48 protein-coding genes and 5 pseudogenes (1 of these 53 running past the window's edge) are annotated in these 57671 nt (G+C 57.5%); 31 read left to right on the forward strand and 22 right to left on the reverse strand.

Going from position 1 to position 57671, the window contains the following annotated elements; genetic code table 11:
• Together AOA60_RS34125 and AOA60_RS31350 are read right to left on the reverse strand one after the other, a co-directional pair.
• Positions 1-156 (reverse strand): annotated as a pseudogene (locus AOA60_RS34125) (aspartate aminotransferase family protein); the annotation flags it as partial.
• A gap of 43 nt (positions 157-199) precedes the next feature.
• Complete coding sequence (locus tag AOA60_RS31350) at positions 200-1039, reverse strand: helix-turn-helix transcriptional regulator (RefSeq protein ID WP_099587576.1); 840 nt, start codon at positions 1037-1039, stop codon at positions 200-202.
• Between the two features lie 196 nt (positions 1040-1235).
• Between AOA60_RS31350 and AOA60_RS31355 the strand changes: the two genes are divergently transcribed.
• Genes AOA60_RS31355 through argE form a run of 4 tightly spaced genes read left to right on the forward strand, consistent with a single transcriptional unit; the run spans position 1236 to position 4791 of the window.
• Positions 1236-2525, forward strand: a complete 1290-nt coding sequence (locus AOA60_RS31355) for an NAD(P)/FAD-dependent oxidoreductase (RefSeq protein WP_099587577.1) — start codon at positions 1236-1238, stop codon at positions 2523-2525.
• A gap of 25 nt (positions 2526-2550) precedes the next feature.
• Positions 2551-2961, forward strand: a complete 411-nt coding sequence (locus AOA60_RS31360) for a RidA family protein (protein ID WP_099587578.1) — start codon at positions 2551-2553, stop codon at positions 2959-2961.
• A 10-nt stretch (positions 2962-2971) separates the two neighbouring features.
• Positions 2972-3649 carry a DUF1028 domain-containing protein gene (locus tag AOA60_RS31365; RefSeq protein ID WP_099587579.1) on the forward strand — a complete coding sequence of 226 codons (678 nt, stop codon included), beginning with the start codon at positions 2972-2974 and terminating at the stop codon, positions 3647-3649.
• The gene (argE, locus tag AOA60_RS31370; RefSeq protein ID WP_099587580.1) at positions 3646-4791 is read left to right on the forward strand and encodes an acetylornithine deacetylase; all 1146 of its coding nucleotides are present in this window, start codon (positions 3646-3648) and stop codon (positions 4789-4791) included. Before AOA60_RS31365 ends, argE begins: the two co-directional genes overlap by 4 nt.
• 1060 nt (positions 4792-5851) lie before the next feature.
• On the opposite strand, the gene AOA60_RS31375 is transcribed toward argE, so the two are convergent.
• Positions 5852-6076, reverse strand: coding sequence for a hypothetical protein (locus AOA60_RS31375; RefSeq protein WP_099587581.1), 225 nt, complete (start codon positions 6074-6076; stop codon positions 5852-5854).
• 438 nt (positions 6077-6514) lie between these two features.
• Between AOA60_RS31375 and AOA60_RS31385 the strand changes: the two are divergent.
• Positions 6515-7922 (forward strand): annotated as a pseudogene (locus tag AOA60_RS31385) (IS66 family transposase); the annotation flags it as partial.
• A gap of 487 nt (positions 7923-8409) precedes the next feature.
• Here AOA60_RS31385 and AOA60_RS31390 read toward each other — a convergent pair.
• Positions 8410-10548, reverse strand: a complete 2139-nt coding sequence (locus AOA60_RS31390) for a methyl-accepting chemotaxis protein (RefSeq protein WP_099587582.1) — start codon at positions 10546-10548, stop codon at positions 8410-8412.
• 577 nt (positions 10549-11125) lie between these two features.
• On the opposite strand from AOA60_RS31390, the pseudogene AOA60_RS31395 reads away from it, so the two are divergent.
• Positions 11126-11639 (forward strand): annotated as a pseudogene (locus AOA60_RS31395) (IS5 family transposase); the annotation flags it as partial.
• A gap of 140 nt (positions 11640-11779) precedes the next feature.
• Positions 11780-11947: pseudogene (locus AOA60_RS34130) on the forward strand (helix-turn-helix domain-containing protein); the annotation flags it as partial.
• 39 nt (positions 11948-11986) lie between these two features.
• On the opposite strand, the pseudogene AOA60_RS34135 reads toward AOA60_RS34130, so the two are convergent.
• From AOA60_RS34135 to AOA60_RS31475, 14 genes and pseudogenes are all read right to left on the reverse strand, one after another.
• Positions 11987-12300 (reverse strand): annotated as a pseudogene (locus AOA60_RS34135) (transposase); the annotation flags it as partial.
• Positions 12301-12482: 182 nt separating this feature from the next.
• Entirely contained in the window at positions 12483-12884 is a 402-nt protein-coding gene (locus AOA60_RS31405; RefSeq protein WP_099587583.1) for a hypothetical protein, read from the reverse strand.
• Positions 12885-13527: 643 nt separating this feature from the next.
• Positions 13528-15156, reverse strand: coding sequence for a methyl-accepting chemotaxis protein (locus AOA60_RS31410; protein WP_099587584.1), 1629 nt, complete (start codon positions 15154-15156; stop codon positions 13528-13530).
• 307 nt (positions 15157-15463) lie between these two features.
• Complete coding sequence (locus AOA60_RS31415; RefSeq protein ID WP_158235086.1) at positions 15464-18214, reverse strand: S8 family peptidase; 2751 nt, start codon at positions 18212-18214, stop codon at positions 15464-15466.
• A gap of 662 nt (positions 18215-18876) precedes the next feature.
• On the reverse strand, positions 18877-19155 hold the full coding sequence (locus tag AOA60_RS31430) for a hypothetical protein (protein ID WP_256592911.1): 279 nt from the start codon (positions 19153-19155) through the stop codon (positions 18877-18879).
• Between the two features lie 287 nt (positions 19156-19442).
• Positions 19443-20525, reverse strand: coding sequence for an AraC family transcriptional regulator (locus AOA60_RS31435; protein ID WP_158235087.1), 1083 nt, complete (start codon positions 20523-20525; stop codon positions 19443-19445).
• A 204-nt stretch (positions 20526-20729) separates the two neighbouring features.
• On the reverse strand, positions 20730-21539 hold the full coding sequence (locus AOA60_RS31440) for a transporter (protein ID WP_158235088.1): 810 nt from the start codon (positions 21537-21539) through the stop codon (positions 20730-20732).
• Between the two features lie 276 nt (positions 21540-21815).
• Positions 21816-22787, reverse strand: a complete 972-nt coding sequence (locus AOA60_RS31445; protein ID WP_218240994.1) for an amidohydrolase family protein — start codon at positions 22785-22787, stop codon at positions 21816-21818.
• Between the two features lie 14 nt (positions 22788-22801).
• Complete coding sequence (locus AOA60_RS31450; RefSeq protein ID WP_099587589.1) at positions 22802-24640, reverse strand: FAD-dependent monooxygenase; 1839 nt, start codon at positions 24638-24640, stop codon at positions 22802-22804.
• Between the two features lie 68 nt (positions 24641-24708).
• Positions 24709-25749, reverse strand: coding sequence for a 4-hydroxy-2-oxovalerate aldolase (dmpG, locus tag AOA60_RS31455; protein ID WP_099587590.1), 1041 nt, complete (start codon positions 25747-25749; stop codon positions 24709-24711).
• Entirely contained in the window at positions 25746-26684 is a 939-nt protein-coding gene (locus AOA60_RS31460; RefSeq protein WP_099587591.1) for an acetaldehyde dehydrogenase (acetylating), read from the reverse strand. Before AOA60_RS31460 ends, dmpG begins: the two co-directional genes overlap by 4 nt.
• Positions 26684-27466 (reverse strand): 2-keto-4-pentenoate hydratase, encoded by a 783-nt coding sequence (locus tag AOA60_RS31465; protein ID WP_099587592.1) that lies wholly within the window; start codon positions 27464-27466, stop codon positions 26684-26686. Before AOA60_RS31465 ends, AOA60_RS31460 begins: the two co-directional genes overlap by 1 nt.
• Positions 27459-28304 carry an alpha/beta fold hydrolase gene (locus tag AOA60_RS31470; RefSeq protein ID WP_099587593.1) on the reverse strand — a complete coding sequence of 282 codons (846 nt, stop codon included), beginning with the start codon at positions 28302-28304 and terminating at the stop codon, positions 27459-27461. The genes AOA60_RS31465 and AOA60_RS31470 overlap by 8 nt, the downstream gene beginning before the upstream one ends.
• Positions 28305-28319: 15 nt before the next feature.
• Positions 28320-29222: a VOC family protein gene (locus AOA60_RS31475; RefSeq protein ID WP_158235089.1), complete on the reverse strand. Its 903-nt coding sequence runs from the start codon at positions 29220-29222 to the stop codon at positions 28320-28322.
• A 494-nt stretch (positions 29223-29716) separates the two neighbouring features.
• On the opposite strand from AOA60_RS31475, the gene AOA60_RS31480 reads away from it, so the two are divergent.
• From AOA60_RS31480 to AOA60_RS31530, 11 genes are all read left to right on the forward strand, one after another.
• The gene (locus tag AOA60_RS31480; RefSeq protein WP_099587595.1) at positions 29717-30466 is read left to right on the forward strand and encodes a hypothetical protein; all 750 of its coding nucleotides are present in this window, start codon (positions 29717-29719) and stop codon (positions 30464-30466) included.
• A gap of 115 nt (positions 30467-30581) precedes the next feature.
• Positions 30582-30806, forward strand: coding sequence for an AlpA family transcriptional regulator (locus AOA60_RS31485; RefSeq protein WP_099587596.1), 225 nt, complete (start codon positions 30582-30584; stop codon positions 30804-30806).
• Between the two features lie 4 nt (positions 30807-30810).
• Entirely contained in the window at positions 30811-31656 is an 846-nt protein-coding gene (locus AOA60_RS31490) for a ParA family protein (protein WP_099587597.1), read from the forward strand.
• Between the two features lie 80 nt (positions 31657-31736).
• Positions 31737-31946, forward strand: coding sequence for a hypothetical protein (locus AOA60_RS34225; RefSeq protein WP_099587598.1), 210 nt, complete (start codon positions 31737-31739; stop codon positions 31944-31946).
• 14 nt (positions 31947-31960) lie between these two features.
• Entirely contained in the window at positions 31961-33544 is a 1584-nt protein-coding gene (locus AOA60_RS31500; protein ID WP_099587599.1) for a ParB family protein, read from the forward strand.
• Complete coding sequence (locus AOA60_RS31505) at positions 33541-34089, forward strand: DUF2857 domain-containing protein (RefSeq protein ID WP_099587600.1); 549 nt, start codon at positions 33541-33543, stop codon at positions 34087-34089. The genes AOA60_RS31500 and AOA60_RS31505 overlap by 4 nt, the downstream gene beginning before the upstream one ends.
• Positions 34086-35273, forward strand: a complete 1188-nt coding sequence (locus tag AOA60_RS31510; protein ID WP_099587601.1) for an STY4528 family pathogenicity island replication protein — start codon at positions 34086-34088, stop codon at positions 35271-35273. Before AOA60_RS31505 ends, AOA60_RS31510 begins: the two co-directional genes overlap by 4 nt.
• 144 nt (positions 35274-35417) lie before the next feature.
• A complete protein-coding gene (locus tag AOA60_RS31515) occupies positions 35418-36173 on the forward strand; it encodes a PFL_4669 family integrating conjugative element protein (protein WP_099587602.1) in 756 nt (251 codons plus the stop codon).
• A complete protein-coding gene (locus tag AOA60_RS31520) occupies positions 36170-36688 on the forward strand; it encodes a DUF3158 family protein (protein ID WP_099587603.1) in 519 nt (172 codons plus the stop codon). The genes AOA60_RS31515 and AOA60_RS31520 overlap by 4 nt, the downstream gene beginning before the upstream one ends.
• On the forward strand, positions 36685-37155 hold the full coding sequence (locus tag AOA60_RS31525) for a single-stranded DNA-binding protein (protein ID WP_099587604.1): 471 nt from the start codon (positions 36685-36687) through the stop codon (positions 37153-37155). The genes AOA60_RS31520 and AOA60_RS31525 overlap by 4 nt, the downstream gene beginning before the upstream one ends.
• Before the next feature lie 221 nt (positions 37156-37376).
• Positions 37377-39344: a DNA topoisomerase III gene (locus AOA60_RS31530; protein ID WP_099587605.1), complete on the forward strand. Its 1968-nt coding sequence runs from the start codon at positions 37377-37379 to the stop codon at positions 39342-39344.
• A 38-nt stretch (positions 39345-39382) separates the two neighbouring features.
• Here the strand turns inward: AOA60_RS31530 and AOA60_RS31535 are convergent, their stop codons facing one another.
• Positions 39383-39640 carry a hypothetical protein gene (locus AOA60_RS31535; protein WP_099587606.1) on the reverse strand — a complete coding sequence of 86 codons (258 nt, stop codon included), beginning with the start codon at positions 39638-39640 and terminating at the stop codon, positions 39383-39385.
• 209 nt (positions 39641-39849) lie between these two features.
• Here AOA60_RS31535 and AOA60_RS31540 point away from each other — a divergent pair, with 209 nt between their 5' ends.
• The 12 genes from AOA60_RS31540 to AOA60_RS31595 all read left to right on the forward strand — a co-directional run bounded on the left by AOA60_RS31540 (position 39850) and on the right by AOA60_RS31595 (position 49380).
• Positions 39850-40191 (forward strand): helix-turn-helix domain-containing protein, encoded by a 342-nt coding sequence (locus tag AOA60_RS31540; RefSeq protein ID WP_099587607.1) that lies wholly within the window; start codon positions 39850-39852, stop codon positions 40189-40191.
• An 866-nt stretch (positions 40192-41057) separates the two neighbouring features.
• Positions 41058-41639, forward strand: coding sequence for an STY4534 family ICE replication protein (locus AOA60_RS31545; RefSeq protein ID WP_099587608.1), 582 nt, complete (start codon positions 41058-41060; stop codon positions 41637-41639).
• Between the two features lie 69 nt (positions 41640-41708).
• On the forward strand, positions 41709-41966 hold the full coding sequence (locus AOA60_RS31550; protein ID WP_099587609.1) for a hypothetical protein: 258 nt from the start codon (positions 41709-41711) through the stop codon (positions 41964-41966).
• Between the two features lie 99 nt (positions 41967-42065).
• Positions 42066-42560: a JAB domain-containing protein gene (locus tag AOA60_RS31555; RefSeq protein WP_099587610.1), complete on the forward strand. Its 495-nt coding sequence runs from the start codon at positions 42066-42068 to the stop codon at positions 42558-42560.
• Positions 42561-42612: 52 nt separating this feature from the next.
• Entirely contained in the window at positions 42613-43359 is a 747-nt protein-coding gene (locus tag AOA60_RS31560) for an ABC transporter substrate-binding protein (RefSeq protein ID WP_099587611.1), read from the forward strand.
• Between the two features lie 106 nt (positions 43360-43465).
• Complete coding sequence (locus AOA60_RS31565) at positions 43466-44005, forward strand: PilL N-terminal domain-containing protein (RefSeq protein ID WP_099587612.1); 540 nt, start codon at positions 43466-43468, stop codon at positions 44003-44005.
• Positions 44002-44673, forward strand: a complete 672-nt coding sequence (locus tag AOA60_RS31570; protein ID WP_099587613.1) for a chemotaxis protein — start codon at positions 44002-44004, stop codon at positions 44671-44673. The genes AOA60_RS31565 and AOA60_RS31570 overlap by 4 nt, the downstream gene beginning before the upstream one ends.
• A 9-nt stretch (positions 44674-44682) precedes the next feature.
• The gene (locus AOA60_RS31575; RefSeq protein WP_099587614.1) at positions 44683-45402 is read left to right on the forward strand and encodes a TIGR03759 family integrating conjugative element protein; all 720 of its coding nucleotides are present in this window, start codon (positions 44683-44685) and stop codon (positions 45400-45402) included.
• Complete coding sequence (locus AOA60_RS31580; RefSeq protein ID WP_099587615.1) at positions 45384-45932, forward strand: lytic transglycosylase; 549 nt, start codon at positions 45384-45386, stop codon at positions 45930-45932. The genes AOA60_RS31575 and AOA60_RS31580 overlap by 19 nt, the downstream gene beginning before the upstream one ends.
• Positions 45929-46444 (forward strand): integrating conjugative element protein, encoded by a 516-nt coding sequence (locus AOA60_RS31585; RefSeq protein WP_099587616.1) that lies wholly within the window; start codon positions 45929-45931, stop codon positions 46442-46444. The genes AOA60_RS31580 and AOA60_RS31585 overlap by 4 nt, the downstream gene beginning before the upstream one ends.
• A gap of 9 nt (positions 46445-46453) precedes the next feature.
• Positions 46454-48559 carry a type IV conjugative transfer system coupling protein TraD gene (gene traD, locus AOA60_RS31590; RefSeq protein WP_099587617.1) on the forward strand — a complete coding sequence of 702 codons (2106 nt, stop codon included), beginning with the start codon at positions 46454-46456 and terminating at the stop codon, positions 48557-48559.
• An 89-nt stretch (positions 48560-48648) separates the two neighbouring features.
• Complete coding sequence (locus AOA60_RS31595; protein WP_099587618.1) at positions 48649-49380, forward strand: TIGR03747 family integrating conjugative element membrane protein; 732 nt, start codon at positions 48649-48651, stop codon at positions 49378-49380.
• A 244-nt stretch (positions 49381-49624) separates the two neighbouring features.
• Here the strand turns inward: AOA60_RS31595 and AOA60_RS31600 are convergent, their stop codons facing one another.
• Positions 49625-50611: an AraC family transcriptional regulator gene (locus AOA60_RS31600; protein ID WP_256592914.1), complete on the reverse strand. Its 987-nt coding sequence runs from the start codon at positions 50609-50611 to the stop codon at positions 49625-49627.
• A 231-nt stretch (positions 50612-50842) separates the two neighbouring features.
• On the opposite strand from AOA60_RS31600, the gene AOA60_RS31605 reads away from it, so the two are divergent.
• Positions 50843-52903, forward strand: coding sequence for a TonB-dependent receptor (locus AOA60_RS31605; RefSeq protein WP_099587620.1), 2061 nt, complete (start codon positions 50843-50845; stop codon positions 52901-52903).
• Positions 52904-52987: 84 nt separating this feature from the next.
• On the opposite strand, the gene AOA60_RS31610 is transcribed toward AOA60_RS31605, so the two are convergent.
• Together AOA60_RS31610 and AOA60_RS31615 are read right to left on the reverse strand one after the other, a co-directional pair.
• The gene (locus AOA60_RS31610) at positions 52988-55135 is read right to left on the reverse strand and encodes a TonB-dependent receptor (RefSeq protein WP_099587621.1); all 2148 of its coding nucleotides are present in this window, start codon (positions 55133-55135) and stop codon (positions 52988-52990) included.
• Between the two features lie 33 nt (positions 55136-55168).
• Positions 55169-57671, reverse strand: partial view of a hypothetical protein gene (locus AOA60_RS31615; protein WP_099587622.1) — the 3' portion only. The gene runs 551 nt beyond the window's last position; 2503 of the gene's 3054 nt are visible here — the last part of the coding sequence; its start codon lies beyond the right edge, outside the window — the gene reads right to left on this strand; its stop codon occupies positions 55169-55171.

Here is a 57671-nt window from a genome sequence, read left to right on the forward strand (position 1 = left end):
CTCACTGTCCCAGAGGTAAAGGCCCTCCCCCCGCACCATCACGCGGGCGCCTTCAGCATTAAGGGCTTTTTGATCCAAGAACGCGTGGATATGGTGGGCCGCGTCGGACTTCTGGTAATCCTCGGTCTTGCGTTTCAAGTTAAGGGGTAGGTTCATGTCATTTATCTCTTGTTAGTTGTGACGCAAGGTGACAAACCCCTCAACGGAGTTTGCTCATGTAGCTTTCAAGGGGATCTTTGCCCAACACGCCCTGAGCTTCGGCCAGCGAGTCGATAAATAGGGCAAACAATTCAGACTGCGCACCGATATCGAGCTTGGTGTAAATGTGTTTGCGGTGGGACTTAATGGTGTCTTCAGACACCTCCAGCCGCTCGGCCAAGGAGCGCGTGGAATGACCGCGCAGGATCAACTGGGCGATCCGGCACTCGCGCTCGGTCAGCATCGATGAGCCGAAGTTATTGAGCGCCGAATGGATGCGCTGTTCCAGCGCGTTTTCAAACCGCGCTCCCTGAGCATCCAGGCCAACGAAATGCTTGCCCAGCAATGCCAGCACCCAGGGTGCGATGAGCTTGAATTGCTGGATCGTCGCCGCGTCGAGTTTTTGGGTGAACGCCAGCGAGACCGCTAGGCTCGAGCCGTTGCTCGATTGCAGGATATAATTGAGCTCATCCTCTAAGTGTGAGTGGCGGTAAAACGACTGGAAATACTCGCTGAGCTCGAAATGATCGGGGGCGACGTCGGCCAGGTCGTAACAGCCCGAGCCGACCCCTTCCACGCACGCACCATAAAAAGGATCAAGCAGATAAAATCCGGACAGGTACTGGCGGACATTGCCTTGGGGCAACCAAGGCCCATCCAGCTCGAATAATGCACTAGGTATGCCACCGTGTGGGTACAGGTACAGTGTGGTCGCCTGGATTGGCCATATGCAGCCCAGTGCTTCGAACAACGAGGCAGCAAATCCTACCTGGCCGATATTCTCGGTCACGCAGGCCATCTGCTTGAACCATTGGGAAGATAAAAGCCGATCATTGTCCATGCCCAAGACTCGCTCAAATAACTTCCAGAATGGTCCCACAGCCGTGCAGTGACCGAAATCACCCGATAGGGTGAGCCTGCATCCGATATTTATCCTCACTTCACAGCTTAATAATATTTTATTTATAACCCCCCCTTCCCCTAGCCTTGAAGTCATGCCAACGCCGAATCCAACTGCATGAAGCAAGGACAGAGACATGACTCAAGCAATAACAAAAACAGACACCCTGGTGGTGGGCGCCGGCCAAGCGGGCGTGGCCATGAGTGAGCATCTGAGCAAGCAAGGCGTGCCGCACCTGGTGCTGGAGCGCAGCCGCATCGCCGAGCGCTGGCGCACCGGGCGCTGGGATTCGCTGGTGGCCAACGGGCCGGCCTGGCATGACCGGTTTCCCGGCCTGGCATTCGACACCGTCGCCCCGGATGGCTTTGCGCCCAAAGAACAGGTGGCCGATTACTTTGTAGCCTATGCCCGCAAGTTCAATGCGCCGATCCGTACCGGTGTCGAGGTGCTGTCGGTTGTACGCAATATTGGCCGTCAAGGCTTCACCGTGCACACCAGCGAAGGCGTGATTGAGGCCAACCGCGTCGTGGCGGCGACCGGGCCGTTCCAGAAGCCGGTGATCCCGGCCATCGCGCCCACCGACACGGCGCTGCACCAGATCCACTCCGCCGACTATCGCAACCCTGCGCAACTGCCGGCCGGCGCCGTGCTGGTGGTGGGTGCGGGCTCGTCCGGTGTGCAGATCGCCGATGAATTGCAACGCTCTGGCCGCCAGGTGTACCTCTCGGTCGGGGCCCACGATCGCCCGCCCCGCGCCTACCGCAACCGCGACTTCTGCTGGTGGCTCGGCGTGCTGGGCGAATGGGACCAGGCGGCGATGAAGCCTGGCCGTGAGCACGTGACCATCGCGGTCAGCGGCGCCCACGGCGGCAAGACCATTGATTTTCGCGAGCTGGCCCAGCAAGGCATGGTCCTGGTCGGCCTGACGCAAGCGTTCAACGGCAGCGTCGCCTCGTTCCAGCCGAACCTGGTGGAAAACCTGGCGCGCGGCGATGAAAACTACCTGGCACTGCTGGATGCGGCGGATGCCTACATCGAGCGCAACGGCCTGGACTTGCCGCCGGAGCCCGAAGCGCGCCGTGTGTTCCCGGATGCGCAGTGCATCCAACAGCCGATCCTGGAACTGGACCTGGCCACGGCCGGTGTCACCACGATCATCTGGGCCACCGGTTTTGCGGTGGACTACAGCTGGTTGAACGTCGCGGCCTTCGACGCCGCCGGCAAGCCGCAGCACCAGCGCGGCGTGTCCAGCGAAGCGGGGATCTACTTTCTCGGCTTGCCGTGGCAGTCACGTCGCGGCTCGTCGTTTATCTGGGGGGTCTGGCACGACGCCAAGTACGTGGCCGACCACATCGCCATCCAACGGCAATACCTTGAATACCGCGAACCCGCCCCGCTGGCTCATCCCTCCCCTGTCAGCGCCTGATCCCTTTACCGCCGGAGTTTTTTCGATGCCCACTCACACTCGCATCCGCATGTTCAACACCAAGGTAACCTACCCCAACCAGAGCCTGGACAACGACCTGTGCCAGGCCGTGCGCGCCGGCAATACCGTGTACGTACGCGGCCAGGTCGGCACCGATTTCGACGGTAACCTGGTCGGCCTTGGCGACCCTCGCGCCCAGGCCGAACAAGCCATGAAAAACGTCAAGCAACTCTTGGAAGAAGCCGGCAGCGACCTCAGCCATATCGTCAAGACCACCACCTACCTGATCGACCCGCGCTACCGCGAGCCGGTGTACCAGGAAGTCGGCAAATGGCTCAAGGGCGTGTTCCCGATTTCCACCGGGCTGGTGGTGTCGGCCCTGGGCCAGCCACAGTGGTTGATGGAAATCGATGTGATCGCCGTTATTCCCGACTAAGGAGCAGGACATGACCTTTTCAATCGTCGGCCGTTGCGCCGAAACCGGCCAATTGGGCATCTCCATCAGTTCCTCGAGCATTGCCGTGGGCGCCCGTTGCCCGTGGCTGCGGCCCGGTGTGGGTGCGGTGTCGACGCAGAACATCACGCTGCCGGCGCTGGGCCCGGATGTGCTGGACTTGCTGGAACAGGGTCTCGCGCCCGCCGACGCTATCGACAAGGCCCTGACCCGCAACGGCTACAGCCAGTACCGGCAACTGACGGCGATCGATCACTTGGGCCGCAGCGTGCATTTCAGTGGCAGCGAAACCCTCGGCACCCACAACGCGGTGCCGGGCGAACAGTGCGTGGCGGCGGGCAATATGCTTGCCGACCGCGCGGTAGTCGAGGCGATGGTCGCGGCTTTTGAAAAAGGCGAAGGCCAATTGGCGGATCGCCTGCTGGCCGCGATGCACGCCGCCATCGCCGCCGGCGGCGAAGCCGGCCCGGTGCATTCCGCGGCGCTGGTGGTGGTGGGCGAGCTGACGTGGCCGATCATCAACCTGCGCGTGGACTGGGCCGATGACCAGCCTATCCGTGAACTGCAAAAACTCTGGGACGCCTACCGCCCGCAAGTGCAGGACTACATCGACCGCGCGCTCGCCCCGGACCGCTCGCCCGGCTACGGCGTGGCCGGAGACGAGCGATGAGCAGCAGCCGCAAACTGCTGCGCACGCTGGTGGGGTTTGACACCACCAGCCGCGAATCCAACCTGCAATTGATCGAGTTTGTGCGCGATTATCTGGCGGAGTTCGGGGTGGCGAGCGAGTTGGTGTTCAACGCCGAACGCAGCAAGGCCAACCTGTTTGCCAGTGTGGGCCCGGTGCAGGTGCCGGGCATTGTGCTGTCGGGGCATACCGATGTGGTGCCGGTGGATGGGCAGCCGTGGACAGTGCCGCCGTTCGCACTCACCGAACACGACGGCAAGCTGTTTGGCCGCGGCACGGCGGACATGAAGGGCTATATCGCCTGCGTGTTGGCGCTGGTGCCGGCGCTGGTCGAGGCCCCCTTGCGCATGCCGGTGCACATCGCCCTGTCTTACGACGAAGAGGTCGGCTGCCTGGGCGTGCGCTCGTTGCTCAAGGTGCTAGAAGACCGCCCCGTGAAGCCGCTGCTGTGCATCATCGGCGAACCGACCGAACTCAAACCGGTGCTCGGCCACAAGGGCAAGTTGGCGATGGGTTGCGATGTACAGGGCGAGGCGTGCCATTCGGCGTATGCGCCGTATGGGGTGAATGCGATTGAACGTGCCGCAGAGTTGATTGGTGAGCTGGGACGGATCGGGCAGCGGTTGCGGGAGACGCAGGATGCACGCTTTGATCCGCCCTTCAGCACGGTGCAGACCGGCGTGATCAGCGGCGGCAAGGCACTGAATATCGTCCCCGCCGATTGCCGGTTTGATTTTGAGGTGCGCGCATTGCCGGCCCAAGACCCCGGCGCGGTGGCGGACGAACTGAAGGCCTACGCCGAGCAGCATGTACTGCCGCGCATGCGGGCAGTGAGTGCGCAGAGCTCGATTCGTTTTACCGAGTTGTCGGCGTATCCCGGGTTGGTGACGGATGAGCGCAGCCAGGCGGCGGAGTTGATCGCAGCGTTTTGCGGCTCGCGGGAATTCGGCACGGTGGCGTTTGGCACTGAAGGCGGGTTGTTCGATGCGGTGGGCATTCCCACGGTGGTGTGCGGGCCGGGGAGCATGGACCAGGGGCATAAGCCGGATGAGTTTGTGGAACTGGAGCAGTTGGCGGGGTGTGATGCGATGCTGCGGCGGATGCTGAATTGGATTCGCGCCTGAACTGAACACTGAACCTGTGGGAGCCGGGCTTGCCCGCGATGGCCACAGGTATTTACACAATTTTCAAAGGCTGGCGAACTCCCCTGTTCACTGGGTTTCAGCGTCGAGCCAAAGTTGTGTAGATACCTATGCCGCGATGGCGGTGGGTCAGTTGCCAAAGAGGCTGACTGATACGCCGCCATCGCAGGCAAGCCAGCTCCCACAGAGGAACTTTATTGGCTGCGCGATTGCATTCCAGCCTCAGCCCAGCAGGCGGGCCAGTTCTTCGCGGTAATAACAGCGGCACAGACTAGCTCTAAATACAACTGACCTACGATCACAAAAAAGAATCCTATCCGTCACATTACTAATCATGGTTCCCTTGCCGACATACCCAACGGAGACTTTATGAATCATGGCCGCTGGCTACAAACTCGACGTCTAACTGCCAACCTCAGTTTACGGAGGAGGATAATAAGTGCGATATGGAGGCATCACCCCTCAATAATCGAAGTTACTGAGTACAAAGCCGCTCTTGTGCAGCGATATCCGATTGGGCTGGTAAGTGAGGCTGAAGTCGACGCTCTATTGGATAGTTGGCTACGTGGATAGCGCCAGTTTTTTTCACATTAATATTCAAAGAAATGTATCTATTGCCGTTCTGCAATCAACTCAGCCCCGACCTCCCATCGTTTATGATGAATATCATTCTGCGAGTTGGGTAATCGGTAATTTGAGTATTACCAATCTGAAGCGTCACACGTAGGGATGCTTTCAGTCAGCTCGATAGCCAAGTCGCATAGAGGAATCTAGAAAAGCAATTCTATATCCATTAGATGCCGTGGCAGTGCTGTCGTCTCGCAGATCTTTCTTGGTATGATCTTTTACCGATTGCCCACTCTCTCTTATGTGAGGCTGCGCAACGATTCAACCATAGTTCTTGGAAGTGATCGTGCCTTCTCGTATTCTGGATTTTCACCGCTATAGCTGGCTAAATTACCTCCTACGGAGCTAGAGCATGACATAGACTTGTCTGTTCGGCAAAGGCTCGAGTAAGTCTGGATACGGTTTTAAGCCAGAATCAATTCCTTAGTTGCTGCGAGCTAGACAGTGTTGCAGAACCTCTTATAACCTGAAACTCCATTGTTTCCAGCGCTGTAATTCGCAGCCTGACAAGGTAAATAGTGGATTCATCATATGCTATTCGCACCCAATCTTCGTCCGTTACTTTAGCACGCAGTATCCATTCCGCATCATCCGACGTCTTTTTCTTAGGCGCTCGAAGCTCAATGAAGCTGTCGCTCATGGATATGGACTCCGTACCTATCCGTTCTTGTATGCATATCTAAAGCAGGGGATCTTTGGCCAATGCATCGACCTTTGATCGTACAGTGTTTATCAATAGTATGGCCGACTTGGAAAGCTGAAGTAACGCACCAATACTTGCCGTGCCCGCTGCCTCTAGGCGATAAATCCATCGCTGTTAAATGGCCAGCCTCGGATTCAGACGGCTGCGCGTGTTTTATTCGTGGCCTGGCCCCATGATTCGCAACGACTCCATTTGGCTCGCCACCCAGCCCATGGACATGCGTGCTGGCACTGACACGGCACTGGCCAGGATAGTTGCCGTGCTCGGTGCGGCGAAGCCGCACTGTGCCTATCTCTTCGCCAACCGCATGAGGATGGTGTGCTCTAAACCTGGCTTTTAGCTGTGACAGGAGGACTGTCTTGGTAAAATCCACGCATGATTTCGTTGCCCGATCTCGACCAAATGCCCCCTGAACAACTGCGCTCGCTGGCTGCGCAATTGATTTCCAAGGTCAACACCATGGACAGAAAAATCCATCGTGATGAGGCGATCATCGAGCAGCTCACTCACGAGATTGCCATTCTGCACAAGTTCGCCAAACGCAGCGAGCGGATCAGTCCGGCGCAAGGCCGCTTGCTGGATGACCTACTCGATACCGACCTCGAACTGAATTAAAGCACTTCATCCCGCCCCCGCGCAGGCAGAAACACGTCAGCAACCCAAGCGCGCGCCGCTGCCGCCGCAGTTCCCGCGCCCTGTGATCCATCACGAGCCGGATAACACTCAGCGCGCTCGCGGCAACCAGCTTCAGCGCATCGGTGAAGACGTCAGCGAGAAGCTGGACTACACGCCCTGCGTGTTCACCGTCGAACAGCATGTTCGTGGGAAATGGGCCTGCCGGCAGTGCGAAATACTGATCCAGGCCCCCGTGCCGGCGCAGGTGATCGACAAGGGCATCCCCACTGCCGGCCTGCTGGCGCATGTGATGGTGGAAGTTCGCCGACCACCTGCCGCTGTATCGACAGGAAAAAATCTTCGGCCGTGCAGGCCTGGCTATCCCACGTTCGACCCTGGCGCAATGGGTGGGCCAAATCGGCGTGCAGCTTCAGCCCCTAGTTGATGCGCTGCGCGAAGTGGTGCTGGCCCAGCGCGTGGTTCACGCCGATGAAACGCCGGTACAAATGCTGGCGCCCGGCGAGAAGAAAACCCACCGAGCCTATGTCTGGGCCTACAGCACTACACCGTTCTCGGCACTCAAGGCCGTGGTTTACGACTTCAGCCCCAGCCGTGCCGGTGAACACGCACGCAACTTCCTGGGCATCTGGAACGGCAAGCTGGTCTGCGATGACTTCGCCGGCTACAAAGCCAGCTTCGAGCAGGGCATCACCGAAATCGGCTGCATGGCACATGCGCGCCGCAAGTTTTTCGACCTGCATGTAGCCAATAAAAGCCCGTTGGCGGAGCAAGCACTTCACCCGATTGGCGGGCTATACGAGGTCGAGCGACATGCCAAGGAAATGAGCGACGAAGGCCGTTGGCGATTACGCTAGGAAACGGCGTGTCCATCGCTGAAAAACTGCATGAGTGGATACTGGCTCAACGCGAACTTGTGCTCGAGGGGACTGCTACGGCCAAGACCCTGGATTACAGCCTAAAACGCTGGGTAGCGCTGGCGCGCTATCTAAAGAACGGTGCTGTGCCCATCGACAACAACCAGATCGAGAACTTGATCCGGCCGTGGGCGCTTGGGCGGTCGAACTGATTGTTTGCCGGATCGCTACGCTGCGGAAAGCGGGTGGTAGCGATCATAAGTCTAATCCAGTCGGCACGGATGAATGGGCACAGCCAAGTGAATTCGGTAAAACTAGAGTTACAAGCGTTCGAGATGGCTTTGAGGTGAGAAATATTTGTGGGAAAACTCACTATGCGAGAGGATTGAGTTTTAACTGCATGTATGCAAATTCACCGTTGATGAACGTCAGATGCAAGTTTAGATTTTCAAGGACTCGGTGGAAACCAAGACTAAATATAAGGTCCGACTCACGACTTCAACTGCCTACCCGGTAGCCACGAAGAAGCAATGATGGCTGAGGAGCTTCTGTCCAAAGTCATAAAAAACATAAACGAAAATCGGCTCAACATGTATTCAGCAATAGAATTTAGTTTCGTCATCTAGAGATCAGGCCTCCCATCGTTGCTGGCGCAGCGCGCAAGTGAGATTGAACAACTACTGCCGCACCAGTGGATGCGTGTCTGATGTGCGCAAGGTGAATTCCCTTTCAGTTTCGGCGAGCCGTGTACGTTCAAGATGATTTAGAAGATAGGCGTTGTTACACGCGAAACTGATTCATTAACTTCATCTGATGATTGGCTAGTGAATTGAGCTGACTGCTGATGTGTGCCGATTCAGTGGCTTGCTCTGTCAGTATCTCGGTAACGCTGCGTATTGCTGAAACGTTACGGTTGACCTCCTCAGCTACAGCGCTCTGTTCTTCGGCCGCACTGGCTATCTGCAAGTTCATGTCGCTGATTACCGTCACCGCATTGCGGATCTTTCCAAGCGCTTCAACGGCTTGTTGAATCTGCCCCGCGTTGCTTTGTGCCTGGTTCTGGCTGGAATACATGATTGTTACTACGCCCCTAGTACTCGTCTGAATGCGCTCGATGACGGTGCGAATCTCCTCGACCGAGTCCTGCGTTCTCTTGGCCAGGTTGCGCACCTCGTCGGCTACCACAGCAAAGCCTCGGCCACTTTCACCAGCGCGCGCCGCTTCGATAGCGGCGTTCAGCGCGAGCAAGTTAGTCTGTTCCGCAATACCGCGAATCACCTCAATTACCAAGCCAATTTGCTCGCTGTTAACAGCGAGGGTTTCCACTTCCGTCACTGCTCTGCTGACCTCATCGGCAAGATTGCTGATGTCGAGGGTGCTACGTTCAATGATGGTCACTCCTTCCTGAGCCGCCTGATCGGCGCCCCTCGCGGCATGTGCTGCGTTTGAAGCGCTGCTAGCGACATCATGCGCAGTCGCGCTCATTTCATTGGAAGCGGTTGCCACTTGATCAATTTCACGGAACTGTACTTGCATACCTTCGCTGGTTAGCCGAGCAACTTCCGAAGACTGAGCTGCGGTGCTGCGTGCATCTGTGATGCTTTGTCTGATCTGGGCAACGGTCGGCTGTAGCTTGTCCAGAAAACGGTTGAACCAATTTACAAGCTCTCCAAGTTCGTCCTTCTTAGTGTAGTGCAGCCGTTGCGTCAGGTCTCCATCGCCAGTGGCAATTGCTTTGAGAGTATTGGCAACAATATTGATGGGCCTAGTCACACCGGAAGCCGAAAGCCACATCAACAGCAGCCCAAGCACACCGGCACCGATGGCAGAGAGCAATGATTTGAGTGTGCCACTGGTTTGTGCATTGTTAAGCAAGGTCTGAAGCTTTAAAGAATCGGCGAGCAGAACTTGTTTGGGTAAATCAATCGATACCCCCCATGTGGGCGATTGCGGAACTGGGCTGAAGGGGTAGACCGCACGGATCGAGTTATTATTAGTGAGTAATTCAGCCGCATTATTTTCAAGTGTTTTCATGATGCTCTTGCCCTCTTCACCAAGAGCGTCGCCAATGTTCTTGGCGACTTGGCTTGCGTCGGCACTATAAGCCGCGAGGATTCCGCTGGCAGACACAATCAGCACGTGGCCTGATCCATCAAACAGTTCTTTGTGAGCGCCAGTGGCGGATACTTGCAGCGAATCCAGAGAGATATCCACGCCAATTACGCCAATGACTTTACCATCAGCCATCAAGGGCACGGAAAGCGTTGTCATCAGTTGCAGCTTTCCTACCTGAAGATCGGCATAAGGAGGCATGAGGCAAGAGTGCCGAGTGTCGCGGGGACAGGTATACCACCTGTTATAGGGAACTCCACTAATGCTGAGTTCGGTTTTTTGCAAGTCACTTTCCGGAATCAAAATATTTACAGCTTGACCGCTGCCACGGTTCCAGGAACTGGCAAAGCGCCCTCTCTCATTCGAGGCGCGAGCCACATCGTCAACAAACTCGCTGTCCCTGCCGTCCAAGGCATCAGGCTCATAAGCCGCCCAAATTGCCATCACGTTTGGGTTATGCTCAAAAACCGTTTTCAGATTTTGATTGAGCTCTTCGCGAAGAGCCGCTGGTGACAGGGCGCGCCGATTTGAGATGTTGCGTAAATCATTGGCTTGACCGGCTGCGGTGTTGATCAACAATAGGCCGGCGTCGAAGGTTCTTTGCAGCCTTGCGGCTTGCTCTGCGGCCCTGGCCAGCAGCAGCTTCTCAGTGCTCTCTGTCAGCATCTTACTACTTGAGGCACCGATTAAATGGTTGTTCTGGCTGCTTTGAAACAGGTTCATGCCGACGATCAGGCCGATTACGCCGAGTAAGCACAAGCCGGATAAGATTACGATTTTCAAGCGGATAGAGAGTGCAGTGAGCATATGGCTACCTAAAAGGAATGGCTTGTAGATCGTTTAGTCCGTTGTTCATACTCGTTAACTTTCCTGTCATTTCGTTGTCGGCCTCAATGATATTTTCATGAGGCCAAGATCAAGCAATAATGATGGCCAACTGACGACTGGTAGCTTCATGCAGTTCCATGGCGGTCTTTCGGATGCAAGCATCGAGTCATTTTTTCCGATAAGCGGGTTGGAGATATTACGCTAATAGCCATGGCAAGCTGCGAGTCAGGATGAGTACGTTTATGTAATTCGCTATTCGGTGCTAGAGCGAGTTTTTGTTGTAGGCTGATCATGTGCAGTTGACGCGGAGAGATAAATTAGTAATTTTGTTGCTATAGACCTTAAAAAATAGTGCTCGCTTGCACGTCGGAAAGTCGCCTTGCACGGAGATGTCAGCGGAGACCGGTTCGCAAGGGCCGGGTCGAACAAATAGCTTGGCGCTGCGGAAATAGTGAAGAAGCGAAGCCAAGGGAAACACGATAGGCCTCCCGCCCCAGACACAGAGCCGGATCAGTTGCGAGTCGATAAGACTTGAAGCTGTACGTGAAGCAGCCTGAATGCCTGGTCCGCGTCAGGTAAGTGGCTCAAGGTTTTTCAGGCGCTGGTGGCTAAACCGGACATGGAATGGATTTTCATTGATGGCAGCTATGCCAAGGCCCACCAGCACAGTGCAGGTGCTGCCGGTGGCAAGGATGAGGCAGTAGGGAAAGCCGAGCCCGCAACACCAGCATGATCCACTTGACTGTAGATGCCCGCAGACTGCCAATCGCGGTTGAAGTCACTGGAGGCCAGATCAACGATCTGTGCGCCCAGGCGTACGCGCTGATTGCCAAGGTAGCTGCCGCAGAAATAATCATTGCGGACAAAAGCTATGACAGTGAGGTCATCGGGAACACGTTGAACAGCAAGGTGCCAAAGCTGTAATTCCGGGAAAGCGCAACTCCGCGAAAGGCAACGCGGATCTGGATAGAAGGCTTTATCGCAACCGGCCTTTGGTAGAAAACGCCTTCGCCCGGCTGGAGCATTACCGGGCGGTCGCATCTCGCTTCGACAAGCTCAAGCGAAATTAAGAAGGCGTAGTGGCTATGGCCTGCGTCTTCCTATGGCTACCCATGTGAAACGGGAACAGCCTCTAGTGTGCTGTTCTCGAAAAACTTTTCTTAGATCTTGGCTATACGCTCATTCAGCACTTGGGGGAACGCAAGTGAACGCCCGAGTGATTCTGCTGGCAGCTCAAGATTGTTCGCGGATAGAAACCGCTCTCTTGACCAATTTCTCACTCACAACAATCACCCGTTGGTGCCTGGGCTTTCAAACGCTACGATTGGATGGTTTGCTCGACAAGCCGGGGCATGGGTGCACACGTCCTAGCTGGCTGAAGCTGTATATCGTGGCAAAATCGCGTCAGCGGCAACACTCGTACTGAAGTGGAGTCAATCATCCGGGTCTCCAGATCAATTATTCCATGCTCGTTGAGCTTGAAGTAAGCCGCTGGAGCATCTAGTCAAACGCTTTGCGATTGCGCCAGTCACGAAAGCGTTGATAAACGGTTGACTATGAACCAACGCGTTCAGGCATATCGCACCAAGCAGCGCCAGAGCAGAGCACCCGAAGGACGCCGTTGAGCATCAAGCGATCATCTATTCGTGGGCGCCCGCTGCGGCGGGGCTCATAGGAGATATCTGCACGCAAATCCCAGGCTGCGTCGGGGAGTTCGTACAGTTTGGCCATCGTGGACTCCCGCCTTTATGGTCACGGACCTTTACTGAATATCGAGGCCCGCGGACGCCAAAATGGCTTCCGCTGATTTCGTAGAGTTCCTAGCAAAAAAATACACTAACTAAAACCAACAAATGGTGAGAGTAACATATTTAAAATTCCAATTATTTATTAAAATTCGACTACCCAAATCTTTAATTGATGTTCTGCCGAAAATATTCTACCTGCAACTTAAAACCTTCAAGCTGCAATAAGCATTGAGAGAACAAAGTCGAAAAAAGGCTTCCCTCGACTTCGCTTCCTACTAAATCGACCTCTTCAGCTATCATATTTAGACAGGTATCGATTTTATTCGAAAGAAGACTCAACTCCTTAAAAGCTAAATCTCTCATACTATCAATTTCTACAGCCAAAATGTAAAGCTGACCCTCTAAGCTTTCTAGGCCTGATTTATCAAAATTACGGACATCACGGGCCAGAACAGACATTTTCTGTTCAGTGAGCCGTATCGTCTGGATAAGCCCGGCAACGGACTTAAGAATCACCTCTTGACTCTCCTTAAGCACTTGAATTGACTCAATTAATCTATATTGCATCTCAACAATTCCCTCTTGTTTTTTATTGTAACTATAGTCCCAGAGCTACCATCCCTAAAAAATGCCACCATAAAAAATCATCGTTTGCTCCGATTGTTTTGCCAGCCTTCATGCACACAAACTCAGTCGTTCATAGCAAAGTACACATCAATGTCTTACTTTAAATCTCTTTGTGGCGGTACAGGGAATACATATAATTCGACGTAACGTAACGAGTATCGAAGGAACAACAACAAAAAATTTTATCAGGAACCCTGCCTTATCTAAGGATGCTTGCAAATCAGCATTGAGAGAATGTCCATCCTGAGCATTATTTGATATATAACCAATCCCAAACCATCACCGGCCTCTTACACGGGGGAGAATCATCTCGGACAGACACCAGCTTAGTGATCATCCGCATTTAAAAATGCAAAGCTATAATCTGATTGGTTAATTTTTTACCGACTCTATTTATTCCAGCGAAATTAACAGTAATTGCAAAGGCTGGACATCATTATCACCCGTTCACTTTCGAATTATCAACAAACCACATCGGCAACCCGTAATCCATAGAGGTATCAGCGTGGCTAAGAATTACTTATTTTAATATAAGCAGAAGAAACCTTTTAAATTACTATTGCGAAAGCAACGTTCTGGACGTTCAAACCTTGAATTTTGCAACCAGTCGACTTAGCTCAACGGCTAAGCTAGAAAGTTCAGCACTGGCCACAGACGTCTGTCGTGAACCTGCCGCCGACTGGATAGAAAGATCGCGTATGCTGACCAAATTTGCGTCAACTTGCCTTGCGACCTGCGACTGTTCTTCAGAGGCTGTTGCTATCTGTACATTACGGTCGTTGATATGCTCAATCGACTCAGTTATTTCCGCGAGTGCTAATCCCGCCGACTGAGCCAGCGCTAACGTTTTGCCTGCTTGATGGCTAGTTTGGTTCATGGACGTTACTGCGTCAGTAGAACTCGTCTGAATGGTGAGAATCATTTTTTCAATTTCGCTTGTCGACAACTGGGTGCGATGAGCAAGCGCCCTAACTTCATCAGCCACCACGGCAAACCCTCGGCCAGCCTCCCCGGCACGCGCAGCCTCAATCGCGGCATTAAGCGCTAGCAGATTAGTTTGCTGGGCGACTGAGCGGATGACATCAAGCACTCCACTAATATCCGTTGCCATCTCTGCTAGACCGCGCACGTTAACCGAGGTCGACTCAACGTTATCTACCATGATATTAATCGCAACCACCGTCTCATTTACCTTACCTCTACCGGCGATTGCCGTCTCTGCAGTGCTCGAGGCTGCACTGGAGGCCTCCGCTGCATTACTCGCAACTTCGTCCACGGCCGAACTCATCTCGTTCACTGCGGTCGCCGCCATCTCTATTTCATTATTCTGACGAATTAATCCCTGAGAGGCGTCTTCCGTGACGGCATGCATTTCCTCTGCAGTTGCTGCTAATTGGGTTGAAGAATCACCTATCTGAATAATGGCACTACGCAGATTACCCTGCATTTTTGATAACGCGTCAAGGAGTCGCCCCATTTCATCAGTACCATCAGGGTATATATCATGACTAAAATCGTTAGTCGCAATACGTTCAGCAATCATTAGGGACTTGCGCAATGGAGTCGTTATGCTTTTGGTATAGAACCAGGCTAGAGTGATAGTAGCGATTAAAGAAACAATAATGAATGAGCTGGCCAAAACTATCATTCGATTATAAGCTTCTTCGGCTTCGTCGCCAGCCGCTTCCGCCTTCATGTCATTAACTTTTTTCAACGCCTCAATATTCCCTGCAACAATACGAGAGGCATTTCTTACTTCGCTATTCGTAAAGTTAATCGCCTCGCTGAAATTCTTGGCATCTATCAAAGCCATATACTTCACTTGAATATTATTGAATTTCTCGAATGATTCCGCAAGACTATTAATTGCGGCCAGGCCTTCGGGCGTGACGATAAGATGAGATAAGCTATCCATGCTTTGCTGGATCAACAATTGAGATCTAATTAGATCTTTCTTGTCGCCCGCTCTTACGGAATCATCCTCGCCTGCATTACGTAATTTACTGTTGCTATTACGCACACTTACAAATTCGCGATCAAGTACACCTAAGACTTTGAAGCTAGGAATAATATTCGTCTCTATCTTTTTTTCAGCACTATTCAAAATCGAAGCCTGCTGTATTGCAAAAATTCCTAGCAAGACGATTAGAATGCAAAAAAAACCAAAACAGAGCGCAGAACGAGCAGCTAATTTCAATTTTCGTAAACTCACGGCACGCACCTCAAGATTAGGATATAATTATTATTTCGGCCAATTATTAAAACACTTTAGCCTCAAAGAAATTTTTCGACGACCAATACCCCTGCATAGGATGCTGTCTTATAGGAAAATCCTGAAAAAGACTTCCTGATTTGGCAAAATCCCCGGACACCAATTGCCAAGTTTTTCAATAAAGCAAATGACCTTCGTCGATGCCGAGTGAGCCGGGAAGCGCAAGCAGACTCTAAAGAATTGCTCATATCGAGATGGATTGTGTCATGCAAATGTTCCAGCAGCGCCGTCCCTGCGCTGCTGCAGGCTAATATTGCAGTCGGGCATTGAGCAGTAACAGAGTGCCGTCATTGCCGGCCTGGTTGGCGTAATCCTCTACGCGCAGCAGGCTGCCTTTGAAGGAAAGCGGCAGCATAGGCAGGTCGTAGCGAAAAAAGGCTTCATACTCCATGTGGTGCCCGTCGGGCTTGAGGCTCAGGTCGACACTTTTCCAGGCCACGCTGTTGTCGGCATTGAGGCCGGTGGGCAGCTGAGTTGATAGCGTGCTGTTCTTAAGACGCAACGGCTGGTAGGCGAGGGCCCCGACTTGTAGCCCCTTGGCTGGTTGAACGTTGATGCCTAGGGTGAAGCTATTACTGATCAAGGTACTGCCCTCGGCCCAGCCTTTGCCGCGCACCTGGCTGCGCCCGCTGTTATAGCGTCCATAGACCTGCCAATGCTCGCTCAATGGCATGCTCAGGTTTAGGCCGTGGAACAGGGTACGGGTATTTCCACCGCCGAGCAGGGTCTCGCTCTGCGAGCCGAGCAGGCGCTGTTGCTCGTTGAGCACACCCATCTGCCAGCTGGCGACCACACCGTTGTCAGCCATGTACGCAAGTTCGGTCTGTATGCTCTGTTGCTTTTCGCTGGCAGGCTTGTCGGCAAAGCGCTCGGCGGCTCGTGCCGTTTGGACTTGCACGCTGCTCTGCCATTGCTGGCCTATTTTCTGGTGCAGACCGACTCCACTGGCCTGTTCGCCCTGACTCAGATAGGGATTGCTCAGCGCGCCGGTGACACTGGTGTTGGCCAAGTTAGGTTGCAGGCGAGCCAGGCCCTGGTTCCATGACGGGTCGCTATTCACCGTGGCGCTGAATGCGACCTGAGGGCTTACGGTCTGCCAGGAATGAATCTGGCCGACAGCATCCAGCCCGGAGCCTTCACTACCGGCACTGTAATCGATGGTCAGACCGTCTTTGCTGGAATAGCGCTGCATGTTGCCTTGCTGTTCCAGGCGGCCAAGGTAGTCGCCGGTATCAATACGCGAATATTGGTCGTCCCGCTTGCTCGCCAGGAGATCACCTTTGACCACGAATGGCGTGTCGAGACTGTCCTTCAGCACCAGATCGACCTTGGCCAGCGATGCCCTTACGGCGTCGCCCATGACCGAGCTTTCGGCAATCGCCGAGCGGCTCGAGGCGATGATTTCGCCGCTGCTGGTCTCGACCATCAACATGCCGATGGGCTCGCTGGCAGCACGCAGATCCATTACCCCTTGGCCGTAGATATCCTGGTCGGCGTACGCGCCCTGTTTATTCGCTGAGGTCAGCAGGCGTTGCACGATCTGCTTAGGGGACAGTGTGGGAAAAAGTTCCATCAGAACCGCCAGGCCGCCACTAACCTGGGGCGCGGCGATCGAAGTACCGGCCACCTCGCGGACGCCCCCGTTCTCTGACACAGGAATCTGCCAGGGCGCGGCAATGCACCATTCCTTGGCTGCACCACAACGGTTCGAGCCACCGGCGATATTTCCGGTAGTGGTGGTCCAAGTATCGACCCCGGCCACCGCCAGCCACTGGCCTTTCAGCCCAGGCACATCCAGTGGCATCAGCGCCTGTGCGCTAGGTTGCGCCAAGCCCTGGTTGCCAGTCCCGAAGACATAAATAATGCCAGTATCGACGCCGCGCTGATAAATAGGGCCAGCCTGGTATTTTCTGTGCTCGATGCTCCAATCTGCAACCCAACTATTATTAGACACCTTCGTCCCATACTGGATTTCCCGACTGACACGGTCGTGGTCGCTGAGAATCAGGCTGCCATTGCCGCCCATCGCGATGAGGGGGAGCAATTTTGCTCCATAGGCAACGCCATGAGTGGATATGCCATTGCGCTCGGCCGCAGCAGCCTTAGCCACTAACGTGCCATGCTCGGAGGTGTCGCGCATTGCTTCGCCATTATCGCGTACATGATTGCCGCCGGGAGCTATTTGGTTACGCAGTTCAACATCGTTAATGTCTAAACCCGTGTCGTTAATGGAGATTATTACACCCTTGCCGCTGGCACCTCGTGCGTAAGCGTATTCAACACCCATTGCCCTCAAGTGACGGCCATTGTTGAATTCCGTGCTACGAAAGTCTTCCGGTTGCGGCTTGGGTTGGAGAACCGGTGGCGGCTCGGGTTCGGGCGTCGGCTCGGGTTCGGGCGTCGGCTCGGGTTTAGGGGTTGGTTCGGGTTCGGGCTTTGGTTGCGGCACGGGAGCCGGTTCGGGATGGTTAGGTGCCTCTGTGTGGCTCCCGCGCCCACTGCTGCCCCCCGACTGAGCATGAATTGCTTTAGACGCCGCGGCTGTGATAACGGTGCCGACCACCACCATGCCGGTCTTGCTCTTGAGCCAGCTAGCGACTTCTTTATCACTGGCCTTCGATATATCTGCCAGCATTCGCTGTCGTTGTGGAGACGCATCCTGAGCGAGAAAACGGATCAGATCTTCGCGATAATCGGGGAAAATCTCCAGCGTCGGCACAAGTTGCAGGCGCAGAGCCGCGTCCGGCAGTTCATAAAGCCGCACGAACTCACGGGCAATTTCGGGCATCAGGTGTTGAGGCGGCTGCGGCGCAGCACAGGCACCGCTCACGCCGCCCCCCCCCAGTACGGCGGTGAGCACCAACGCCAGGGAACTATTTGTCAGCCCCATTTTTTCGCCGTTACACATTGCCGCCACCTCATGGGTGGAGTTTCGAGAAAAGTCCGGAGCAAGGCTCGATCCATTTGATAGAACGCAGGTGTTAATAATATTTTTCACTGACGCGGCAGCTCCCAGTTGTATCTCTGCAAAAAAATCATTCGATACCCCAATGGGCCAGCGACGGACTCGAGCGCAATGCCAAGCATCCACTGAAGAGCGTGAGTCAGAATAGCGATATAAAAAGGTTGATTGTTAGCATGTAATCTGGCAGGCAAGAAGTTTAATAGATCAAAAACAACCCTGGATAGCAGTTTTTTTGTTGGCAACAACAATAAAAAATATATTCACCATTAGCTTCACTCTTCATAATTCAGTAATAATTAATCGTGATACTCGGGGGCGAAAATTTTCAGATCAATCCACAGTTCGATTACCCTACTTGCAGGCGTTGGCGCGTTGCTGCAGTAGCAGCGCTGCTGATACAGGTTTACTAGCGGGGCAACAGACTCAGCAGACAATGTAGTCTCGCACCCGAACGCTGATAGAGCGGATGATTGAACGCCGTTTGGTTGCATTCAGCCAACTCCAATCCAGCTGAATGCAAGCCCAACTCCAATTGCCACTTTTGATTGCTGCCGATATCGTTCGCGTCAGCGCTCTATCTGGCAAGACTGGTCAGCCAATCGTAAGCCTGACACGTGCCGAATTAATCGATATAGCTCGAGAAAGCCTAAATGAAAATGCGTTTGGCGAACATGTGTGTGAATTCTTTCAAGGCGCTAGAAGATATTGCTGAACAGTAATTCGTTTATCTGGGACTGAGGTTCGAACGAGAGAATCCAAACATCCTTACGCGGCTCGGGAAGAACAAATGGGCTATGGGCCCACGCATCCAATACCACAACACCTAACTCTTGATCACTGATTTCAGGGCTGGTATGGCGCTCGACACCCTGTAGATCAGCTCGACTATTCCGATAGCTAGAATAAGTTTTAACGCGAATAAATTTCTCAATGTTTCCTGCATCCGCCCAAGTTGTTTTCACAACATCGTTCATCTTAATTCACCTTGGTAATTTTTAACGTAATGCCTTTACTCTGTTTATGCTGAGCTTGTTCTGCGCGGCACAGTCGCGAAGGGAAAGCATGCTTGTACCGGAAGATAGGCGACCCATGGTGATCGCATCGGAAATTTCATCGGCCAAGCGTCTGTAGAGATATGATCGCTCAACGGACTGCTTTCGGTCGGTCGTTCAGCATCTATGAAATAACGCGTGGTTCAGAGAACAGCCGCACCAGACGGATATCGGCTCGGGCGGCTAGCCAACGCTCATTTGCGAACTAGCTATGAGACAGAAGTAGCAGCATCCCTCACCGCCCCTGGCGTAAGTCCGCACCACTTGCGGAAAGCACGGTTGAATGCGGCTTCAGAACTATAGTTAGAGCGCTCAGCGATTATCGCAATACTCAGCGTTGTCTCAGTCAACATCTCGCTGGCCCGAGCCAGGCGTACGTGTGAGACGAAGTGCCGCGGCGACATACCGACCGAGGCCGTGAAGCGGCTGTTTAGCGCCGAGCGGCAAATATGGGCGATCTCGACCAAGTCGTGTAAATCCCAGTCCTTGTGAGGTTCCTTGAGCACTGCCGAAATTACCCGAGCGACAGCGGGATCGGCCAGTCCCTTGTAGATAGGCCCCGTATTCGATTGTGAAGTGGCCTCCTTCAAAGCAATGGTCAGCAACGCCTCGGCTAGGCGGATAGCAGCAGGTTGGGTGACGTACTGGCTGGCTCGCTGCACATCGAGCTCTTCGTGGATAGCATTGAGAAATGAACGATGCTTGTCGGCAAACCCCTTGAGCAGCATCGGCCCCGGCAAGCCGTTGATCAGAGCGCCTGAGGTTTGCTTGTCGACGAACATGATGACCATGCGCAGCTCGAACAACTCACCGCCGCCGCCATAGTTCACCTGCTGATTGAGCAAAAGACCAAGTGAAGGTTGGCCTTGGGCGTCTGTTACATGAGGCTCCACCTGCTTGGCCATTAGGTCACGAATGTCGATGCAAGGCGTATGCTCCGGCGCCATGATTCTATGGTGTGTGTGAAAGGGCAGTACCAGCATGTCGCCCTGGCAGAAACTCATGGGCTCCACCGGCGCGTCGAAAGAAACGATGCACTGTCCTCGGTGGGCCTCGTAGATCACGAAGGTGTCCGCCCCGTAACGGACATCTACACCAAAGGGAGCGGTCAGATTGGCATAGCCCGGCACGGCAGCGGACAGTCGAATGGAGCGCAGGAGATGATCGAATGCTTCCGAAGGCAGGTAACGCGCCGGATTGGAAAGCGACCACATGACCTCGTCGCGGTACTTGAAGAGTCCTTGATCAAGCGTTATCGGATCCTGAGCAATAGCATTGGCTAGCTGAGACATACGCTTTCTCCGGCTGCGACAGCAGCGAGGCATCAAGTGCCTGTTTATTATTGTTACCTCAAACTAACGCACCGCCGCAAGGGCGTCCATCAGCTTTATCAGCGATACGCCCCTCTGATGTCCATGGATAAGTCGCCAGGCACGCGCACGGCAAAGCCGGCGACTATGGCACCGGCTTTGTCGAAAAACGTGGCGCAGATGGCCTCAGAAGACTTTCCACCCCATGATCATCACCAGGCTGTAACCCGAGAAAGTGTTTTCTGCATCGTAGTTGGCGGCCGCCTTTACCTTGAGCTGGCTACCGAGGCTCGGCAGGAACACGCTGACCACCGGACCGACGGAGCCTGACGAAAACTTGCTGTCATTGGTTCGCAGCCCATTGGGCAGCTTGTCACCTTCGATCTGCTTGGCTTGCTGTCCAGCAAGGCCTACCTGCCAATTTCCATAACGCTCGGTAATAGCCCAGTCCAGATCGACCACTGTCCCGGCGTCGAAATCGGTGTCACGGTTTTTCTGCGGCATCGAGTAGAACAGCCGAGCACTGAATTCGGTGCCATCGCCCCCCAACGAATACTTCGGACCGGTCAGGTAGCTCACGGCCAGGTTCGGCGAAACGATCCAGGTATTACCACCAGTATTGACCGGTTCGTGCTTGTCATAACGCCCCGTGGGCATGGTAATGCCAAGGCCACCACCGACGGTCAAGCCGTAGGGCAACGGTGCCAGTCCGGCGTTACCCGCCTCACCGCCGCCTAAGTATTTGCTCCAGAAAAACACGTCGCTGTAGATATCGGCGGTGCCCCAACTGCAATGGCGCTCACCAAAACGAATGCAGCGGCGACCGTAGCCGAACTGTGCCGAGGTAGCGATGTTGCCGCCGAAGATCTTGGTGTCGTAGACGTAGTTGAATCCGACCACGCCCGCCGACGCATCGAAACCGGTGTCGAGCGGCACCTTGTCACCGTTGACGTCCCGAAAGTCGTCGGAGGTCACGCCGATGTAACCGGCGCCCATATAAAGTCCTGGCTGCGGGGGCAGATAAGCGGCGCCGATGTCGGTCCCCCCGATCGGGCCACCATAGACGGCTGTCTCGCCGGCCAGCGCGGTGCTCATCATGAAGGCGGCCGTCAGCCCAGCCAAAGCAGGAACGAAACGTAGTGTGGGTTGTACGCGCATGGAAGTTGCCTCGATTATTGTTGTTTTTGTTGCAACGGTCACCGGCATTGGCGACCAACAGCGAAGCGTCGTGAAACACCTCGCTACAGCTTGCCCGGTATCGTTAACCGCCCGTTATTGCGCGTTTTGGATCCTCAGTGCGGCTTTTGGGAATAACGCCAAGGCATTGCGGCCGATCTGCTCAATCTGCTCGCGCCGTAGCCCGCTGAACGCCAGCAACTGCTCAATATTGACGATGGCCGTGTGCTCGGTCGTGCAGGGTGCTCCGCAATCCGAGCCGTACACCACGTGTTCGGCGCATGTCATCGCAAGACCCGCCGACAGGCTCTGCTGTGATCCGGTCATCGCGGTGTCCAGGTACAGCGCTGCCAGTTGCTCGCGCATCTCCTTCTGCGATATTCGCTGCGGGTTAGGCACCCAAGACTCATTGCCGAGCAGAATCAGACGTCCCGACAACGCCGGCAGCGCACCTCCACAATGGGCGAGGATGAAGCGGATCGACGGGTAGCGCCTGAACACCCCGGCATAGAGCATGTCGGTGATAATGCTGGCGGTCTGGTAGGCGACCTCCAGCAATACGCCGGGTCGGGAGAACTGCCCCGGTACGGCGTGGTCAGGGTGTACGAATACCACCGCTGCGCGCTCATCGAGCGCGGCCCAAAGCGATTCCAGGCGCGGATCGGAGAGGAATACGCCGTTGTACTGGCAGTACACCGCAAACCCATCGGCATCCAAGGCTTCGGCCCGGGCCAGTTCCCGCAGGGCGGCCTCGGCATCGTCGGTGGGCAGGCCGGCCAGCAGGCCGAAACGAGCCGGGTGTCGGGCTACCCATTCGGCGCCGTAGCGGTTGCTCGCTTCCAGCGCCGCATGGTTGGTCGGCACCGAGCTGAGCATCTGCATGCTGATGCCGACCTTGTCCATGTAGGCAAGACGCTCGTCCAGCGACCAGTCCGGTGGCTGCTCACCAGACCAATGATCCTGTTGCAGGGCCTGCCACATCGCCGAGCGTTGTTCGACAGAGCGCGGCGGGCTGAAGTGCGCGTGGACATCAATCCACGCGTCGACCAAGGTTTTGTTGCTCATCATCAGGCTCTCCAGGTTCAACCGTGCGCTGCGAGCGCAAGGTCGGGGCGCTGCAGCAACTGCTCGCTATCCGACGCATGCGCCGTATCGAGCAATTGCGCCATGACCGACGGTAATTGCGCGGCGCTGGCCGAACTCTGCGCACGCCAGGCAACATGTCCGTCCGGCCTGACTAGCACGGCGCCATCGCTGTCCGTACCGCGCACACGCGCCCAGTAGCCAAGGGGGTCACGCACGGCGCCGAAACGGCTATCGATCTGTATGACGTTCACCTGCACACCTGTGCCGTGCAGGGCTGCTTGCGCCGCCTCGAACCAGGCGCCGCCGCCGCGTCCAGTGAGCAGTACGAACTGACCGCGTCCGACCAGATCCAGCGTGGAGATACGCCGCCGCCCCTTCTCGATCCATGCGTGCGGCAGACGCGCGCCTGGCCAGGTCGTTGGTGTGTAGGCGACGTCAGGATGGCCATCGACTTGCGGCTCCGGCGAACCGTCGTCCACCCGCGCGCCAGCACGATAGCGATAGCCCAACTCGATCCCCAAGGCGTTAAAAGCAGGGTCCAGCACTTCCTGTTTGAGCCGTTCGAAACCAGCGCGGCGGGCATCACCTTCCGGACTGTCCTCATGCAGCTGAAGCAGCGAACGCTTGACCTCGTCCGACGTGGCGCCAGGGCTGACACCCAGGAACTCGGAATAGAAGCGGCCCCAGAAGCCCATCGCCGAATTCCAGGCGCGGTTGACGATACGCTCGCCCACCGGCTGGCGCTCCAGTTCGTAGCTCTGAAGCAGTTCGGGCCCGGCTTTGCCCTCCAACAGGAGTTTGAGTTTCCAGGCCAGGTTGTAGCCGTCAGCCACCGACGTGTTGGAACCGAGGCCGTTCATCGGAGGATGACGATGGACTGCGTCGCCCATGCACCACACCCGCCCTTCGCCGTAGCGGGTGGCCCACATTTTATTCATAGTCCAGCGCGACACCCCCTTGATCACGATATCCACGGTGCTGTCACCGATAGCGGATTGCACCCGGTTGCGCAGGGCCTCGGCATCGCCATCGAAGGTCATGCCAGGCGGCATGTTCCAGCCGGCGATCCACTCGTCCCAGGGGGCGACGTTGACAAAGGTTGCTCCGTTATGCATGTCGGTAGACCAGAACATGGTGCCCGGACGATGAGCGCAATAACGCGCCAGATCCCCCTTGAACCAGACGTAGATGACCTCACCGATCCCCGCATCGCCGCCTACGCCCATCTGCCCTTCGAACGGCAGGGCCAGTTGCTGGGCCACTTTGCTGCGCGCACCGTCCGCCCCGAGCAGGTAATCGGCACGTACCGTGTAGCTCACGCCACTGTCTACTTCGACAACCGTTGCAGTTACGCCTTGCGCATCCTGCACAAAGGACTCGAGCTTGTGGCTGAAGCGAAGATCGGCGACACCCGCGTCCTCGATGGCCTCGATCAACACCGGCTCCATGATGTTCTGCGAGATATTGCACATGCCGCAGGGGCTCGCTTGAGCGTAACGTGCAGCGTGTTCTTCCCCGGCGCCCCATGCTTCGGAGCGATACACTTCCGGGCCTGCCATGGTGGTGATCCAAGCATTGCTCCACATACCCTCAGCAGGTGTCGCCTTCGACTTTATTGCCTCCTCGATGCCAAGGTCGCGGAAGATCTCCATGGTGCGCTGATTGGTGATGTGCGCACGTGGTGTGTGGGCGGCCCCGGGAAACATCTCCAGGAGCATATGTGGAATACCATATCGACTGAGCGCCAGGGAGAGGGTCAGCCCCGCCGGGCCGGCGCCCGCAATCAGAACGGGTGTACGCAAGTCGTACGGAGCCTTCACGGTAGAATTGTTCATTACCGAGTTCCTATTCATTTTGTTGTTTTTTCCCGTAGCGGGATTTCTAGATAAGTACGGTCTGAAGATCAGCCCGGCCGGCTATGCACGGTGGTTGAGGCACTGTTTTTCAGTAGATCCAGCGCCACGTCGACAATCATGTCCTCCTGACCGCCCACCATCCGTCGTTTGCCCAGTTCGACGAGAATGTCGAGGGTCTTGACGCCATACTTCTCGGCAGCCACTTCGGCATGGCGCAGGAAGCTGGAGTAGACGCCGGCGTAACCCAGGCCGAGAGTCTCGCGGTCAACACGCACCGGGCGATCCTGCAGCGGACGCACCAAGTCATCGGCGGCATCCATCAGTTGATACAGCTCGGTTCCGTGGTTCCAGCCCAGCCGCTCTGCTGCGGCAATGAAGACCTCCAGAGGGGCGTTACCAGCACCGGCGCCCATACCGGCCAAGCTGGCGTCGACGCGGTCGCAGCCCTCCTCCACCGCCACGATGGAGTTCGCCACGCCCAGGCTGAGGTTGTGGTGGGCGTGCATACCGGTCTGGGTTTCGGGGTTCAGCGTCGCCTTGAAAGCTCGCATGCGATCGCGGATGTCGTTCATGTTCATGGCGCCACCGGAGTCGGCCATGTAGATGCACTGCGCGCCGTAGCTTTCCATCAGCTTGCCCTGGCGGGCCAGCTCTTCGGGCGGGATCATGTGGCTCATCATGAGGAAACCGACAGTGTCCATGCCAAGCGAACGGGCGTACTCGATGTGCTGCCTGGAAACGTCCGCTTCGGTGCAATGGGTGGCCACGCGCACGGTGCGGGCGCCGGCCTCGTAAGCGGCCTTGAGGTCGTGCACAGTGCCGATGCCCGGCAGCAGCAGCACCGCAATACGGGCATGATCGATGACGTCGCCAACCGCTTCGATCCATTCCAGATCACTGTGCGCGCCGAAGCCGTAGTTGAAGCTGGAACCTTGCAGGCCATCGCCGTGGGTCACCTCGATAGAATCGACACGGGCCTTATCCAACGCGCGAGCGATATCCTGCACGTTCTGGATCGAGTACTGGTGACGGATCGCGTGGCAGCCATCGCGCAAGGTCACGTCGGAGATATAGAGTTTCTTGCTCATGCCGAGACTCCCATCGACTGGGCCATGCGCTCGGCAGTCGCCAGCGCGGCGGAGGTCATGATGTCGAGGTTACCGGCGTACGCCGGCAGATAATGAGCGGCGCCTTCCACTTCGAGGAAGATCGACGTTTTCAGACCGCTGAATCGGCCGTGGCCAGGGATGCACAGGGGTGCTGAATCGGGAATCACGTCGAACTGCACCTTCTGCTTGAGGCGATAGCCCGGCACGTAGGCCTGCACGGCGGCGGTCATTTCCTCGATGCTGGCGCAGACCCTGGACTGATCCGCTGCTTCGCTGAGCACGAACACCGTGTCTCGCATCATCAGCGGTGGCTCGGCCGGATTCATGATGATGATGGCCTTGCCCTTCGCCGCGCCACCGATAACCTCGATGGCCTTGCTGGTAGTCTCGGTGAACTCATCGATATTGGCGCGGGTGCCAGGGCCTGCGGATTTGCTGGCGATCGAGGCGATGATCTCGGCGTAATGCACTTTGGCCACGCGAGACACCGCTGCCACCATCGGGATGGTGGCCTGGCCGCCGCACGTCACCATGTTGACGTTGAGTTGGCCCAGGTTCTGCTCCAGATTCACCACCGGCACGCAATACGGGCCGATGGCGGCTGGCGTGAGGTCGATCAGCCGGATCCCCGGCTTGATGCGGCGCAGAAAAGCATCGTTCATGACGTGGGCGCCGGCCGAAGTGGCATCGAAGACGAAATCGATGTCCCGGAAGAACGGCAGGCGTGTGAGGCCTTCCACGCCCTCATGGGTGGTGGCGATACCCAGTCGAGCCGCGCGAGCCAGGCCGTCGGAGCTTGGGTCGATGCCGACCATGGCGGCCATTTCAAGATACTTGGCGTTGCGCATTATCTTGATCATCAGGTCAGTGCCGATATTGCCCGAGCCGATGATCGCTACTTTGGCGGTTCTCATCAGACAGTCTCCCCATAGGTGAACGAAACCTCACCCAAACCACCGATTTTCGCCATGATGTGGTCGCCGGGGGCCAGGGTGATCATCGGTCCCAGCGCCCCTGTTAGCACCACGTCGCCAGCACACAACGGCTCACCGGCTGCGGCCAGGGTCCTTGCAAGCCAGGCAGCGGCGTTCAACGGATGTCCCAGGCACGCAGCACCAGCCCCTACCGAGGCGACCGCTCCGTTGACTTCCAACACCATGCCGCAGGTATACAGATCCAGTGCGTCGAGTGGACAGGCCTGCTTGCCCAGGACGAAACGTGCGCTTGAACCGTTGTCGGCGACGGTGTCAGCGAAGGTGATCTTCCAATCGGCGATACGGCTGTCGACGATCTCGATCGCGGCAACCGCGTACTGCGTCGCGGCGGCGATGTCGTCCGGCGTCGCGGTGAGGCTGGTCACGTCTACCCCTAACACCAACGCCACTTCGGCTTCAGCCCTGGGCTGCAACATGGCGTCGCGGTCGAGTACCCCGCCATCGATCAATTGCATGTCTTCGAATAGAACGCCGAAATCCGGCTGGTTCACACCGAACTGTTTCTGCACCGCCAGGGACGTCAGGCCCACCTTGCGGCCCACGATGCGCCGCCCCTGCTCTACCCAATAGCGAGTGTTGATGGCCTGCACTGCATACGCGCCTGTCGCATCATCGGGATCAAGGCCGTCGCGCAGCGGTGCTATAGGGCCCTGTCGATAGGCGGCACGCAGACGCTGGGCCAAAGAGGAATGGTCAGTCATTGCTCTGCCCCAGGAAACCATGCACCAGCGTGTTGAACTCATCAGCTTTTTCCAACTGAGCCCAGTGGCCGCATTGCGGAAATACGTGCAAGCTCGCGTTGGGCAAAAAACGCATCAGCAGCAAGCTGGTGTCCCATGGAATGACGCGGTCTTCCTTGCCATAAACCAATAGCGTGTGGTTCTGCAGTGGCGAGCCGACCAAGCGCTCCCACAGATTGAGCATCGGATGGCCCTTCCACTCGCGCTTCTTAAGAAGATCCGGGTGAGTAGCCGCCTGATAACGCGCTTCGATCAGTTCAGGCGTCACCATCGACTGGTCGTACACCATGATGCGTACCGCTGCTTCGAGCTTCTCGCGGGTCGGGCCTTCGCCTTGATAGAAGGCGCCCAGGATCTTGATGCCTTCGGTCATCATCGGCGTGAACATGGTCGGCGAACCGCCAGGCCCCATCAGCACCAGCTTTGATACCAGATCGGGGCGTTTCATCGCCATGGTCATGGAGATCGTGCCGCCCATGGAATTGCCGATGAAGTGGGCCCGTTTCACGCCTAGCTTGTCGAGCGCCTGGGCAAAAACTTCTGTATAGAAGTCCGTGTCCTGGTAGGCACTGAGGGGCTTGTCCGATTCGCCATAGTGCGGCGCGTCGAAGGCGATGACCCGATAAGTGGCAGCGAAGGCGGGCAGGTTGGTCCGGTAGTTGCTCCACGCCGACGCCCCCGGCCCTCCCCCGTGCAGCATCACCAGCACGCGGTCACCTACCTCGGTGTCGTGGTAATGAATATTGAGGCCATTAACTTCAATGAAACGTGAGGTGGTTTCAGCTGTATGAACAGTCATGGTGGTCATCCTTCGTTACTTGGGCGCTTGAAACTGGGCTGGTATATGGAATTCGTGTCCCCAGCTACTGTTGGTGGGGTAATGGGTCACGTGCCAGGTTTCGTCGTCGATCTGGATACCGCCCCAACCGATTTCCACTGACCAGCCAGACGGCGTCAGGACGTAGAACGAGAACATGTTGTCGTTAACGTGCCGTCCAAGATCGATAAGGATGTGGGCGCCGGCTGCACGCGCGCGGCTATAGGCGAAACCCACTTCGTCGAGCGAGTTCATTTCCAGAAGAATGTGATGCAGGCGTGGGCCATGGGTCGGCGGCATGTCGACGATGGCGAGGGAGTGATGACGTTCGTTCACCCGCATGAACATCGCCTCACAGTTGACGCCTGAAATGATCAATGAATCGGTGCGCTTGAAGCCCAGCACTTTTTCATAAAAATCGATTTGAGCGGAGTATTCAGTGGTCGAGAGCACCAAATGCCCCAGCCCTTGTTCCTGAGTCAGGAATGGGCGTGCACCGACCGGCGACACGAATGGCTGATTGGCAAGTATCGTAGGTCCGTAATGGGCTTCGATCAGCACGCCATCGACATCCCGGAAGCGAATCATTTCCCGCACGGCTAGCGCTTGCGCTACCTCGTTGGGTACTTCCTCGAAGGGAATCCGAGCAGCACGCAGAACGTTCCGCACGTTGTGCAAATCTTCGCTGCTGCGACACTCCCAACCCACGTAAGCGACGTCATCATGATCACCAGGATGAATGACGACTCGACGCTGGTGGAGGTCGGCGCGCAACACCAATGTGCCGTCCTCCAACTCCTGACCGATCTGCAAACCCAGCACCTCGGGCGCAAACTTCTTCCACGCACCGATATCGCGTGCCGTAAATCCGATGTAGCCAAGGGTATCGATGCCCGACATGGTGGCTCCTCTGCGCATTGTTATTCTTGTGCTGCGAGCCGTTTGGCTTGACGGCGTCTGGAGAGGAGTCTGCTGTATAGGTCGGCACCGGTCATTACCCGATCTACCGTTGTTCTTGATCATCCGTACACGCGACGTATCACAAAGAACGAGGCCGTCGTATTTTAAGCAGAGGGATCTGCGCATCGGTCGTTTCAGCCCCACGAAATTGCGACTGGCGGCATGAACCCGTAATCAAAATGACGGTCCCCCACTGGATCTAATATCGCGACTAGCCGAAAAATAAATGGCAAATCCTTGCGAAGTGATCCTGTCCCGCCTGCCTGGGCGGAAGCCTTTAAGAAGTAAGGGCACCACTTTAGTATTTGGATAGATGGAATGAGCTCATGAAGCTGAAGGTCCCAATGAATACTGCGGGCAATTCTCCCAGCAAGCAGTCAAAAACAGGGATGTGCTAGAGGCCCTTTCCATTAGAAATGGAGGTCCGTTCGGACATGTCTTCAAATAATTTTAATCCGCAAGCGAAAATCTTTTATCGGCCCATCGACGCAGCGTTGCGGTGGTGCAATCTCACTCGCTACGAAGCCCAAATAGTCCAGGCGGTCTGGTCTCGCCCCGAGAACCTTGCAGTCCTATTTCCACAGTGGCCCAACCTCCATATCGCTATCGAAAGGATTTTAGACGCCATACGCAATGGAGAACTGCCGTACGGCTGCCTCGGCATTTCTGTTCCGTTGGGAAGCTATGTAGAACCCTATCAGTTGACCATCCGCCATTCAGACTTACGCCGTTGGATGGAGATTCATTACCCCGACCATAAGCCCAGCTTCTTATTCGAGTCCGGTGAAGACGCACCCGCAAAGGTCAGTCTCGGAACTTTTCTTTCATTGAAAGCTGATCGAGACGAGTTATCGACGGAGCTGAAAGCACAACAGCAGCGCTTTCAAGAAGTGCTTGCAGAGCTCCAGTCGATTGGACTTGAAAGAGATGAACTCAAAGCCTTGGCCAAAACCTATGGTCAACTCAGCGAGCGTAGCGAACTGACCTATCACAATATCATTGGGGCATTGGTCAGCCTTCTCTTGGACCATTCGCCCGCCGGAAAACCTCTTTCGGTATTCACGAATCAAGCAGCCATCGTTGATGCCATTGTCGCCCGTCATAAAGATGTGCCCGGCCTGAGCAAGCGTACGCTGGATGAAAAATTTGCCGTGGCTAATCGAAGCCTCAAAAAAAATAATTGATCCGGTCGATTGCATTGCAACAGGCCTGATTGCAATGCAATGACTCATTCGCCCTAGTGCGATTCAATCCATGTCACTTACCACCACGCGCCAACTGGCGCCAGGAGTGACTAGCATGTCCAGCCAATTTGTCCCCTCAGTTGAAGCCACTCAACTCCAACGCCACATCATGCGACGTGAGGAGGTTGAGCAAAAAACCGGCTTCAAACGTTCGCACATCTACAACCTGATGAAGGAAGGCAAATTCCCTAGAGCCAAACGCGTGGGGCTGCGCGCAGTTGGCTGGGACTCAATGGAAATCGAGCACTGGATTGCAGAACGCCTTTCGCAACAGGAGTGAGGGGATGCACGTGATCTCGGTAGTTTCCACCAAGGGTGGGGTAGGCAAAACTACAGTAGCGGCCAATCTCGGTGGCCTGCTGGCCGATGCGGGTTTGCGTGTTCTGCTCTTGGATCTAGATAGCCAACCTACCCTCTCCGGTTATTATTCGTTGAGCCAGAAAGCGCATTCAGGTGCGTACGAGCTCATTGCACTCAATCTAACAGTGCCCGAACGAATAATATCTAAGACTACAATCGTCGGTCTCGACCTGATTTTCTCCAACGACGATCAAGGCCGACTGAACACCTTGTTGCTGCATGCTCCTGACGGACGACTACGCCTGCACAATTTACTCAATGCGTTGTGCCTCAATTATGACCTGCTTTTGATCGATACCCAGGGAGCACGCAGTGTACTACTGGAAATGGCAATCCTGGCCTCCGATCTAGCCCTCTCTCCCATCACGCCGGAAATGCTCGCTGCCCGCGAAATGCGCCGGGGCACCTTGAAGCTACTGAGTGAGCTCGAACCGTTTCGCCACCTAGGCATAGACCCGCCGCCCTTACGGCTCTTACTGAACCAGGTGAACGTCAATCGAGTGGACACCCGGATGATCATACGAAGCCTGCGCGAGACTTTCGCAGAGGCTACCAATATCTCGGTGCTAGACACCGTAATCCCGGACCGAGTGGCATATCTCAATGCCGCCTCCCTCGGCTTACCGGTTCACCGAGTAGATAAGCGCCCGTCGAGTAAATACCGACGCTCGCAGCCTGCGCTAGAAATCATGCAAACGCTGGCCATCGAATTATTCCCTGAATGGCGCGAAGCGATCTCATCGGTAATGAGGTGTGCGGAGCCTCGATAAAACAAATCGCCCAAACAGCATTTCACCATTTTTTATTTGATCGACCTAGAAGCCAACAGGGCTTGGTAAGGAGTTTTCTAATGTTGGATCAGTTTCCTATCGTTGTTCAGTCTTCCATTCGACCACGCGACGCGGCTTGCGAGGAGTACTGCACCGTGGTTTTTCGTTTGCAAGGGGGGCGCTCGGCCATGGTGTGGTTGCTCGCGGAACTGTCTCGTTATTTCGAAGGATCGGGCAGTGTCGAAATCGTCAAGTTCGAGGTTGGTGACCATTTGCGCACCCGGCGTTAACTGAGGTTGCTACAATGAAGAAGCTCACTCAGGAGAAAATCACCGAAAAACTGCATCAGGACCACTTCCCTCGCGGTCAAGACCCGGGGCGGTTGTCTGATCCACTCACTGACACGCCTATGCTGGTCACTCTGGAAGAGTTACGGCCCTACGAACATAACCCACGGTTTATCCGTAACCCGCTTTATGAGGATATCAAGGCATCAATCCGTGAGCGTGGGCTGGATCAACCGCCGCCGATTACTCGCCGCCCGGGAGAAGCCTATTTCATCATCCGAAACGGCGGCAATACGCGCTTGGCGATTCTCGGCGAGCTGTGGCAGGAAACTCGCGACGAGCGCTTCTTTCGGATTCATTGCCTGTTCCGACCCTGGAGCAACGAAATCAATGCCCTACTTGGCCATCTGGCTGAAAGCGACCTGCACGGCCAACTCACCTTCATCGAACGTGCGCTGGCAGTGACCAAACTCAAGACCATGCTCGAATCAGATGGCGCAACACTCTCGCAACGTGAGCTGGCACGACGTCTTGCCGCTGGCGGCTATCCGATTTCGCAGTCGCAGATCAGCCGGATGCTGGACACCCTTGAACATTTACTGCCCGCCATTCCACAAACGCTGTATGCCGGGTTGGGGAAACCAAAAATTGAACGCCTGATTGGTCTGCGTAGCCAGGCTGAACGAACCTGGAATCGTTATCCAACCGACGCCATCGCTTTTCCCGAGTTTTGGCTCGACACCTTAGGACAATTTGATGCCGACCCAGAGTCCTTCGACCTTGAGCGAATCCAGGATGAGCTGCTCGAACGTATGAGTCGCTTACTCGGGCAGTCCTACCGCATGTTGGCCCTGGAGCTGGGCGATACCCAACGGGGTATCCAGAGGCCCGGCGTGGTCGCCACGCCCCCGCAGAACAACCTTCTGCCGAGCGTCGATGAGCCCGCGGCCAAGCCTCCCCCTTTCGAGCCGCAATCCATATCAACTGATGCCAGGACGCAGACCGGAACAGAGCGAGAGGAGCAGGTCACGCTGCCCGAAACGACCCTGGTATCAGCAGCCAGCCCACCGTCACGTGTCCAGCAGATCCGCGAACAGATTGATCGCGCCACTGCATCCGAACCAGCACAGACCGTCGAAACCAGCCCGATCGACGACATTTGGATCATCGAACCAACACTGGATACCCCCGAACAACTGCGTTTAGCCATTGCCGGCTTGGCTCGGGAAATGGCGGCCTATGCCGGACATCCCGATAGCATCATCGGCCTAAAGCACGGCCTGGGTTTCGCCCTCAGCATCGAGCAGCTTGATCTTGCAGCCACTCGTGCGGCCGGCGTTCACCTATTGCTCTTGGCCCTGCTGCGTGCCCAAGACGAAGTGAACTGGGAGGATCGCAAGCAATTGCCCTCAGCTCTGTTCGGGCAGCTGTTGCTGGGGGTCTATCAACTCCCGTTGACTGATCGTCCCGCCGTGGACGTAGGACTGGAGCGACTGCCCGACTACCTGTTAATCAAACTGTATCGCCTCATTCGCTTAGCCCGGCGCCTAATCGACTTAACGCTTACCCATGAAGACGATTCACCAAGGGAGCTGCCATGAACCTGTCCTTCAACGTGCTCAACCAAGCCATGCTGACCCAGGTCCTTCACGAGTTGCGCCTGGGTAATCTTCAACGCTGCAGAGCACTCGGACTGGGTGAAGAGGACATCTACCTGTTGCAATCATTACCGCCGACCACACTGTCACGCCTGGCCCATGCCACCGTCCCCTGGGTTGAGGTCAAGATTGATTCGCCGGTGCTGCATCGGTTGATCGACCAGGCCGAACGCGACGAACTGAACGAGCGCTTGATCAACCGGGCGCTCAAGCTCGGTGCTAGCAGTACCATCATGTATCAGTGCTTCGGCTTGGCCCATTCGGAAACCGCCTTGCGCCGACGTCTGCTCAAGATAGAAACCCGTAAGGGCCGCCCCCAGAACTTGAGCGAAGCGCAGGAACATGCGCTCTGGCAGCGTTGGTGCCAACTACGCGATCAGGACGGTGCTGAGAATCAGCTCGATGCCATGATGATGTTGGCCGAGGAGCAACAGATCAGCTTGACCATCGTTTGGCAGCAAATCGACCATTACAGCAACGGAACATGAACACTTTCCCGTCCGGTCGGTGGCAACGTGTCCTGCAGCAATGCACCCAACAACTAAGTGAACGTTGGCCCGCACGCCCCACCACTGAATCTCCTTCTAACCAAACCCTGCAGGCGGGCTTTTTGTTCAGTGGCCAATCTCACGAAGTCGTGCCGCGTCGGCTGCTGCTGGATAGTCGGCTGACGCCATTGGAACGAAATGCCTGGCAAGTATTTCGACTCATGCTGCAAGGTCAGGGCGTGGTCACACCGCGCTATGAAGATCTGCAGCCTTATCTGTCAAGCGTGCCCTACGGCGCGTCAGCCTCCCGTGAAACCATCGCTCGCGTCTTGACGATGCTCAGGCTGACTCGCTGGCTCAGTTTGGTAAGTCGTGGCCGCGATCAGCTCAGCGGGCGCTTTCAAGGTTCTTTGTATGTCCTGCACGATGAGCCGTTAACTCCCGCCGAAGCCATGGAACTGGATCAGGATTATCTGGAGCTGGTCGGACATGCCCTCTCTCATGCGACCAAGGCTGTGCGAATTGTCGCTCAGCATGTTTTGGAAGAAGTCCGCCAAGACACCGATATCGATCTGGGTCGACTCCCCACCCGGCTCGACAATTGGAGCGACCATTGGACACAACAAGGATTGGATAAATTGCCCAATGAAGCGCTGCACGATTCCGAACTGGGTGACGACCACCTCGTTCGGAATCGTGCGGGACGCGGTTCGGATTCCGAACCGGGTCTGAACGCCCATGCTTCCGGCAGCGTTCGGAATCCGAACGCTGCCTGTACTGTATTAAAAGAAAGTATCTGTACGGTACCGCGCGCGACCCCAGTGGTGGATAACTTGCACTGGCCTGATCCGCTGCACCTGAGTCCAAGCGAGCGGCAGGCCGTCACCGTAACGCTGAACAAGCTAAAACCAGGAGATCGGCAGGCGGTGCTCAACGAAGCGGGCGCGCGATGTGCGGCAGGAAGCGTCCGCAAACCCGCGGCGTATCTGATGGGCCTGATCCAGCGGGCGCTGAAAGGCGATTTCCGCCCTTGGGCCGGTCAGGCTGAATCGTTACCCATGACAGAACCGCCACCCGCTCCCCCGCGCCAACCTAGGAAAAAGGGCGAACCCGCCTCTGCCCTCGCCCAAGCGTGCCTGGATGAGCTACGCCAGCTGCGTAGCAAACGCCCTGGACGCCAGTAGATTTGATGCCACTGGCATCACTGACGAGCGTCTCGAAAATCAACCGTCTCAAACCAAATCGAACAGACAGCATTCAGCTTTTCGGCTGTCCTTGACCTTCTTCTGTCGCAACGTTCCCGTCCAAGCCTATGCGAGGACGACACCGTGGCCGATCACTATCAGCTCAACCTGGGCTCATTGCGTAGCAGCATCACCCTGACCCTGCACACCCACCACGCCGCCCGAATCTGGCAAGGTCGAACCGCACGCGAAGGCGTCCACTCGATCATGGGTATGGCGGGCTACATCAGCGTCACTAACCTGATCAAACAAGCCGCGGCGCAGGACGATCCTTATGCCGACTGGGCGATCGTGCAGCTCGAAGAAAAATTGATGCAGGCCAAGGCTGGGATGCTGGAACTGACCCAGCAGTTGGACCGGATCAGACAAGAGCTGCCGACACAGATCGACATGGGCGACAACCTCAACATCCATCCCGTCACCTTGCCGTTGTACATCGGCAGCCAGCTGGGCTTCCTCGCCGTCTACCTGCTGACTGACTATGACACCTTGGTGCGCCATACCCTGTTAGCCCATCACACGGCTTTGATCGGTCGCCGGGACATGGAAGCCTGGATCGACGACGGTGCCCATTTGCTGCGTAGCCTGTTCGGCCAGGCCCAGCGCTATCGGCATGCTGGCGTCACCCGTGATGACATGGCGGCGAACAACGCTCGTGCTCTGGCGGCAATCGAGAGAATGGGGCAGCCCCCTACAGACATCCTTGAGGGGCATCGCCGCTCCCAGTTCGCGCCACCTATTGTTCGTCGGGGTGCTGGTGCGGTAGATGACACTGACGCGTCGACGGAGAACGCGATAGAGCCATCTGCGACAGTAGATGAGCCGGAGGACGAAGCATGAAGCCCATTATCTCGACTCAGCTAATCCCCCTCGAAGCACTCACACCGGATGTCTATCGACAGCTCGAACATTCTGCCTCCCTAAAAGGCCTTTTAAAACCTTTTAAGGGTAAGGGGGAGCTGGAATACCTGGCGCAGGTGGCGAGGGAAACCGAGGCGCAGTTATGTCGCCTGATGGAGGCTGTGGTGCAGCAAGCCGGACAACCTCCTTACTCGTTGCTGGATATTCGATTGGTGCTGCAGAACACCAGTGCAGGCAGCACATTTTTGCGTTGGCGTACCCGTGACTTCGCCCGTATGGGCGTTGCGGTCTGGGAACGCCAGGTCTCCAACAAGGCCTTGCCCCAAGCCGTACGCAAGGGATTGCACCGTTTCGAATGCGAGCGTATCGCACTGAATTTGCAGATGAGCGTGGTGCATTCGCTCTACCGCCAGGCTTCAACCTGCGCGATCAAAATGGCCAGCGCCGAACGGCTGCTGCGCCAGTTCACACCAGCAGCGGAGATATCACGATGAGTACTTTTTTCGTCGGCGAAGGCAACATCGGCAGTGCGCCAGAGTTCCAGGAATTCCCCTCAGGCAATGACGAGCCACGGTGTTTGCTGCGCCTGAATGTGTACTTCGACAACCCCGTGCCACGCGATGGCAGCTATGAGGATCGAGGCGGCTATTGGGCGCCGGTCGAGCTCTGGCACCGCGAAGCTGAACACTGGAGCACGCTGTACCAGAAAGGCATGCGCGTGTTGGTAGAGGGCCGCACCGTGCGCGATGAGTGGGAGGACAGTGAAGACAATGCGCGGGTGACCTTCAAGATCGAGGCGCGTCGTGTCGGCATCCTGCCTTATCGCGTGCAAAACGTGGTCATGCGGGAGCGCTCAAGTGAATCAGCCTCGTCTGCGGCTCCCGTCGGGCAGGCTACAGACCAGGCCAGCTCGCCCGCGTCGAAGTCTAAAAAGCGCAGAGGGCAGCCACCATCGGCATGACTGACTTGAGGCATAAAAATTGCGCCTTTGCGCGAAGTTCCTGGCCCTCATCACTCGCTGCTCGTGAAGCACTGTTGTCCACGTGACTACACGGTAGTAGCCTCATCCCCAATCAAGACTGCCCTCACCGACTAATATGAGGAACCTGCCATTCAGGTTTCTCATAGCTCGCCACTGCTGTTTCCAACAACGCTGCTCCAAACTCAACCCGGAGCAGTTCTATGCGTCTCTTTCTCTGCGAGAAACCCTCCCAAGGTCGTGACATTGCCAAGGTTCTCGGAGCCAGCCGACGTGGCGATGGCTGCTTGATCGGACCCGAGACAACCGTCACCTGGTGTATCGGCCATCTGCTGGAAACGGCCCCACCTGAAGCCTATGGCGATCAGTACAAAACCTGGTCGTTGGATCATCTACCGATCATTCCCGCGCAGTGGAGGGTTGAGGTCAAACCCAAGACTGTCGCGCAGTTCAAAATCATCAAACACCTGCTCAGCGAAGCTACCATCGTCGTCATCGCCACCGACGCCGATCGCGAAGGTGAAATGATTGCCCGCGAGTTACTGGAGCTCTGCAACTATCGTGGCTCTGTTGAGCGCCTCTGGTTATCCGCACTCAACGAGGCGTCGATTCGCAAGGCCTTGTCCTCGCTGAGGTCAAGCGATGAGACCCTCACGCTGTATTACTCAGCCCTGGCGCGCAGCCGTGCCGACTGGCTTATCGGCATGAACCTCAGTCGTTTGTTTACCCTCCTAGGACGGCGGGCGGGCTATGACGGCGTACTGTCGGTTGGACGCGTCCAAACGCCCACTTTGCGCTTGGTGGTTGATCGAGATCGCGCGATTGCCAGCTTCGTTTCAGTGCCGTACTGGGTGGTGGATGTGCACCTGTCTTCAATGGGGCAACCTTTCATCGCGTCGTGGATACCGCCAAGCTCAGGACGTGACGAAGCCGGTCGCTGCCTGCAGCAGGCGCTTGCCAGTCAGACCGTCCAAGCGATTTTTAGCAGCAAGACCGCCACCGTAGTCTCGCTGCAGACTGAGCATTTGCGCGAAGCGCCACCCCTGCCCTTCGACCTGAGCACACTGCAAGAAGTCTGTTCACGCAAGTTGGGACTCAGCGCTCAGGAAACCCTGAACATCGCCCAAGCCTTATATGAAACCCACAAAGCCACCAGCTATCCGCGCAGCGATTGCCGCTATTTACCAGAGAGCATGTTCAACGAGGTCGCCGCGGTATTCGATGCCCTGCTCAGAATGGATCCCGCATTGCGCCCAGCGCTCGGAAGCGTTGATCGATCATTGCGCTCACGAGCATGGAACGATGGCAAGGTCACTGCGCACCACGCCATTATCCCCACCACCGAGCCGGCGAATCTCACGCGGATGTCCGAACAAGAGCGCCAAGTCTACGAGCTGATTCGTAGCCACTACCTCGCGCTATTTCTGCCGCATCACGAGTTTGATCGAACCCAGGTCGAACTGGAGTGTGGCGAAGAACGGTTAACCGCTGTTGGCAAACAGATCCTGGTTTTGGGCTGGAAAGGCTTACTCTCCGACAACCCCGAAGACGATGAACCCGGTCAAAAGACCCAGGTGTTGCCCGCCCTACAACAGGGTAGCCAGTGCGCAGTGGACGACGTCGAACTAAAGTCCATGCGCACCGCCGCTCCCAAACCGCTCACCGAGGGCGATCTGATCAGGGCGATGAAAAATGTGGCCAAGCTGGTCAACGACCCGCGTCTGAAACAGAAACTTCGGGACACCACCGGTATCGGCACTGAAGCCACGCGAGCCGGCATCATCAAGGGGTTGATTGATCGCGGTTATTTGTTGAAGAAAAAACGTGCCTTAACGGCCTCCGCAGCGGCCCATACCCTGATCGAAGCGGTACCCGCAGCAGTCGCAGATCCGGGTATGACAGCGATCTGGGAGCAAGCGCTGGATGAAATCGAAGCGGGACGTCTGGCCTTGGATGCATTCGTTGCCAAGCAGGCGCACTGGATTACGCAGCTGATCGCAAACTGCGGAGCGCTTACCTTGTCGGTACCGGTCGAAGCCGGGCCTGTCTGCCCCATTTGCAACGCAGCAATGCTAACGCGGAAGGGAAAATCAGGGCCGTTCTGGTCATGCTCCCACTACCCAGACTGCAAAAGCACGGTGCCGGTCAACAAAGGTATACGTCGTCCATGAGGCACCATTTGGCGCTCACATGAACCTCGGGGAAGTCGTCAGTGCATCATCAACGGCGCCTGATCCTTCTCCAAATCGTCTAGCGGTTGTCCGATTTCACGGGCCAACGCGATGCCTGTCGCGATCCATATCTGCCCCAGTTCGTTGAACGCTTTCAGGTGAGCAGGATCTTCGTTGAGCCAATGAACAAGGCTGTCGAGGTGTGCGGGGTTATCAGGGCAATCATGGATCTTAATGAACAGCTCCAGTGTTCGAGCCCAGATCAAGTCCATGTCGTTCTCGCGTTGCTCATCCATGCTCAACCTTTCCTCCATTTGGTCCTATCAGACCGCTCAGTCTCACTGGTCACTACGGGCTCTGATTCCTGAAGGAACACATGTCACGTCGCGACAAACAGGTATTTCAGTCAATATAACAACCCTATAAGTCGATACTCAACCGTTAAGGATGTTCATGTCAACGGGTCTTTGCTCAACCATTCGGGTTGAATTGGAGAACTCATCACTTGGCACATAAACATCCAACCCAAGCCCAAATCGGACGCATGATCGCGAAGCACCGCACCCAGCGTAATCTGACCCAGGAAGAGGTGGCTGAACGACTGGGGATCGGTAGCGAAGCCATTTCGCGCCTTGAGCGGGGTGTGGTGGAGCTTTCCGTGGTCAAGCTGATGCAACTGGCAGACATCTTCGACTGCCGGATGGATGAACTGCTGACGGAGTCGAGCACTCGCCCCAACGACCAGGGCCAGATGATCGTGGGCCTGCTGAGCGGCCTTCAAGAACGCGACCGTGCCTTTATCCTGGCGACCGTCGAACAGCTGGCCGCTCATCTCAGTAGCAAATAACCTCTCAGCACACTGGCTTGACGTCGTCACACCCGCTCTGCTGTAGTGCCTCAGCATCATCGCTACGGCGACCCAAGACCGATTCGCTCCGGGTAGCTCGGTCGGACTCTTAGAGTTCGGGGCCTTCTTTTCTGCGGAATTCCGTTCCGATTTGTGCTCGACCGGATCAATGTGGCGGATGACCGCTGGTGCCTCTGCCAGGCATCAGCGGTCATCCGCTACGGCGATCGCATTCAGTCCCGGAGCCCGCCGGGGAAACACTGGGCACCCTTTGTGCGCGGATGCGTGCCAGCGTATTCCGACCCAGGCCACGATAAGGGTCGGTTGGCGAATCATGGCGCAGTTAAATCAAGTTTTGCGAGGAGCTTGTCGACTGCGTCAGACCGCCTAAGGTGGCTTTTCTGTTCCTCGCCTGGCACCCCGCCAGGCCCGCTCTTCATTTTTTTCAGTCCAATAATTTCCACTGTATTCCGGCTATAAAAAATCAGCTTACGGCGTCTTGACGCTCCCCTGTGACAGGCTTATACAAAGGGCGTGGTTCGCTGTCGTTGACAGCCCAGCCCAGGTAGCTTGAACCTTCAAGGCTACGCCACGCTCGTGGTGGTTTACCCAAGTGCGATCAGCATTCGGAGGCTCGCACGATTACCGCTCCAGCGGTGATGAATGCCCACTACCCCAGATCCGCAGACCACTACTGCCGATCCTCTTCTGCTGCATCGCTATTCCCCAGGCGCATCGATCTGATGCTCATCGGCTTGCCGGTGCCGTGTCGTTCATCGCTTGCCTTCACCTTACCCACCCTGACGGGGCTCACTTCCCCTTAGGGGCTGTGCGTCGCCGTTTTCCCGTGAAATAGGAGAACCACCATGGCCCACGCCAATCAATCCCAAGAAGCGACCACTTACTTCAACCTGCACACCGTCGGTATCGGCTACCTCAACCGTGTCCGCGAAGTACAAGTCCGCCGCGGCCAGCCGTTCATGGCCTGCGATATCGCGGCTCTGCACGGTGCCACCGATGCAGTGGAATACATCCGTTTCGACTGCAAAGTCGCAGGGGGCGAAGCTGAACGTTTGATTCGCCTCTATATGGACGCCGTCAAAGCCGAGAAAAAGGTCTTGCTGTCGTTCCGTATCGGCGACCTTTGGATTGACCCATTTCTCTATGAGAAAGGCGATAAACAAGGCCAACCGGGCGCCAGCCTGAAAGGTCGTTTGCTCTTCATCGACTGGATCAAGGTCAACGGCGTATTCGAGTACAAAGCGCCTGCCAGGCAGGAGGCAACAGCACCTGCTGAGCCAGCGCCAAACAGTGAGCCATTCCCAACGTCGGCTGATGCCGAAGCTGAGGATACCGACAACCCAGCAGAATCCAGGACAGAACCTGAATCTGCATCCGCTCCCCGCACGGCCCGCCGTGTCGCCACGCGTGCTGCTCAGTCCGCCTGAACAGCCCATGGTGTTTTACATCAAGGCGCTCAATCGAGCGCCTTCTTCAATCCGCACAGGAGAGCCCATATGGAATCCTTCTGGCTTTGCGACGATTGCCTGTTCGCTGCGGCTTACGAGGACTACAGCACGTTATCGCTCTACTACACGACAGATGAAATCGAGAAACGCATCGCCGGCCTCGACCTTGGGCTGGTTCGGCTAATGCCCATCAGTGCCGACTTCGATCCCGAAACTGGCCAGGGTATAAGAACTGCCTCTCCATTGCCCTGCGACGGTTGTGATTCACACCTGCACGGACAACGCCACCGATTCACTCGGCTGTAAACAGCGCGTCATCGGGCAATGCCCATGACTCTATATCCACCTCGGGGATACCACTCCCCTCGGGTGTGTACCCCCGGATTGTTCCCTTCGGAGGTCCCCATGAGCACCCAACTCACCCTGATTGAAACCTCGGCTATCGAAGCTGATCGTATCGCCCAGGAAAACCAGCTGATCGACGAGGCGCTGCACATTCTGGATCGCCGGCTGTTCACCCGCGGCCCGAACCTGACGTCATCTGACACCGTGGCCTCATATCTGAAACTTCATCTTGCGCAACAACTGCATGAAGTTTTCGGTGTGATTTTTCTCAATGCCCGCCATCGAGTTCTGGCGTTCGAGATCCTCTTTCACGGCAGCATCGATGGCGCCAGTGTTTATCCCCGCCAAGTCGTCAAGCGCTCCCTAGCGCATAACGCAGCAGCCGCCATTTTTGTTCATAATCACCCCTCAGGATGTACGGAACCCAGCCAGGCAGATCGCGTCTTGACCGCACGCTTGAAGGAGGCCTTGGCGTTGATCGAGGTTCACGTACTGGATCACTTCATCGTGGGTGAAGGTCGCCCACTTTCTCTTGCCAAGTACGGTTGGCTTTAACCCTTACAGGCGCCTTCGGGCGCCTTGTTCATTTTCATCCTGGAGAATACTCATGAACGCCACTACCCAAACCCCAGCCATGCTAGGGGCCTCAAACCCATTCGTTCGCGGCTATGACAATCTATCTATCGAACGGCTGCTGCTGATCACCTATGCAAACGACTGCCCTCCCTGCTTTCGCTCCGTACACGACTCACAAGCTCATCTGCCCGACGATGCGCTAGAACTGTTCCCCTGCCTGTTCAACGACGACTCCGCTCTGATCAGCGAGGGTCAGTCCATTCCGGATGAATTGGATGAACGCTTCCAATCCACCGGACTGGTGCGGCAAGTGACTTATGCCGTGACTGGCGAAATGCTCAACGAGCGACATCACGTCGGTGACCTGTACTCCCTGGAAGAAGCCCAAGCCATGATCCATCGCTTGAACTTCGACACAGGACACTACAGTCGAGCCTGGGAAATCAGTACCGCACACCTCACTGACGAAGCACTACGCCACTTGGAAATCCGGGTTGGCAATTTCGACTCCAAGCCAACCGGACTGCTGTTTGAACCCTTTGCCCTGCCAGACTGCAATGGCGTCGGATGTAAGCTGATCGGGACGCCCTGGACCGACGATAACTTGGTGAAGATCGAGGGCAATCCTTACTCTTCGCTGAGGCAAGAGCAGCTCGACGCAGGTACGCCGGAGGCCTTGATCAACGTGCTGTATCTGGCGGCATTGGCGGATGTGAGGTTGTTGATTTTCGACCCCGACGCTGCCGTCTTGGATGGGCTCGCGATTTTTGATCAGTAGTAATGCCTTCAGCGTTAACGCGACTCGCCTTGAATCGACTTTCTCACTGCTTGGCTCCTTCACCTCATGTCAGGTTCTGCACTGAATCTGACATGAGGTTTTTTCCATGGAGCGTTTTTTCACGCCTGTCTGCCTGCTGGGCTTGTTGAGTGCTTGCACCGCGCAAATCCCAACCCCATTGCCGACTCATCCAGAGATTGACGGTGGCTCCAATCGGCCTCAGTTATCGAGGAGCCCAGCCGACGAAAACCATCCGTCAGAGCTCCGCTATGGCCGCTACACGCTGGTCAGCACCGACCCCACCACGGAACAACGTGATCTTCTCGCTCAAATCGTTGACGTGAGCATTCCGTCCCACCTGAATTCTTCGGTACAGGAAGCGATGCACTACGTGCTGCTGCGCTCGGGTTATTCGCTCTGTCCTGCCGAAGAGCCAGTGAAAATACTGTTTACCCGGCCTCTGCCCGCCGCCCATTACCGCCTCGGCCCAATCTCATTACGCAGCGCGCTCCAAGTGCTGGCTGGCCCCGCCTGGCAACTCACGACCGATGAAGTTAGCCGTTCGGTCTGCTTCGAACCGCAGAAAAATCGCGGCACGGTGCGGGTCACGCCAACCTCGTCCCATCAGTCGGAGGCTCGTCCATGAAAGCCTCGACATTTCAAACTCTCATTGTCGGCTCACTTTGTCTGGCGGTCTCCGGGCTAAGTGGTGGCTTGTATAACCAGTATCAACGCGTGACCGAGCTGGAAAATGCGAACGCCCAACGCTTACAGACCCTGGATACCCTGCAACGTGATTCAAGCACCCTCATGGATGCACAGGAGAAGCTGCAGTACGCACTGAAAGACCTGAAGCAGATGGTCGATACCGGTGAGCGACAGGCCAATACCCTCGATCCGATGTTGGATCAATGGGCGCAAGAGATTCAGGAGCTACGCGACGGTCTGGCAGACCGTGCCACCGCAGCCGATATGATCGCGCTACGTGCACGACTTGAGCACGTTGAGCAGCGACTCCTGTACCTCAAGCCCCAGTCATCACTCCCATCACCGACACCCTCCTCAGCCAAGCCGAAAAAAGCCGCTCGCGCCAAGCCTGCCCCGCTATCGCCGCCATTCTCAGTGCTGGGTGTTGAATCCCGCGGTGGCGAGCGCTTTCTGGCCGTAGCGCCTCCTGATAGTCGCTCACTCAAGGATATCCAGTTGCTGCACAACGGCGAGCAGCTCGGCGCATGGCAGCTGAAGGCGCTGGAGCCGAACGCGGCCATCTTCGCCGTGACCGCTCAGCCAGACCAGACCGTGCAACTCCCTTGAGAAACGATTATGAACCGAGCGCTACTGTCCCCCGTCGTCTGTCTCGTTTCATTGCTTAGCACGGGCGCTGCGATGGGCAACCCTGTCACGACACCGTCACAGGTCCAGGACACACAGTCCACTCCGCTGGGGCGCTCGCACTCTGAACAGGCGGCAAGCTGGGGTCTGACGGAGCAGGAGTGGACACGCTTCGAACAGATCCAAGCCGGCCCGCGTGGTTTCTGGAGCCCGAATCTGGATCCGCTGACCGCGCTCGGCGTCGAAGCAGAGACCGACCAAGAGCGCCAGCGCTATGCCGAATTGCAGGTAGCGCTGGAAGCCAAACGAGCCGAGCGCGAGTTGGCTTACCAAAATGCTTACACCGCGGCTTGGGCCAAGCTGTTTCCGGGGCTGTTGCCGATTCAGGGTATGGCATCCCCGCCCACCGCTAGCTCACCGGTCGAGCCGCGCCGAGCTTTGTTTGTCGAGGACCATTGCCCTGCGTGCACCGCTGAAGCACAGCGTCTGCAAAGCAGTGATACGGGGTTTGATATTTACCTGGTGGGCAGCCAAGGCGAGGATGAACGCGTCCGTCGCTGGGCTAGGCAAGCGGACATCGATCAGGCCAAGGTCCAACACCGGCAAATCACCCTGAACCATGATCGCGGGCGCTGGTTCAGCCTGGGAGCCCCGAGACCATTACCCGTCACATTTCAGCAGGTGAACGGACAATGGCAACGTCTCGATTGATTGCTATTGCGCTCCTGCTGACGGTGCACGCCGTCCGGGCAGAAGAACTTCCGCCTCCGGCTTATCAACTGGCAGCGCATGACGCCAACGTCCCTTCTACGGTGTTGTTCGCGATTGCCCTGCAGGAGAGTGGCGCCCGCCTCCGTGGTCGACTGCTGCCCTGGCCCTGGACGCTGAATATTGCCGGTAGCCCTTACCGTTTCGCCAATCGTCAGACCGCCTGTCACGCCTTACTTCAGGCACTTGCTCGGTATGACGCCAAGCGCGTCGATGCCGGGCTTGGGCAAATCAACCTGGGTTATCACGGACAGCATTTTTCCAGTCCCTGCGAAGCCCTCGAACCCTACCGCAATCTGGCCGTGACTGCCGCGCTGCTGCAAGAGCATCACGCCGTCACCGGTGATTGGGTGTCAGCTGCTGGCCGATATCACCGCCCGGCAGGAGGAACGCCGGCCGCGCGTTACCGCGCCGACTTCTCCCGACAACTCGAACAATTGCAGGTTTCCTTCAAACAGGGCACACCACAATGAAGCGAATACCCCTTATCTGCTATTTCATCCTGATCTTGGCTCCTTTCGCCCAGCCGGAACGGACCGTAGCCGGGGATCAGCCTAGCGACTTCACCCGCCTCCATTTTCAGGTCGCCTGGCCGCCAATAAACAACAAGATCCAGCCTAGTCGGGCCATGCATGCGGACCTGTCCACGTTTGCCGATGAAGCCTGGATACTACCCGTCCACAGCTCTCACTTGAGCCCCGGCCACATCACGTCTCGCGCCCTAAAGATGCCGGGCTTACGCCCATTTTTCCTAGTAGGTGAGGATCCCCAGTCACTGGCTTGGCTGCATCAGCGTGCGACTGAACTGCAAGAAATGGGGGCGGCCGGCCTCGCCGTCGAAGTGACCGATACTCAAGCCCTGGCCCGAATTCGAGCAGCCGCGCCGGGCATCACCATCCTGCCGGTCAACGGCAACGACATCGCCTCTCGCCTGAAAATTGAGCACTACCCTATCTTAATCACAGCCACCTCACTGGAACAGTGAGTCTGGATCATGGCCGAGCATGCGATGGAGTCCAAACTCCGGCCCGCAGTCGAGCTGTATACCGTGGCGATCTGCGTCGCCGCGGCGGTGCTGTGCGTGTATTCGCCCTGGGCCGTCGCCCTATCACCCGAGATCGGTCTGATTACGGCGCTGGCCTATGCCCTGTTCGGCCTTATCCGCCTCCGACAAGCCTGGGAGGTGTTGCGCTATCGGCGCAATATCCGCCGGCTGCCTCGCTACGAGCTGACCAGCCGGCAGATTCCGGTGAGCCGCAAACGTCTGTTCATGGGCCGAGGCTTTCGCTGGACCCGCCTGCACACCCAGCGCTTAGTCGAGGCCCAGGATCCGGCCGTCGCTCACTACGTCGACCAACCGACCCGTTACCGCCTGGCACGTGGACTCGAACGTCGCCTGGAACATGCACCGTTTCCGCTCTCGACACTGGCCCGGGTCACGGCCTGGGACAGCGCCTTTAATCCGTTGCGCCCTTTACCCCCAGTCGGTGGCTCACCGTTGTTGCATGGGGTTGAGCCGGACGAAACGGAAGTCAGTCTGCCGCTGGGTGAACGAGTCGGACATACCCTCGTGCTGGGCACGACCCGTGTCGGCAAGACGCGGCTCGCCGAGGTGTACATCACCCAAGACATCCATCGCGTCGAACACGAGGTGGTCATTGTCTTCGATCCGAAGGGCGATGCCGACCTGCTCAAGCGCATGTACGTCGAAGCCAAACGCGCCGGTCGGGAAAAAGAGTTTTATGTGTTCCATCTGGGTTGGCCGGAGATCTCCGCCCGCTACAACGCCGTGGGACGTTTCGGGCGCATCTCGGAAGTGGCGTCGCGCATCGCCGGGCAGCTCAGTGGTGAAGGCAACTCGGCGGCATTTCGCGAGTTCGCCTGGCGTTTCGTCAACATCATCGCCCGCGCCCTGATCGAGTTGGGCCGACGCCCAGACTACCTACAAATCCAACGGCATGTGGTCAACATCGACGCATTGTTCATTGAGTATGCCCAGCAATTTTTCGCCAGAACCGATCCGAAAGCATGGGAAGTGATCGTCCAGCTTGAAGGCAAGCTCACCGAAAAAAACATTCCCCGGCATATGGTGGGACGCGAAAAACGCGTGGTGGCCATCGAGCAGTACCTGGCGGTGAAGCGGGTATTTGATCCCGTAATGGAAGGGCTGCGTTCGGCGGTGCGCTACGACCGTACTTACTTTGACAAAATCGTTGCCTCGCTACTGCCGCTGCTGGAGAAACTCACCACCGGCAAGACCGCCCAGTTACTGGCCCCCAACTACACCGACCTGGATGACCCGCGGCCGATCTTCGACTGGATGCAGATCATCCGAAAACGCGGCATCGTCTACGTTGGTCTGGATGCACTGACCGACGCCGAGGTGGCCGCCGCGGTGGGCAATTCCATGTTCGCAGACTTGGTCTCGGTCGCAGGACACATCTACAAACACGGCATCGACCATGGCCTGCCCGCATCGAGCGGTAGCAGTGACAAGCTGCCGATCAACCTCCACGCCGATGAGTTCAACGAGTTGATGGGTGATGAATTCATCCCGCTGATCAACAAGGGCGGTGGCGCTGGCATCCAGGTGACGGCTTACACCCAGACCCTCAGTGATATCGAAGCGCGCATTGGTAATCGCGCCAAGGCCGGCCAGGTTATTGGTAACTTCAATACGTTGCAGATGCTCCGCGTACGCGAGACCGCCACCGCGGAGCTGCTCACACAGCAGTTGCCCAAGGTTAACGTGCTGACCAAGACCCTGGTGTCGGGTGCCACCGATACCTCCGATCCTGAAGCCAACACGGACTTCACCTCGTCCTCACAGGACCGTGTCAGCAGCACCAGTGTGCCGCTGATCGAGCCCGCACACATCGTCGGTTTGCCCAAAGGGCAAATGTTCTCTTTCCAGGCCGGTGGGCAGCTCTGGAAAGTGCGCATGCCTTTGCCTAAGCCCTCCAACGATGATGCCATGCCCAAGGACCTACAGGAGCTCACCCAGCGAATGCGGGCCACCTACAACGAGCAGGCAGGGCAATGGTGGAGCGCAAGCGGTGGCGGCCCAACAACCAACTTCGATCTGGATCAGGTGGGATAGCCCGCCCCTGCCTCAGGTTTCGATCAGCAGAAAACTGTCCAGAAGGCGTCGTGACGACATCAATACTGCAGCGCGCAATGGAGTGAACGATGGCGAGTTCCGTCCGGCACACGCCGCCACAACCGGTCCAGCGCTCGGGGTTAATCATCTCGGCGATCGCCTTAATCCTTCGCATCATCGGATTGCTGATCGCCTCGTTGCTGTTCTCGATCTTCATAGAGTCCGCCGGCCTGCTGCTCTTCTGGGGCGATCAGGGCTGGCGACACAGCCAGGCCATGTTGAATAGCGAAGTGGGATGGCTCAGCGAGCACTTCCAAGCTTCACTCATCATCCAACAGCCTGGACAGACGATTGTCCAGTGGCTGGATTTTCTCAATCAGTGGCTGTTGGTCAAGACTGGCTTTGCGGATTTTGCCCGGCAGGCGCGGGTGTCGAGCCAGGGTATCGGCTTCTGGAGTTGGACCAATCAGCTGTACGTGAGCATTGAAGATTTCGTGCTGGCCGCAGTGTATGTGACATTTACCTTCATGGTGCGCCTAGCTATTCTGATCCTGGCCACCCCCTTATTTTTGCTAGCCATGTTCACTGGTTTTATCGATGGCTTGATACGCCGAGACCTGCGTAAATTTGGCGCGGGCCGAGAAAGCAGTTTTGTTTATCACCGCGCTAAGCGTACGGTAATGCCACTGCTGTTGGTGCCATGGGTCATTTATTTACCCCTGCCTTTTTCGCTCAACCCCATGGTTCTTTTTTTGCCTAGCGCGACCATGCTGGGTTTAGCCATGACAATCACCGCAGCAACCTTCAAAAAGCACCTCTGAAAAATCAAATTTATCCTCCAACGTCCATGGAAAGCAGTGCCGGCTGCGCATATTCGCCAGTTACACACTTTCGTTGCAAACTCGTATTGAACAACGGCGAGCATGTAAAAAGTACCAACCTTCCCAACCATCCATGTTCAAGCAACTTTGGCAAAAGTGGTCTATTTCACTGCGCATCCGTCAGAACCGCTGCACATCTGCCTGCGTCAAACGTATCTGGATCACTTAGGCTCTACTTCGTTAATTATGCACTGACACCAAATGATTTACTTCTGCCACCGTTCTTCAGAGTCGACGGGTTGATTCCGAACTGCTTGCGAAACGCCGTGGCGAAATGGCTGGCGTTGGCATAGCCGAGGTCCGAGGCGATGCGCATCACGGATTCATCGCCGCTCATCAAGCGGCTGCGCGCCTGGATCATCCGGGCTTGCTGGAATACACCGTAGACGCTGTTGAAGAACAGTTGGCGGAACCCGCGGGTCAGCTTGGGCTGGCTCAACCCGGACTCACGCGCAAGCTCCGACAGGCTCGGCGCCTTGCCCAGGTCCTCGAGCAGGCGATCACGGGCACGCACCAGCCGTTGGCGGTCGGTGTTACTGACGCGACAGGTGCATTCGGCGTCCTGGCGCGCCTCAAGAAACAGACTCACCAAGGTGACGCTTTGCCCGTACAGCCACAGGCTGCTGCGCGGCTGGGCCGACGGCAGGCTGGCGCCCTGGTCCATCGCGGTGCCGAGCATATGCGCGGTGGCGCTCATTTCGCCGCTGCGATGACCATCGAGAAAACAATGATCACAGGCCAGCGCCTTGTTCAGCAACGGGTCGAGTTTGAGTTCCCACTGCGCGAGCACTGCGGGGCGGATCATCACGGTGATGTTATCGATCTCGCCATGCTGGTGATAAACGCCATGGCGGCACCGCCCGAAACTGATGCTGCCGGCGCCCTCGTCAATCGCATAGCGCCGTTGCCGACGCCCTTCCTTGAAGCTGCACGCGGCCTTGCCCTTGAGCAGGTTGGTGAAACTGAAATGGATGAACCCGCTGTCGTCCTGCAAGGGCAACTCGATCGGCTGCTCGAACGTGCTTTGCCAGCGCACGATGTCCAGCCCGTCCTGCAATGCCACGCGGGTGACGCGACAGTGCGCCCCTGGTCCGAGGTCGCTTCCATACCCTCCCGTAATGATTCGCGAGACCGGCATCGGCTCCCCTGCGCCTCCTTGAACGGCTGACATCGTAAATCTCCTGCCTGACCGGATACGGCTCGAATCAGATCACATCGGGGTGGAAGTGTGCAATTGATAATTATTAGCATCTGGCACGCTGCAAATGCTCCGCCAAATCGCCGCTGCCACCCCGCAACGCGCGCCGATCAAAATCCTCAGTCAAGGTCCCATCATTCTGCACAATGCAACACGACGGCTACCAGCCAATCTTGCTACAAGCGTAATACTATAACAATAGTCATGAGTTTGACACTGGCCAATTCGGCGCTCGCCGCCACCACCAGTGAGCCCGTGCAACTGCCGGCCTCGACGGTAACTGCGCGCCTGGAGCAGGAAGACCCGAAGGAAGTGCCCATCAGTCTCAACGTGATCAGCGGCGAGCAACTGCGCACCCAGCGCCTCGACACGTTGGAAAGCTCACTGCGCAACACTTCCGGAGTGAGCGTCAACTCCTCCGGCGGGCCGAATGACTTCAACGTGCTGATCCGCGGCGTCGGTTCGCTGTACCAGATGTCGATGGATGACAGCTCGGTAGCGTTCAATATCGACGGAGTGCCGGTGTCGTCGCGCAGCCTTGGTACCGGCACCCTCGACGTCGATCGCATCGAGGTGCTCAAGGGCCCGCAGGACACGTTATCTGGCGCAATTGGCCAGGCGGGCGCGGTGAACATCACCACGCGCCAACCCACCCGCGAACTCGAAGGTTATGTGCGTGGCGAAGTCGGCCAGGAAGGCCAGTTCCTCACTGAAGGCGCCATCGGCGGGCCGATCAGCGACAGCCTCAGCGGGCGCCTGGCCGTGCGTCGTGCCGGCTACGACAGCTGGATCGACAGCGACCAGACCAACCACCCCATCACCAAGCCGCGTAACGAAACCTACCGCGGCAGCCTGCTCTGGGACCTCAACGATGACACCCATGTATTGCTCAGCGCCGAACGCCAGAAAACCGAGCGTGCCACTAACTCTCTGGTGCTGCGTCCCTACGGCAGCGACCCCAGCCTGGACCTGACCCCCGGCCTGTTCGACGACAACTACAAGACCACCGAGCGCTATACGCTCAAGGTCGATCACGACTTCGCCAACAGCCGCCTGACCTCCACCACAGCCACATCCACCGCCGACTTCGAAGGCCTGATCGCCTACGACAGCAAGCTCATGGGCGCCCTGTACGGCACGCCGAGCGAGTTCTGGGTGGTGGACAAATCCTTCGAGCGCAGTTGGAGCCAGGACCTGCACCTGAGCTCGCTGCCTGACTCCGACGTGTTCTGGGTGGCGGGCCTCGCCGCCAGCCGCAACGAGCGCAGCTACGACACTCCACGCAACACCTACGGCACCTCCGGCGCCAAATACCGTGACTTCACCACCACCACCACCACCTACGCCGGCTACGGCGAAGTCACCTTCCCCCTCACCGAGCGCCTGAAACTCACCACCGGCTACCGCCACTCCTGGGACCGCAAGACCTACGACGGTCAGTACTTCTCTGGCAGCAGTGCGGTGCAAGACTCCCGCAAGCTGACTGACGACTATGGCACCGGCCGCGTCGCCCTGAGCTACGCCCTGACGCCGCAAACCAACGTCTACGTGCAACTCGCGCGGGGCTATAAATCCGGTGGTTTCAATGACTATGCCTCGCAGGTCACCGACAGCGAACCCTACAAAGCCGCCGTCAGCAAAGCCGCTGAACTGGGCTTCAAGAGTGAAACCGAAGACCGTCGCGGCAGCCTCAACGGTGCGCTGTTCTTCACCCGGGTACACGACGATCACCTGCTCGGCTACGACGCAGCAACCTTCGCCACTAATGCCTTCAACGCCGACACCCGCACCCGTGGTGCCGAATTGGAAGGCAACTGGCGCTTCGATTACGGCTTGACCCTGGCCGCCAGCGCCACCTACCTCGATGCCAAGATCACCAGCGGCGTGCAAGGCATCCAGGCCGGTGACGTCGCTGCCGGCAACCGCACCCCGGATGTTCCGCGCTGGAGCGCCAACTTCAACGCCAGCTGGAAACATCCACTAGGCACCTTCGCCAGCCTCGGTAAAACCACCCTCAACACCAGCCTGAACTATCACTTGGTGGGCGAGCGCGCAGCCGACCCGCAAAACCACTTCAACCTGGACAACTACGAGAAACTCGACCTGCGCGCGGGCCTCGAAAGCAAATACGGCGAAGTCTATGCCTTCGCCGACAACCTGCTGAACCAGACTTACGACACCTACGGTGTCTACAGTGACCCGGGGGCCTACGGTGCACCGGCACGCCGCCGCACCTTGGGCGTAGGCTATACCTATCAGTTCTGACCCGCCCCTGTCGCCGGCAAGCCGGCTCCTACACCAATGGCAACCTGCAAGAGCCAGCTTGCCGGCGATAGCCACAACTGGGGTTCAGAACTGGTAGCTATACCCCACGCCCGCCGAACGCCCGCGTCCTGGCATGCCGGTCAGTACCTGGTCGGTGGAGTATGAGCCGTACAGGTCGTAGCGTGCATCCAGCAGGTTGTCGCCCCACAGGTAGATCTCTGAGCCGCCACTCTCCAGGCCCAGGTGCAGGTCCAGCTTGGCGTAGCCCTTGAGGTCGTAGTGGTTCTGCGGGTCGGCCGGACGGTTTTTCTGTACGCGGTAATTGAGCAAGGTGTTCAGGCGTGGCGCCGGCAACCCGAGCAAGGCCCCCAGGTTCTTTTGCCAAGCGACGCTGAAGTTGCCGCTCCACAGCGGCACATCCGGCACGCGACTGCCCGCCGCCACGTCACCGCCGGACACACCCGGCGCATCCGACGTCACCACCGCATTGGTGTAGCTCACGGCACTGCCCAAGGTCAGTTCATCGGTTAGGTGCCAGGTGGTCGACAGCTCAGCGCCCTTGCTGCGGGTGTCGGCATTCACTGCGCTGACCGCCAGGGTGTTGAAGTCGTAGCCCAGCAGGTGGTCGTCCTGCACGCGCGTGATGAACAGCGCCCCTTCCAGGCTCAGGTCGCCCCCGGCACTTTCGTGTTTGAAGCCCAGTTCGGCGGAATTCACCTTGGCGGCCTTGTAGGGCTCGCTGTCCTTGATCGACGTGGCGTAGTCGTTGAACCCCGCCGACTTATAACCCCGTGACAGCACCGCATACACATTAGTCTGCGGCGTCAGCGCGTAGCTCAGCGCCACGCGTCCGGTGCTGTAGTTGTCCTGCAAACGCCGGCTGTCGCTGATCTGCGCGCCGCCACTGGAATAATCGGCACCATAGGTCTTGCGGTCCCAGGTGTGGCGCAGGCCGGTGGTGAGTTTCCAGTCTTCGGCAATCGGGTACGTCACCTCGCCATAGGCCGCGTAGCTGTTGGTGCTGAAGTCGCGCAACTGTTGCGCGCCATTGGTGAAGTTGTTGGAATCGAAACTGCGTTCGGAGCGCGACAGGTTGAGACCCGTCACCCAAAACACATCGGCATCCGCCAGTGATCCCAGGCGCAGGTCCTGGCTCCATACCCGCTCATGGGCCGAGTCTTCGATCAGGTATTCGAACGGGGAACCGTACAACGCCCGCGTGATGTTGCGATCGTAGCCTTTGACGGCATTGAAGTCGGTGCTGGTGTAGGCGCTGATCGAGGTGATGCGCGACTGCGCCAGGTCGTGGTTGAGTTCGAAGGAGTAACGCTCGTTGGTCTTCTGGTTGCCATCAAAGGTACCTGGCGTGTAGTCCAGGCTCGGGCGATTGCCAAACGGACGCAGCAGTTCCAGGCCCGCATAGTGCTCGGCGCGCTGGCGCTCGGCGGTCAAAAGGCCGGTGGTGCCCTGGTCGTTGTCCCACAGCAGGCTGCCGCGCAGGGCCAAGTCACGGGGTTTGGTCAGCGGGTCGCCGTTCTGTTGGTCATCGACCCAGTTATCAAAGCCGCTGCGGCGCACCGCGATACGCCCGGCCAGCGAGTCGGTCAACGGCCCGCCCACGGCGCCTTCCGTCATGAACTGGCCTTGGTTGCCCACTTCGCCGCGCACATACCCCTCCAGCTCGCGCGTCGGTTTGCGGGTGGTGACGTTGATCGCGCCCGCCTCGCTGTTGCGCCCCAGCAAGGTGCCCTGCGGGCCCTTGAGCACCTCCACCTGCTGCACGTCGAGCGTCGCCAGCGCCGCATTGCGCACTGACATCGGCACGCCGTCCACATTCAACACCACCGAACCGTCATCCATGCTCATCTGGTTCAGTGAGCCGACACCACGGATACGCACATTGGCGTCATTGGCGCCGCCCCAGGAGTTCACATCCACCCCCGGCGTGGTGCGCAGCGCGTCTTCCAGGGTGCGCAGGCGCCGGGTCTCGAGGGTTTTCCCATCGATTACCGAAAGGCCAAAGGGGATGTCCTTGGCACTCTCCTGACTCAAGCGCGCGCTGACCGTCAGCGGTGCCAGTTCGATGGCCTCCGCGGAGGCCTGCGGCTGATAGTCAGCGGCATAGGCCGTGCACATCTGGCTGGACAAGCCCAGCGCCATGGCCTGGGTCAAGACGTTGGCCCGCCAGCCGAGGGGACGGCGCAGCGGCTGGATAGACAGTGCAGATGACATGACAAAGCTCCAAAAGGCAGGGATGGTTCGAATTCATTGCGCAGGGCCCCAGCGCTCAAGCGCAGCGGCAATCGCGTGAGGATCAGGCGCGCCCAACAAGGGCTGGATCGCAGCCGGCCATCCCTGGCCGTTTCGGATGGCGGCGGTCATTGCCGTCAGTTGTTCGGGGTTTTGTTCGGTGGTCCATGCCAGGCTCGCCAGCGCTGCATAAGTGGCGGCCCAACCCTGCTCGCGGGCATCAGCCAGGGTGCCGACGGGTTCGCCGTCATTGCCCAGCGCGCGAGTCAGGTCATCGGCCATGAGTTTCACCAGTGCCGCGCGCGCCTCAGGACCGTCTACATCCGCCACACACAGCAAGCCGATCGCGCCCGCCACGCCCTGGCTCAACCACAGGTAACCCGGCACCTGCCGCAGGTCGCTGGCGTCAATCAACACCCGGCGGGCAAGCAACTCGGCAATATGCGCACGGCGTGCCGAACGCCCGACGCCGGTCGCGGCCACGTCCCAATCCGGCGATTGGGCGAGCAACAGCTGACCTTGGCTCAAGCGGCTGTCGCCCATGCCGGTCGGCCACTGGCTCACGCCCTCCACCACCGGGCGACTGCCCAGGCGTCGCGCCACACAGGCGCTCATCAGGTCCAGGTCTTCGCGCACTTCAACAGCCGTTTGCTGGCGACTGGCATCCGCCTTTGCCTGCAAGCTGTAGGCAAAATCCAAGGGCGCCGCGCTGTGGCCGTTGAAGTCCTGTCCATCAATCTCAACGTGCCATTGCCAGTCGCCCGCCGGCGCGATGGCCTCCACGGCGACGGCGTAACCTGCCGCCAAGGAGGGCACGTCGGCTGCCAAACCGACCTCGCTGCGTTGCACCGGCGCACGCAGCAGCCGCTCGCTGTCCAGCCCCAGGCGCGGCATAACGCGGCGCGCTTGCAGCCACACACCCTGCGGCCCCAACCAGAACGCTTCGCCTTCCGACGGCCAGCCGTTGGCGCTGACCGTCCAGTTCAACTCCACAGTGCAGGCGTTCGTCGCACAAGGTACCAAGGGAACGCGCAGGTGTTCGGTGGCCTGTTCGAACGTGACCGGTTGCCCCATCACGCTGACTGCCGTCACCTGCAAGCCTGGCGGCAACTCGGCGTCCAATTGGCTGGCCACCACGGCGTCAAGCGTCCACTGGCCCTCAACCTGACGCGCAGCGGAATCCACGCGCAGTTGCACGCGCCCGCCCGCCACCTGCCAGGCCGTTGCGCCGGGCAGCCAGCGCTGTTCCCAGGCGGCGCGTTCAACACGCTCCTCGGCCACCGATTGGTAGTCGCCCTGCTCCACCAGGTGATGGTGCAAAGCCACGCCACTGCCCAGCAGACCCAAGGCGCCCAGGGCCAACACGGCGAGCGGCAAAGGCTGGCCCACGTCAGCGAAACGGCGTCGCTCGGGACCGCGAGGCAATACCAGTGCGGCCACGCCGACCATCACCGCGCAACCTGCGAGTTTCCAGCCTGCCAGGGTGCCGAGATACGGTAACCCGGGCGCCCAGCCGGCGAGTTGCGACAACGCCACATGCGCCGGTATCCCCATCGCATAGGCGGGGTAGCTGACCAGCCCCAATTCGTGGTTGAGCACCAGGAAAAACGTCAGCAGCATCGACGTGGCGTACGCGAGCCCCGAGCGGCGAATCAACGCGTGCAGCAGCACCGTCAGCGCGGCCAGTTCCAGCAGCGGCGGCGCGAACACCAGCGCTTGGTAGACCAGTACAAAGCCCGGCGCCATGCTATCGGGCGCAGCGATGGCGCTGATCAGCAGGCTGGCAATGCCTGGCACCAGCGCCAAGGTCAGGGTCGCCAACAACACACAGGCCGTACGGCCGAACAATCGCAGCCAGGTCGGTGCGGGGGTCGCCTGCAACATCGTCCCGAGGCCTTCGACGTCATCACGCCGACACACCAGGCCCACCAGCGCCGCGATAATAAAGGCGATCACCAGGAACAACGCGCTCGACAACAGCGGCAGGGTCAGATCCGCCCGTGGCACCATCGGCCCGCGCGCATGCCACACGCCGTGGACAAAACCACTGAGCACGCCCATCACCAGCAGCAAGCCGAGCGCCATCCACCAGATCCGCCGTGCAAACAACTGGCGTACCTGCCAACGCGCTTCATGCCACAACGCGTGCGTCCAACGACTGGCCGTCAACGGACCCGGCAGTTGCACGTCACGGCTGCGCAGCATCGGCGGTTCCGCCAGCACCGCACCGCTGCGCCGGCCCATCAGGCCCTGGCGCGTGGTGCGCGCCAACACCACGGCCAGCACCAGCAGCGGCAACACACACCACAACGCGCGGTTGAGCCAGAACCCTGGCGTCAGCGCCAGCAGCGACTGCGACTTCTGCGCGGCGCTCCAGGTTTCGACCTGGGCCTGGGCAAAGGTAAATAGCGACGGGTCCAGGCTGGCCGCCAACAGCGGGTTGATATGCCCGCCCTTGAGTACGACCACCGCAAACATCCACAGCAGCATCAATACCGTCGCCAGGGCAAAGGGCGCA

The organism is Pseudomonas sp. 2822-17, from assembly GCF_002742485.1.
Taxonomy (GTDB): domain Bacteria; phylum Pseudomonadota; class Gammaproteobacteria; order Pseudomonadales; family Pseudomonadaceae; genus Aquipseudomonas; species Aquipseudomonas cyclaminis.

Coding starts and splice junctions, on each gene's coding strand:
- AOA60_RS31430 (WP_256592911.1), bottom strand. CDS start 19,155: ATGAACGATGTTGTGAAAACAACTTGGGCGGATGCAGGAAACATTGAG.
- AOA60_RS31490 (WP_099587597.1), top strand. CDS start 30,811: ATGCACGTGATCTCGGTAGTTTCCACCAAGGGTGGGGTAGGCAAAACT.
- AOA60_RS31520 (WP_099587603.1), top strand. CDS start 36,170: ATGAAGCCCATTATCTCGACTCAGCTAATCCCCCTCGAAGCACTCACA.
- AOA60_RS31610 (WP_099587621.1), bottom strand. CDS start 55,135: ATGTCATCTGCACTGTCTATCCAGCCGCTGCGCCGTCCCCTCGGCTGG.
- AOA60_RS31470 (WP_099587593.1), bottom strand. CDS start 28,304: ATGACTGTTCATACAGCTGAAACCACCTCACGTTTCATTGAAGTTAAT.
- AOA60_RS31450 (WP_099587589.1), bottom strand. CDS start 24,640: ATGAACAATTCTACCGTGAAGGCTCCGTACGACTTGCGTACACCCGTT.
- AOA60_RS31445 (WP_218240994.1), bottom strand. CDS start 22,787: ATGATGAGCAACAAAACCTTGGTCGACGCGTGGATTGATGTCCACGCG.
- traD (WP_099587617.1), top strand. CDS start 46,454: ATGGCCGAGCATGCGATGGAGTCCAAACTCCGGCCCGCAGTCGAGCTG.
- AOA60_RS31390 (WP_099587582.1), bottom strand. CDS start 10,548: ATGCTCACTGCACTCTCTATCCGCTTGAAAATCGTAATCTTATCCGGC.
- AOA60_RS31440 (WP_158235088.1), bottom strand. CDS start 21,539: ATGGGCGCCGGTTACATCGGCGTGACCTCCGACGACTTTCGGGACGTC.
- AOA60_RS31565 (WP_099587612.1), top strand. CDS start 43,466: ATGGAGCGTTTTTTCACGCCTGTCTGCCTGCTGGGCTTGTTGAGTGCT.
- AOA60_RS31545 (WP_099587608.1), top strand. CDS start 41,058: ATGGCCCACGCCAATCAATCCCAAGAAGCGACCACTTACTTCAACCTG.
- AOA60_RS31530 (WP_099587605.1), top strand. CDS start 37,377: ATGCGTCTCTTTCTCTGCGAGAAACCCTCCCAAGGTCGTGACATTGCC.
- AOA60_RS31585 (WP_099587616.1), top strand. CDS start 45,929: ATGAAGCGAATACCCCTTATCTGCTATTTCATCCTGATCTTGGCTCCT.
- AOA60_RS31375 (WP_099587581.1), bottom strand. CDS start 6,076: ATGAGCGACAGCTTCATTGAGCTTCGAGCGCCTAAGAAAAAGACGTCG.
- AOA60_RS31575 (WP_099587614.1), top strand. CDS start 44,683: ATGAACCGAGCGCTACTGTCCCCCGTCGTCTGTCTCGTTTCATTGCTT.
- AOA60_RS31525 (WP_099587604.1), top strand. CDS start 36,685: ATGAGTACTTTTTTCGTCGGCGAAGGCAACATCGGCAGTGCGCCAGAG.
- AOA60_RS31350 (WP_099587576.1), bottom strand. CDS start 1,039: ATGGACAATGATCGGCTTTTATCTTCCCAATGGTTCAAGCAGATGGCC.
- AOA60_RS31460 (WP_099587591.1), bottom strand. CDS start 26,684: ATGAGAACCGCCAAAGTAGCGATCATCGGCTCGGGCAATATCGGCACT.
- AOA60_RS31555 (WP_099587610.1), top strand. CDS start 42,066: ATGAGCACCCAACTCACCCTGATTGAAACCTCGGCTATCGAAGCTGAT.
- AOA60_RS31485 (WP_099587596.1), top strand. CDS start 30,582: ATGTCCAGCCAATTTGTCCCCTCAGTTGAAGCCACTCAACTCCAACGC.
- AOA60_RS34225 (WP_099587598.1), top strand. CDS start 31,737: ATGTTGGATCAGTTTCCTATCGTTGTTCAGTCTTCCATTCGACCACGC.
- AOA60_RS31600 (WP_256592914.1), bottom strand. CDS start 50,611: ATGTCAGCCGTTCAAGGAGGCGCAGGGGAGCCGATGCCGGTCTCGCGA.
- dmpG (WP_099587590.1), bottom strand. CDS start 25,749: ATGAGCAAGAAACTCTATATCTCCGACGTGACCTTGCGCGATGGCTGC.
- AOA60_RS31405 (WP_099587583.1), bottom strand. CDS start 12,884: ATGCAATATAGATTAATTGAGTCAATTCAAGTGCTTAAGGAGAGTCAA.
- AOA60_RS31550 (WP_099587609.1), top strand. CDS start 41,709: ATGGAATCCTTCTGGCTTTGCGACGATTGCCTGTTCGCTGCGGCTTAC.
- AOA60_RS31365 (WP_099587579.1), top strand. CDS start 2,972: ATGACCTTTTCAATCGTCGGCCGTTGCGCCGAAACCGGCCAATTGGGC.
- argE (WP_099587580.1), top strand. CDS start 3,646: ATGAGCAGCAGCCGCAAACTGCTGCGCACGCTGGTGGGGTTTGACACC.
- AOA60_RS31580 (WP_099587615.1), top strand. CDS start 45,384: ATGGCAACGTCTCGATTGATTGCTATTGCGCTCCTGCTGACGGTGCAC.
- AOA60_RS31595 (WP_099587618.1), top strand. CDS start 48,649: ATGGCGAGTTCCGTCCGGCACACGCCGCCACAACCGGTCCAGCGCTCG.
- AOA60_RS31360 (WP_099587578.1), top strand. CDS start 2,551: ATGCCCACTCACACTCGCATCCGCATGTTCAACACCAAGGTAACCTAC.
- AOA60_RS31535 (WP_099587606.1), bottom strand. CDS start 39,640: ATGGATGAGCAACGCGAGAACGACATGGACTTGATCTGGGCTCGAACA.
- AOA60_RS31560 (WP_099587611.1), top strand. CDS start 42,613: ATGAACGCCACTACCCAAACCCCAGCCATGCTAGGGGCCTCAAACCCA.
- AOA60_RS31475 (WP_158235089.1), bottom strand. CDS start 29,222: ATGTCGGGCATCGATACCCTTGGCTACATCGGATTTACGGCACGCGAT.
- AOA60_RS31465 (WP_099587592.1), bottom strand. CDS start 27,466: ATGACTGACCATTCCTCTTTGGCCCAGCGTCTGCGTGCCGCCTATCGA.
- AOA60_RS31505 (WP_099587600.1), top strand. CDS start 33,541: ATGAACCTGTCCTTCAACGTGCTCAACCAAGCCATGCTGACCCAGGTC.
- AOA60_RS31500 (WP_099587599.1), top strand. CDS start 31,961: ATGAAGAAGCTCACTCAGGAGAAAATCACCGAAAAACTGCATCAGGAC.
- AOA60_RS31605 (WP_099587620.1), top strand. CDS start 50,843: ATGAGTTTGACACTGGCCAATTCGGCGCTCGCCGCCACCACCAGTGAG.
- AOA60_RS31480 (WP_099587595.1), top strand. CDS start 29,717: ATGTCTTCAAATAATTTTAATCCGCAAGCGAAAATCTTTTATCGGCCC.
- AOA60_RS31510 (WP_099587601.1), top strand. CDS start 34,086: ATGAACACTTTCCCGTCCGGTCGGTGGCAACGTGTCCTGCAGCAATGC.
- AOA60_RS31570 (WP_099587613.1), top strand. CDS start 44,002: ATGAAAGCCTCGACATTTCAAACTCTCATTGTCGGCTCACTTTGTCTG.
- AOA60_RS31355 (WP_099587577.1), top strand. CDS start 1,236: ATGACTCAAGCAATAACAAAAACAGACACCCTGGTGGTGGGCGCCGGC.
- AOA60_RS31435 (WP_158235087.1), bottom strand. CDS start 20,525: ATGTCTCAGCTAGCCAATGCTATTGCTCAGGATCCGATAACGCTTGAT.